This window comes from Nonomuraea phyllanthi, from assembly GCF_006334985.2.
In the GTDB taxonomy this organism is placed as follows: domain Bacteria; phylum Actinomycetota; class Actinomycetes; order Streptosporangiales; family Streptosporangiaceae; genus Nonomuraea; species Nonomuraea phyllanthi.
The window spans coordinates 285,844-343,514 of record NZ_VDLX02000006.1 but is presented as its reverse complement, the minus strand read 5'-3'; the positions used below and the strand labels follow the sequence as shown (position 1 = coordinate 343,514).

Sequence of the window (57,671 nt, the reverse complement as noted above, 5' to 3'; positions counted from 1 at the left end):
ACGAGCTCGCGCTCGACCCGATCTGCGAGGTCCTCGCCCAGAGCGGCGGCATCCTGCTCAGCCATGACGGGACACCGCCGTACTCCACGGGCGGCCAGATCGCGGCCCTGGCCCGCCGCCACCCCTCGCTCCCGGTGGTCCTGGGGCACGGCGGCCTCCACGACACCTGGCGTGAGGCGCTCGCCGCGACCATCGAGACCCCGAACCTCTACATCTGCATATGCGGCACGCCGCCCTACGCGGCCCGCGAGATCCTCTCCCGGGCGCCCTCCCACAAGGTCCTGTTCGGCACCGACGCCGGCCTGTCGGACCGCAAGAGCCAGGATTACGCGGTGGCCCGGGTGGCCGAGATCGACGGATGGGGAATCAGCGACGAGCAGCGCCGGGCGATGCTGGTCGACAACCCCCGCGCCCTGCTGGCGGCGGGGCGGTGAGGCCGACCATCGCCGCGATCCACACCGCGGCGATCAGCCTGGAGGCGCATCCTGACCTCGTCGTCACCGGGGCCAAGGGGACCCACGCCCGTTCGCACTTCCTGCTGGTCCGCGTGGTGACCAGCACCGGGGTCGAGGGGTACGGCGAGGTCAGCGCGACGCCCCTGTGGAGCGGCGAGGACGGCGTCAGCGCCGCCCATTTCATCCGCGAGATCCTCGGCCCCGCCCTGGTCGGCCGGCCGCTCATGCCCGTCGGCGGGCTGGAGCTCCTGATGGACCACCTCCTCGCGGGCAACCCGTTCACCAAGGCGGGCGTGTCCATCGCGCTGTGGGACGCGTTCGCCAGGACCCTGGACGTCCCGCTCGCCGCGGCGCTCGGCGGCCCGTACCGCGACGAGATCCCGATCAAGCTCTCCCTGTCCGGCGACGGGGCGGCGCTGGACACCGTCTTCCGGGCCGCGACGGCGGCCGGGTTCCGCGCGTACAAGGTCAAGGTCGGGCTCGGCGTCGAGGGCGACCTCGCCCGCGTCACCCGGGCCCGCGAGCTCGCGGGCCCGGCGGCCTTCCTCGGGGCCGACGCCAACGGAGGGTGGACGCGCAGCCAGGCCGCCCGGGCGATCCCCGCTCTCGCCGAGCGGGGCGTCGCGTTCGTCGAGCAACCGGTCGCGCCGGCCGATCTGGCGGGCATGCGGCAACTGCGCGCCCTCGGCCTGCCGGTGGTCGCCGACGAGTCCGTCTTCGGCCAGGCCGACCTGACCGCGCTCGTACGGGCGGAGGCCGCCGACTGCGTCAGCCTCTACGTCGGCAAGAGCGGCGGCCCGGGACGTGCCGTGGCGATGGGGCAGCTCGCCGCGGCCTTCGGCATCGACACGCTCCTCGGCTCCAACGGCGAGCTGGGGATCGGCGCCGCCGCGCAGCTCCACGTCGCCTGCGCGCTGCCGGCGCTGTCGGTGGAGTTCCCCTCCGACATCATCGGCGCGCACTACTACGCCGAAGACATCCTCGACGAGCCGCTGGACAGTGACGGCCGTCGCGTCAAACTCGGTGACTCGCCCGGACTGGGCGTCCGGCCGCGAGCAGACCTGATGAGGGAATTCCGATGATCGTCGATGTGCACGCCCACACGCCCACCCACCGTGACGCGGTGCCGGACGGGGAGGCGCGCGCCTTCACCTCCTGGCGCACCGACCGTGCCGTGGTCACCACGAACACCTGGGCCGACTTCGACAGCGCCATGTCCGACGCGGACGTGGCGATCGTCTTCAACATCGCGGTGGCCGACCCGGCCGGCACGACCGGCATCCCTCACGACCCGGAACGGACCAACGACGCGACCGCGGAGTTCGTGGCGAACGATCCGGCCCGCCGCATCGGGTTCATGTCGGTGGATCCCACCGCGCCGGACTGCTTCGAGGAGGCCGAGCGATGTCGTGAGTTGGGGCTCGTCGGCGTCAAGCTCGGCCCCAACTACCAGAACTTCGACCCGCTCGGGGCGCCCGCGCGGGCCTTCTACGCCTACTGCGAGCGGAACGCGCTGCCCATCCTCTTCCATCAGGGGGCATCGCCGATCCGCGCGGCGCCGCTGCGCTACACCTACCCGCTGGTGACCGACGAGGTGGCGCTGAGCTTCCCCGAGCTGCGCATCGTCATGGCCCACATGGGCCACCCCTGGGGCAAGGAGACCGTGGCGACGATCCGCAAGCACCCCCACGTCTACGCCGACGTCTCCTCCATCTACCTGCGGCCGTGGGTCTGCTACGAGTCGCTGCTCGCCGCCGTCGAGTGGGGGTGCACGCACAAGCTGCTGCTCGGCTCGGACTTCCCGATCGCCAACACCGGCGAGGCGATGGCGGGCCTGCGGGGCGTCAACACGATCCTTGAGGGTACGGCGCTGCCGCGCGTGCCGTCGGAACTCATCGAGCAGATCATTCACGCCGACGCGCTCTCCGCACTCGGCCTGACCGTGGGAGAACCCGTTGATCGTTGACGCGCACGTGCGGCTGGGGCGGGGACGCGAGGTCGCGCTCGAAGCCGATCAGCTGCTCGCGACCATGGATGCGCTGGGCATCGACGTGGCGCTGGTGGCGCCGGACGAACGCTGCATCGCCTACGACAACCGGGCCGGCAACGAGCATGTCGCCGCGGCGGCGGCCGCGTCAGAGGGGCGGCTCATCCCGTACGCGGTCGCCAATCCGTGGCGCGGACGGGCGGCCCTGGACGAGCTCGAACGTGCCAGGGACGCCGGCGCGCGCGCCCTCAACGTCGACAGCGTGCTGCAGGGCTTCGACCTGCTCGACGGGCTCCTCGACCCGCTGCTGGACTTCGCGGCCGATGCGGGCTGGCCCGTCTACGTCCGGACCGGCACTCCCCCGAGTGCGCTGCCGCTGCCCCTGGCCGCCCTGGCGAGGCGCTGGCCGGGGACGCCGTTCGTGATGGGCCGCAGCGGCGCCACCGACTTCTGGATCGACGCGGCGCCGGCCCTTCGCCACGCGCCGAACCTCTACGGCGACACCAGCTACGCACCGTGGGACACCGTCCTGGTCGAGCTGGGCCGGGATCCGCAGATCGGCCCCTCGCGGCTGGTCTTCTCCACGGACGCGCCCTACACCGTCCCCTCCTCCGAGCTGCGCCGCGTGCTGGACTGGCCGGTCGACGACGACGCCCGGCGCGATGTGCTCGGCGGCACGATCCTGCGCCTGCTGGATCCCGCTCTCCACTGACGATCCCCGGCAAGCCTCTTGCCGCGAACAGACCTCGGCACCTGACGCCCATGTTGCAGAAAATATCTTCAGCATTTCGAAAATAAGGAGCGCGAATGCACATTCGCACCGGTACCTCTCCCGCGGCGGGTCCCCTGGCCGGCGCCTACGGGGACGCCTCGGACCTGGTACGGGGGATCTCGCCCGTTCTGGAGGTCCCGTTCACCGACGCCGGAGACGTCGACCAGGAGGGATTCGGCCGTGTCGTCGACCACGTCCTAGGCACGGGCGTGACGAGCGTGATGTTCCCCGGCTTCGCCTCGGAGTTCTACAAGCTCACCGAGGAGGAACGCCGCGAGCTGACCGGGATCCTCCTGCGGCGCACCGCCCACCGCGACGATGTCGCGGCGATCGTCGCGGTGCAGGACCACACCACCCGCATGGCCGTGGCCAGGGCACTGGAGGTCGTGGCCGCCGGGGCTGACCTGATCAACCTCTTGGCGCCGCACTTTCTCAACCCCCCGCGCCGCGCCCAGGTCGAGCATGTGACGGCGGTGCTGAGCGCGGTCGCGCCGACCCCGGTGGTCCTGCAGTACGCCCCCACCGAGACGGGAACCAGCCTCGACGCCGCCACCATCGCCGACCTGGTGCGCGCCCACCCGAACCTCCGGCTGATCAAGGTGGAGTCCAGCCCGCCCGGGCGGCTCATCGGCGAGCTGGCCGCCCTCGACCCGCCGGTGACCGCCCTCGAAGGCTACGCCGGCGTGCAACTGCCCGACGCCTGGCGGCGCGGCGCGGTCGGCAGCCAGCCCGGATGCTCCTTCACCGAGATCTACGTCGAGATCTGGCGCCGGCTCACCTCGGGCGACGAGGCCGGCGGTGAGGACCTGCACCGGCGGCTGCTGCCCTACATCTCGTACTGGATGCTCGACACCGAGCTCATCATCGCCGCCGAGAAGCAGATCTCGTTCCGCCGGGGCCTCATCGACAGCCCCTACTGCCGCAAGCCCGCCCACGTGCTCGACGCCGAGGAGCTCCGCCGCATCGAGGTCTTCCTCGAGGAGTTCGCCGACCTCCTGCCCGACCTGTCAGGGCGGGACCGAGCCATGGGACGGACATCTGCCCAGGCGGCCCCCGAACCCGACAGCACTGAGGATGGAGGTCCGCGGTGAAGGTTGCACTCAAGTTAGTGGCCGGATTGGTCCTGGTTCCCGGCCTGGCGCTGACCGCGTGCGGCGGAGGCGGCGCCGGACGGCCCGCCGCGAAGGCGCCCGACGCCAAGACCTGGCAGCAGGACATCAAGGGCGGGCCGATCGAGGTCGGCGTGCTTCCCGCCGTCGGGACCCCGTCGCTGACGTTCCTGGAGGACGTCGCCGCCGGCATCGAGAAGGACTACGCGGGCGCCGACCTGAAGATGACCTTCGCCAACACCAAGGCCCGTCCGGCCCTGGAGCAGAGGTGGCGCGCGGGCGACGCGCTCGACGTCGACTACACGATGTTCGACGGCACCAACCCGGCACTGCTCGACTGGGCCGACGAGGGCGCCCTGCTCGACCTCAAGCCCTACCTGGACCAGGTCGACACGGACACCGGCAAGCCGTGGCTGGACCAGTTCAGCCCCGCGGTCAGGCAGTTCATGGAGCATCCGGCGACCAAGAAGATCTACGGCGTTCCCTCCGAGCTGTCCCTGCAGGTGCTGTTCTACAACGCGGCGCTGTTCAAGAAGAACGGCATCACCCCGCCCGCCACCTGGGACGACCTCACCACGGCCGCCGACCGGCTCAAGGCCGCCGGGGTGGACCCGATCGCGGTCACCGGGCTGTTCGAGCCCTACATGGGCATGTGGAGCGACAATCTCTGGTTGCGCACCGTCGGGTACGACAAGGCGCACGGCGTCCTCACCGAGGGCAAGGGGCACATCACCGACGACCCGGGGTTCCTCAAGGGCCTGCAGCTGCTCCAGGACCTCCGTGACAGGAAGTCCTTCCTCCAAGGGTTCGAGGGCACCGACTTCACCGCGGCCCAGGCCCAGTTCTTCCAGGGCAAGGCCGGCATGATCCTCATGGGCAGCTGGCTCGTCAGCGAGATGGCCGACGTGATACCCGAGGACTTCGAGCTGGGCGTCCTGCCGTTCCCGACCGTGCCCGGCGGGACCGGCGACGAGGCGAGCATGCTCGCCACCGCCCAGTTGATGTCGGTGTCCGCTGCGAGCGAGAACATCCCGCTCTCGCTGGAGTGGATCCACCGCGTCACCAGCGCGGAGACCCAGACCCGCAGGGCCAAGGAGATCGGCGAGGTCTCCGCGGTCAACGGAGTGCCGAGCCCTCCCGGCCTGCCCGGCATCTCCGACATCGTGACCAAGGCCGACCGGCTCCAGGCGAGCTACTACGGCCTGCTGGAATCCAAGGCCAAGGACATCGTCTACCCCGAGATCGCCAAACTCCTGTTCGGCAAGCAGGACGCCCAGCAGACCCTCGACAACCTCGACGCGGGACTCCGCCGGGTCCACGGCAACTGAACCCCCTCCGCCCACGCCACGGGGCTCCTCACCCGCGCCGGAGTCCCGTGGCGGCGCAAGAACCCGGGAGGCCACATGCACAAGGCAGCACAGCGACGCATCATCATCCCCTTCCTCATGCCCGCGCTCGCGCTGCTGGGGATCTTCTTCATCTATCCGCTGGTCAAGACGGTGGACCTGTCGTTGAACGAGTTCTCGCGCACGGGAATGATGCGGTTCGTCGGGATCGAGCAGTATCGCCTGCTGGCAGGAGATCCCGCCTTCTTCAACTCGCTCAAGAACACCTTCCTCATGACCCTCATCGGCAGCTGCATGCTGTTCCCGCCCGCCATGGCGATCGCCTGGGCCCTGTCACAGCGGATCCACGGCGAACGCTTCTTCAGGTTCGTGGTGTTCGCCCCCGTCGTCCTGTCGGTCGCCGTGGTCTCGCTGATGTGGAAGTTCCTGTACCACCCCACTCTCGGGCTGATCAATCCCGCGCTGAAGTCCATGGGGCTAGGCGCCCTGGCCAAGACCTGGCTCGGCGACCCCGCGACCGCGCTGGCCGCCGTGACCTTCGTGTCCGTGTGGCACGGCATCGGCATCTGGATCGTGCTCCTCTGCGCGGGCTTCGAACGCCTTCCCGCCGATGTCCTGCAGGCCGCCCGCATAGACGGCGCGGGCGAGTGGCGGGTGTTCCGGAGCATCATGCTGCCGATGATGCGCGACCTCCTGCGCATGCTCGCCATCCTGTGGGTGGTCCAGAGCCTGCAGACCTTCGCCTTCGTCTACATCATGACCGCAGGCGGCCCCTTCGGCTCGACCGACACCGTCGGCACCCTGATGTACCGCGTCGCCTTCGATCGGGCCGACTTCGGCTATGCCGCGGCCATCGGAGTCGTCCTCGTGCTCGTCATGCTGACGGTGGCCAAGCTCCTCAACAAGGTGATGAAGCGCGATGACCTTCAGTACTGACCTGGCCGAACATCCCGGGCCCCCAGGCCACGCGGCCCCTCCCCCGGCGCCCGCCCGCACCCGGCGGCGCGCGGCCGCCCCGCCTCGTCCCCGCGCGCCCTTCCGCCCGCACCACCTCTTCTTCTACCTGCTGCTCGGCGTGGTCGCGTTCTCCTCGGTCAGCGCCTACGCCTGGGTCTTCAACGTGTCCATGAAGACCAACAGCGAGTTCATCTCCTCGCCTCCATGGCAGATCGCCGAGTCCTGGCACTGGGACAACTACGCCAACGCCTGGGACCGCGCCGACATCGGCCTGTTCTTCGGCAACAGTGTGATCATCAGCGTCGTCTCGACCCTGATCGGCGTGGTGCTGGCCGTGTTCGCCGCCTATCCCCTGGCCCGGATCGCCTTCAGGTTCAGCGGTGTGGTGCTCAGCGTGTTTCTGCTCGGACTGATGATCCCGTGGATGGTCACCTTCGCGCCGCTCTACCTCATCATGCAGGATCTCGGCCTCGTCGACAGCCAGGCCGGGCTCATCCTCGTCTACGCGACCTACAACCTGCCGTTCAACGTCTTCGTCCTGGTCGGCTTCATGAAGACCCTGCCGTACGAGCTGGAGGAGGCGGCGGCGATCGACGGGGCCGGTCCGACCCGCACGTTCGTCTCGGTGATCCTCCCCCTCATGGGCCCCGGGCTGGCGTCGGTCGCCATCATCAGCTTCCTGCAGAACTGGAACGAATTCTTCTACGCCTTGCTGCTCATCCACTCGCCGGAGAAGATGCCCCTGCCGCTCGGGCTGTTCCAGCTGGGCCAGGCCGCCGACTACGGCACCAACTGGGCCACGCTCTTCGCCGGGATGGTGATCACGGTCACCCCCGTCCTGCTGGGCTTCGCCGTCCTTCAGAAGCAGATCACCAAGGGCCTGACGGCCGGCGCGCTCAAAGGCTGAGCCGCCGCCGGGAGAGGGGAATCCATGTCACGTCAACCCCGGGACGCGGCCTCGCCGCGCCGCGCGCTGATCACCGGCGCGGGCGGAGGGATCGGCGCGGCGATCGCGCGGGTCCTCCACGCCGGCGGCGCCATGGTGATCGTCACCGACACCGACCTCGACGCGGCGCGCGTGGTCGCGGACGGGATCGAGGGCGCCGAAGCCGTTCACCTCGACGTGCGCTCCGAGCAGTCCGTCCGGACGGCGATCGGCTCCGTCACCTCGCGCCACGGCCCCCTCGACATCCTCGTCAACAACGCCGCCGTGTGCAGCAACCTGGACTTCGAATCCGTGCCCGAGCCGGTCTGGTCCGCCGACGTGGACGTCGTCCTCGGCGGGGCGATCCGCCTGTGCCAGGCGGTTCTGCCGGGCATGCGTGAGGCCGGGCGCGGAGCCGTGGTCAACGTGGCCTCCGTCAACGGGCACCGGTACTTCGGCAACGACACCTACAGCGCGGCGAAAGCCGGGCTGCTCAACCTCACCCGGGGCCTGGCCGTGCAGTACGGCCCGTACGGCGTGCGCGTCAACTCGGTGTCACCCGGCACGATCGCCACCCCGATCTGGGAGGAGCGGCTCGCGACCGATCCGGACGCTCTGGACAGGGCGGTCCCGTGGTACCCGATGGGACGGGTCGGCACCGTGGACGACGTCGCCGAAGCGGTCGCCTTCCTGGCGGGCGACCGCGCGTCGTGGATCAACGGGATCGACCTGCCCGTGGACGGCGGCCTCCTGGCCGGAAGCCGGGCCATGGCGGTGGACATCGGCGCGGCCGTCGTCGACACCGGGTGGCCTCCGCCCGCCGTGCGGCGGACCGGTGACGGGATCCGGGACGGCGGGTAGGGGGACCGCCGAGGGCTCTGGGGTGTCCGTGGCTCCACCGGAGCGTTGGCAGGAACGGTCATCGATTACACACTGGAGGTGACCACCGGCGCCGCCGGACGGATGACGAAGGCTCTGGATTGTGGTGAAGGCGTGTGGCTGGAGATCGGATGCTTCTCGATCACGGCGAACCCACACTCGACTTCCGCGTCCTCGGACCGCTGCAGATCCTGAAGGCGGATCGGGAGGTCCCGCTCCCCGGCCAGTACGTGCGCCGCCTGCTGGCCGTGTTACTGCTGGCCGCGGGCACGCCGGTCGTCGAGGAACGGCTTGTGCACCATGTCTGGGAGGCCGCCCCCCACGATGTGCGTACCCTGCGGACCACGGTCTCGCGGCTCAGATGGTGGCTGCGCGAGGAGGCGGGGCTGGCGCAGGCCGTCAAGCACACCGGGACCGGATACGTCCTCCAGGTGGCGCCCGGCCAGGTGGACGCGGAGCGGTTCCTGCGACGGTGTCGGCTCGCCGCGCGCGGTCCCGACAGCGACGGCGGGCTGGAGTCGATCGTGGGGGCGCTGGGCGAGTGGCGAGGAGCCGTGCTGGAGGGAGCGCCCGGCCGGCTGCGCGAGCATCCCGCCGTCCAGCGGCTGGAGCGCGCGCGGGTGGCCTGCGCGTCGAAGGCCGCCGATCTGGCGCTGGAGCTGGGGAGGCCGGAGGCGGTCCTGCCGTACGTGCGGGACGTGGCGGCCGCCGCGCCGTACGACGAGCCGCTCCAGGCGCGCTTCATCAGGCTTCTCGGCGGGAGCGGACGCCGGGCGGAGGGCCTGCGCCACTTCGAGAAGGTGCGGCGGACCATCGCGGACGAGCTGGGAGTGGACCCGTCCAGCGAGCTGAGGGCCGCCCACGCGCTGCTGCTCGGCGACCCTCCTCCGGCCCACGAGCGCGAGCCGGCGGGCCACGAGCGTGCCGGCCACGACGCGGCGAGCCACGAGCGGGCGAGCCACGAGGCGTCGGGTCACGAGGCGGCGGGTCACGAGGCGGCGGGTCACGAGCCGCGGACGCCGGATCGCGCGGCGACGGCGGCCCGGCGCGTCGCCGCCGAGCTGCCGATGGACGTGGCGACGTTCACCGGCCGCACGCGCGAGGTCGGACGCCTGTGCGAGGCGCTGACCGCGCCCGGCCGCGGCGGCACGGTCATCGCGTCGATCTCCGGGGCGAGCGGCGTCGGCAAGTCGGCCCTGGCCATCCACGTCGCCCATCGCATCGCGGAGCGGTATCCCGACGGCCAGCTCTACATCAACCTGCTCGGTTCCACCCCCAACGCCAGACCGCTCGCGCCGGCCGCCGCGCTGGGCCGGTTGCTGCGCTCGCTCGGCATGGACGACCAGTCGGTCTCCGTCGAGGCCGAGGAGGGCGCGGGGCAGCTGCGGTCGCTGACGGCCGGCAAACGGCTGCTGATCGTGCTGGACAACGCGCTCGACGCCGCCCAGGTGCGCGGCCTGTTCCCCGGCGGCGGCTCCAGCGCCGTGCTGCTGACCAGCCGCAAGGTGCTCATGGAGCTCGACGGCGCCACCCATCTGCGGCTGGACCTGCCGTCCGAGCCCGACTGCGTGTCCCTGTTCACCCGCCTCATCGGCCACGAGCGGGCACGGGCCGACATGGCTGCGGTGGAGGCCGTCGTCCGGCTCTGCGGCCACCTGCCCCTGGCGGTGTGCATCGCCGCGGCCCGGCTCAACGCCCGCCCCACCTGGATCGTCCGCACGCTGGCGGACCGGCTCGCGACGGACCGGGACCGGCTGGCGGAGCTGCGCGCGGGCGACCGTACGATCCAGGCGAGCTTCGCGGTCGGCTTCAAGGAGCTCGACACCGAGCAGGCCAGGCTGTTCCGGCTGCTGAGCCTGCTCGCCAATCCCGACGTCGGCGTCGGCGTCGCCGCGGCCCTGGGCGGGATGACGGAACGGCGGACCGAGGACCTCCTTGACGACCTCGTCGACCTGCACATGGTCGAGAACCACGCCCCCGGCCGCTACCGCCTGCACGACCTGCTCCGGCAGTTCGCCTTCGACCGCGCCCAGGAGGAGGAGACCCCTCGCGACCGGGCCGACGCCTTGCGCCGGGTCCTGCACTGGTATCTGGCGACGGCGCGCACCGCGTGCGTGCGCGCCAACCCCGACGCCGCCTGGCGCACGGAGATCGGCCCGCGGGACGTCCGCCGGCAGGGCATGCCGCTGGACGACTGGCAGCAGACCCAGGCGTGGGTCGCGGAGGAGGCGACGACCTTGCCGCTGGTCCTGCGCAACGCCGTCGAGGAGCTGGACGGCGACGGCGCGTCGCTGGCGGTGGGGCTGGCCGCGGCCGCGTACCTGCCGCTGGGCTACCAGCGACGCTGGAAGGAGCAGCTGGCGCTGACCGAACTCGCGCTGGAGGCCGCTGCGCGGACCGGTGATCCGCTCCACCACGCGCTGGCCCACGGCGACCTGGGCGACGTGCAGTCGCAGCTGGGGCAGCCGGACGAGGCGATCGCGCACCTGACGGAGTCCTTGGAGGCCTACCGCGGGCTCGGGCACCTGCGGGGAGAGTCCTCCCAGCTGGACCGGCTGGCCGGCGCGTACGGCGTGCTCGGCCGGTTCGACGAGTCCATCCGTTATTACCAGCAGGCCCTGGCGCTCGACCGCCGGCAGGGCGACCGGTTCAACCAGGGGATCACGCTGAGCAACCTGGGGCTCACCTATCAGAAGGCCGGCCACTTCGACGAGGCGATCCGGGCGCACGGCGAGGCCATCGCCATTCTCCGCGAGACGGACAGTTCCTTCGGGCTGGGCAGCCTGCTGGGCAATCTGGCCGAGGCGCAGCGGCTGCGGGGCCAGCCGGAGCAGGCGCTCGTGCTGTACGAGGAGGCGCTGCGGGCCGACGGCGACGCCGAGCGGTCCGGCACCTACGACGAGGCGGAGCACTGGTGGGGTCTGAGCCGCTGTTACGACGACCTCGGCCGGCCCGAGCGGGCGCGGGAGTGCCGGCGCACCTCCGGAGCGATCCTCCACGACCTGGGGCTGATCGGCGCCGAGGAGAGGCGGCGGATCGACACGCAGGAGGCGCCGCCCACACCTGAGATCATCCGCAGGAACACCTGAACGGCGGTCACGAGGCCTGGTGCCCTCGGGCGGCGAGCTCCCGCAGGAACGACGAGATGATGCGGGCGCCGGCGCGGTCCTGCGTGAGGTTCTTGGCGCGGGCCCACGCGCGCAGCGCCTCCAGGTCGGCGATGCTCAGCGTGACGATGATCTGCTTCACCGACCCCGGGCGGTGCCTCCTGCCCTGGGCCGCGGCCAGTTGCTGGCCGCTGACCTCCGGGGCGCGGAAGTAGTCGACCTGCTGGGCGTTGGACATGCCGGCCACGTCGGCGGCGATCTGCCGGAGCCGCTCCTCGCCGACGCTCTCGCCGCCGAGATGGTCCTCGATCCTGAGCGCCGTCTTGAGGTCGATCTCGCCGTTCCTCACCAGGGCCTTCAGGGGCGGCCTGAGCCGGTCGAACTTGATGTACCGGCGGACCCTGCCGTAGGGCAGCCCGAACTTCTCCGCGACCGCCTTCACGGAGCCGTACTTGTGGTAGAGGTTCGTGCACGCGTCGATCAGGTCCAGCGTGCTGAGGTCGCGGCGCACGAGGTTCTCGCTGATCGACAGAGCGCTCGCGACGTCGTCGTCCGGCTTCTCCGCGATGATCGCCGCTGTGATGTCCTGGGCGCCGAGCTCGCGCATGGCGAGCCAGCGCCGCTGGCCGGCCAGGACCTCGTAGTGCCCCTCCCGGCCGGGGAGCGGCGCGACGATGATGGGTTCCAGCTGGCCGTGGACGCGGATGTTGTCGGTCAGCTCGGTGAGGTCCTCCTCGACGTCGCGGGTGCGCACCTGCTGCGCGCCCACCACGAGCCGGTCCAGCTTGATCTTCTCGACCCTGGCGATGGACACCACGGCGGGTTCCTCCTTCGGCGTCGGGGTCCTTCGCCAACGTCGCACGAGGCGTTGCGATTTCGGTGACAACCGGGTCACACCCGAGACACCGGGGTGTCGATCCGGTGACAACGCCGCGGTGGTCTTAGGAACACTCCGGCTATCGGGGGTTCTGCGGCAGCGCCAGGGACAGGTACTTCTCCTCCTCCGAGACCATCACGCCGGACCGGCAGCAGTCGTCCAGGAACCGCGTCACGGTCTCCAGCGACAGGTCGTGTCCCCGGTCCAGCAGCTGCTGGTGGACGCCCTTGCCGCTGCGGATGGTGTCGCCGCAGGCTTCGTACGCGTCGCCGCGCCACCCTTCGAGCACGGCCTTGCGCGGCCGTCCCGACCGCGTGTCGATGATGCTCAGCCGGCCGGGCAGGCGCCGGTAGAACAGGGTGGGCCGGTCCCGGCGTGACCAGGCGCGCTGCCATTCGGCCACCGCCGCGCTCACCAGGCCGTGCGCCTCGGGCGAGGCGGTGCCCTCGACCTCGCCGTCGAAGTAGTAGGCGATCCTGGCGTGGTCCAGGTCGGCCGGGTAGACGTGACCGTAGCTCGGCTGCGGACGCACGCCGGAGATGGAGAAGGACGCCGGGTCCGTGAAGTACGGGCTGAAGCGTTCGAGCCAGATGCCGTGCAGGGTCCGCGGCGGCTGCAGGTGGTGCAGGAGGGGCGAGATCTCGGCCTGCTCGGCGTAGTCGGCGTCCGACTCCCCGGGGAAGCCCGCCAGCAGGTGCCACTGCACGGCGATGCCGTAGTGGAGTGCCCACTTCAGCAGCCGGATGTTGATGAGCTTGGTCGAGCCCTTGCGCATGAGTTCCAGCAGGTGGGTGCTGAGGCTCTCGATGCCGGGCTGGATCCGCCGGATCCCCGCCCGGGCCATGAGGGCCAGCTGCTCCCTGCTGAGGTTGGCCTTGACCTCGAAGAACAGGTCGAGGTCCCAGCGCCGCTCGGCGAGCTCGGAGCAGAACGTGTGCAGGTACTTCATGTCGAGGATGTTGTCGGTGGCGTCCACGCTGGCCGTGGGGTACGTGCACAGCAGGTGCTCCAGCTCGGCCACGGCTCGCGGGCCGCTCTTGGACCGGTAGGCCATCCCCATCTTGTTCAGGCCGCAGAACGTGCAGTGGTGCTTGGCGCCCCACCAGCAGCCGCGCGAGAACTCGACGTGCAGCCGGACGTCGTCCCCGCCGAGGACCTGGGCCCTGTCGTAGCGGGCGAGGCCGGCGAAGTAGTCGCCGTAGTCCGGCACGGGGAGGCTGTCGAGGTCGCGGGTGCGCGCGGCCTCGCCCGGGTCGGGGCGGCCGGACCCGCGCCGGTGCACGCCGGGGATCGGATCGTCGGTCCCGGCGGCCAGCTGGTCGAGCAGCGCGGGCAGGGCGATGTCGCCCTCGCCGGAGACCACGTAGTCCAGCCACCAGAGCTTCTCCGCGTACGCGACGCCCATCCCGCCGTCGAAGTTGGCGCCGCCGAAGATCAGCGGCAGGTCGGGGAAGCGCGTCTTCAGCAGCCGTCCGAGCGCCAGCGACGCGTTGTTCTGCAGGAACGTGGAGGAGAACCCGACGGCGTCGTACGAGGCCCAGTCCACGCCCCGCACGACGCTCTCCAGCCAGGCGGGCAGGTCGTCCCGGCGGTAGGCGATCAGGCGGTCGGGGCCCTCGCTCCGCATCGCGGACCATCCCTCGGGGACCTCGGGGTACTCGGCGAAGTAGTCGTGGTCCGGACGGATGTCGCCGAAGGCCGCGTACGAGAACAGCCACTCGCCCAGCTGGCAGAAGTGGCCGGCCTGGTCGTCGATCTGCACGATCTGCTGATAGGTCTCGTCCCCGAGCCAGGCGGCCAGATCGAGGTTGAGATAGAGCACGTCGCAGTCGTGCCCGGACTTGCGCACCACCGACTGCAGCAGCCCGCACTGGATGGAGGGCATGTACGTCCAGGACCACGGCATGTTGACCAGGGCCACGCGCAGTCGCCGGCGCGCCGGCAGGCTGTGCTCCACTACGCTTCACCTCGCGCTCGGGTAGTCAGGGTGAGCAGTTCTCCCAGCCGGTCGGCGGGCGGCAGGCCGCCCTCGACGCCGAGAGAGAAGATCAGGCCCGACGGTGTGATCACCGCGTGCGCCGCGCCGGGCCGCGCCCTGCCCGGCTCGCCGAGCCAGGCGTCCATCGCCGCGCTGGTCACTCCGTCCTGGCGCAGCCGCAGGAAGTACGCCTCCCGCAGCTCGGCGACGTTCGTGAACTGCTCGACGTTCCCGAAGGGGATCTCGCGCAGCGCGACGCGGGTGAGCCGGCTCCGCGGTTCGCCTCCCGGGTCGCCGGGGACCAAAGCGGCCCCGAACTTCGCGAAGTAGAGCAAGGTGTGCGCGGTGTCGAGCCCGCCGACGAACGGCCGGCCGTCGGCCGTGCGCCTGAGCGCGGCCCGCCGGTCCTCACCGATCCGCCGGTCGTCGCCGCCGACCCAGTTGCCGGACCCGTCGGGGCGTTGCCGCCACGGCAGGTGGCGCCTGATGTCCTGCGTGGGCGGGAGGGGCAGCACCTCGACGCCGAAGGCGTCGGGGCGCCTGGCCACGATGGATCCGGGGGTGAGGGAGAAGGTGCCGATCGCGGCGAGCGACCACAGGTCCTGGTGGTCGAGGAGGAAGTCGTACGTGCGTTCCGCCTCGTCCGGTCGTTCCGTGGGGAACCCGGTGAACCCCATCATCTGAACGCCGATGTGGTGCTCCTTGAGATGGGCCAGGATGGCCGGCACCTGGGCCAGCTGGACTCCTTTGTCGATCAGGTCCAGCACGCGCTGGGACCCCGACTCGTAGCCGAAGGAGATGGCGACGCAGCCGGCGTTCCGGAGGTGCCGGGCCATGTCGCGCTTGGGGAAGGTGCGCTCCAGGCGGAGCTCCGCGCTCCACCGTATGGGGGTGGCGGACTCGCCCAGCGCCTCGCAGAGCGCGCGCAGATATCGCGGCGACATCGCGTCCACCGAGAAGTACACGGTCCTGCCGATGCCGGTTATGGCGCGGAGGTCGTCGAGGACCTTCTCCACCGGGCGCTCGCGGGACGGAGAGGTCGGCCGGTCCTGGTTCAGCCCGTAGTCGCAGAAGGTGCACTTGTTCCAGTAGCAGCCGCGGGTCGGGCTGTAGAGAACGACGGGCTCGGGTGCCCAGTACGCGTCCCACTTCCACACGTCATAGGCGGGGGTGGGCAGCTCGCCGACGTTCTCGTAGGTGATCGGGAGCACCGCGGGGGTCTCCCCGTGGGTCAGGATCCCGCGGATCCCGTCGAAACCCCGCCCATCGTGTACGGCCCGCAGGATGTCGCAGAACGGCGACTCGCCCTCGCCGGGAACGATGATGTCGGCATCGTGGAACAGCCGCCAGTAGTCCTTCGGTTCGCGGGCGAGCCGCACGTCGTCGCAGACCTCGGTCCCGCCGAAGACGATGACCGCGTCAGGAAGGGCCCGCCGCACCTGCCTCGCCATCCGGAGGGCGAGGGGAAGCTGGTTGGTGAAGTTGACCGAGAACCCGACGACCCGCCACCGGCGTTCCCGCAGGACGTCGGCGAAGGGCCCGTCGAGATAGGGGTCGAACGGCGCGGTGAGCCTGTCGATCACCGCGGGGTCGCAGAGGTCCTGATGGGAGGAGAGGTTGACGGCGCCGCTGGGCCGGATGCCGAAGTCGCTGATGCTGCCGGGGACGCCGTCGAGGGTGAGCGCTTCCTGCCATGCCTTCATCACCATGACCGCCTGCCGGTAGGTCGGATAGTGGTAGAAGGACTCCTCGGCCTTGAAGGTCTCCACCGCGGCGCGTACGGAGTCCGCGGTGAGGCTCCCGGCGGTGAGCGCCGCCCGGTAGGCGAGCTCGTCCCGCCGGGTGAGGCCGGGCAGCGACTCGATGCGCGCGAGCGCCCGCTCCGCGCGGTCCAGGAGAGCGCCGACCTGCTCCGGCCGCGCGAGATGGTTCAGCGCTTCTATGTTCGCGTCGAGGCACCGCTCCCCGGTGAATCCGGCCGCGCGCGCCGCGCCCACCAGATAGGGAATGGAATGGTACGGCTCGGTGGGGTCGGTCAACGGTGGATTGATGAGCAGATAAGGCAGGCTGCTTTCCCTGCGGCGGGTCCGGTGAACGACCGGCAGCTCGGTAATGAAGACGGGCATCCCGGCCTCCGGGGATCGTCGCGCAGAAGTCTCCGTCACGTCGGAGCATACGACATCGCCTGAAATGTCAAAGATGTCGGAGCCCGTTTGTTTTTAAGAACGGCCAAGTGGCCCCAACGCGCCGCGGGAGTTCTTAAGAACCATTCACCGTTGGTCTTAAGAACCATTCCAGAACCCTCCCTGGACTGCCGTCCGGGCCCCGCATATGGTCGGGCTCGGCACACAGCCTTTACCGACGGAAAGGAGCCGAAAATGCCCGGCGATCCCCGCGATGCGCTCCGTGCGGCCGGCCTGGACAGGCTTCCCGAGGCCCAGAGAATGGTCTTCGAGGAGCTGAGTCCCGAGGAATTGAGGGTCGTTGGCGTCATTCAGGAACGCCTCAATGCCGCGATGCCCGAGGTAGCGGGCCAGAACAACACCTACAACACCATCTGCTAGCAGGCGGTGCGGTCCGGCCCGTCGGGCTCGCCGGGTCGGACTGATATCGACGTGACGTGCGGGGAGAGCAGTGACGGAGAAAACGGGTCGCTATTTCGTCGTCAGCGATCGAACGTACACCGACGACAGCGGCATACAGGTCCGGCTCGTTTACGCGACGCGAACGGCCAGGCTGCTGTTCGTCATTCCACAGGTCGCCGACGCTCTTCGCGCGGGACGGCTCGACGTCATGTCACCGGGCATGCTGGCCACACTGCGGGAGGCGCAGGTCGTGGTGCCCGCGGAGCAGGACGAACTGGCGGAGGTCCTGGAGCGCGACCGGTCGGCGGCGCGTGACAGGTCGCAGGTCGACTTCATCCTGCTGCCCACCTCGTACTGCAACATGGGCTGCACCTACTGCGGCCAGGAGCACGTGCGGGGTGGGCTGACCGCCGATCACCGCGATCGCGTACGCGCCAGGGTGCTGCGCGCCGCCCGGCTGGCCACGACCCGGCGTCTGCGCGTCGACTGGTTCGGCTCGGAGCCGATGATGGGCTACGCGATCATCCGCGACCTGTCGAAGGATTTCGTCCGGGTCGCCGGCGAGGCAGGCGTCGAGTACAGCTCGCAGATCGTGACCAACGGCTACCTGCTCAACGAGCGGAACCTCGAGGTGCTGATCAAGGAGTGCCGGGTCGGCAGGTTCTACATCACCCTGGACGGGCCGCCCGAGATCCATGACGTCCACCGCCCGCTGAAGAGCGGCAAGGGATCCTTCTGGAAGATCGTCCGGACCGTCCGCGCGGCGCTCGACCACCCCGACTACCAGGACGTGGTCTTCCAGTTCAGGACCAACGTCGACGTGCACAACCAGGACGGCGTCGCCCGCTTCATCGAGCTGATGGCCGAGCTCGGCTTCACCCGGCCCAACGTGCACTTCTCGCTCGACCGGGTGCGCCCGTGGAGCAACGACGTCTCGGCGATCGAGCTGGCCGCCAAGGACTTCGCCCGGCGCGAGCTTGACTGGCTGCGGCTCATGCAGGAGCTCGGCCTGCCGTTCACGCGCCTGCCGCACACGGTGCAGCGCGTCACCTGCCCGGCGGTCAAGGCCGCGTCCGAGCTGATCAGCGGCACCGGGAAGATCTTCTCGTGCACCGACCACCCGCTGGTGCCGCGGACGGAGGAGACGGCGGCGCTCGGCCACATCGGCCAGGACGACCTCCCCGTCTTCCGCCCCGCCGGGGAGTTCGACGGCTGGTACGACGAGATCGCGCAGGGCAGGTCATGGTGCCGCGACTGCGTCTTCCTGCCCACGTGCGGAGGCTCCTGCCCCAAGGCCTGGCACGAGGGCAACCCGCCGTGTCCCAGCTACAAGCACAACGTCCAAGGGCGTCTGGACCTGGCCGCCGAGCGCATCGGCCTGCGCCCCGTACAGGCGGGGTGAGGCTGTGGAGTCGGCCCCCGGAGGGCGGCGGCTTCTCGTCGGCGCCTGCGGCGCGGCGAACGTGGTGAACCTGCCCGGCTACCTCCAGGCGCTGCGCTGGGTGCCCGGCCTGCGGGTCCACGTCGTCATGACGGCCACCGCGACGCGGTTCCTGCCCGTCCGCACGGTGCGCCTGGTGAGCGAGGCCGTGTTCTGCGACGGCGATGACAACTTCGACCCCGGCCACGTGGGGCTGGCCGACTGGGCGGACCACGTCATCGTGCTGCCGGCGACCGCGCACGTGCTCGCCCAGGTGGCCCAGGGGTACGCGGGGAGCCTGTTGACGGCGACGCTCCTGGCGTACGAGGGCAAAGTGATCTTCTTTCCCAGCATGAACCCGGCGATGTGGCGCAAGCCGGCCGTCCAGCGCAACGTCGCCCAGCTGGAGGCGGACGGCCACCACATCGCCGGCCCGGTCACGACGGAGTGCTGGGAGCTGGACGGAGGCCGGATGCGCCCAGGGCTGGGCCTTCCCACGCCGCCGCAGGTCGCCGCGATCATCCGGGACATCGTCACGTCCCACGAGCAGGGCGAGGAGATACCGTGACCCACACGCCGGTCGCCGCGGCCAAGGCGTTTCTCGTGTCAGGGCCGATGGCGGTGCGCGGATTCCGCTGGCTGCTCGTCGGCCAGTTCACCTCCAGCATCGGTGATCTGTGCTTCGCCATCGCCCTGCCGTGGCTGATCCTGTCCTCCGACGCCGGCCCCATGACGCTCGGGGCCGTCCTGGCCTGTTACGGCGTCAGCCGGGCGATCGCGATCCCGGCCGGCGGAGTCCTCGCCGACCGCCTGGGCCCGCGCACCGTCATGCTCGCGACCGACGTCGTGCGGTTCGTCCTCACCCTGTCGCTCGCGGTGGTCGCCGCCACCGTCACGCCCACGTTCGCGGTGCTCGCGCTGATCGCCACCGGGCTCGGGCTCTGCGGAGGGCTGTTCGTCCCCGCGTCGTTCGCGCTGCTCCCCGCCGTCCTGCCGGAGAAGGAGCTGGCCGCCGGGAACTCGATGTCCTCGGTCGCGACCCAGCTCGGCACGCTGCTCGGACCGGCCCTGGGCGGGATCCTGGTCTCCGGCATCGGCCCGGGCCCGGCCCTGGCCGTGGACGCGGTGTCCTACCTCGTCTCCGCCGCCGCCCTGCTCACGCTCCGGGTGCCGAGGGCCGCGGCGGCGCGGGACGAGGCCGCCGAGGAGGGCGCCGTCACGTTCCGCAGCGTCCTGCTGCGCGGGCGCTTCCTCCAGGTGGTCCTCGTGGCGTCGCTGATAGGCAACTTCGTGTACGCGGGCGCGGCGGAGGTGGCGCTGCCCACGCTGGCCCACGACAGCTTCGGCGCCGGCGGCTACGGCGTCATCCTCGCCGGGCTCGGCGCGGGCATGATCGTCGGTGCCCTGATGGCCCGGTGGGAGCCACCGCGGCTGGGCCCGGGAGCCGTGGTGGCCGTCCTCGCCCTGGTCATGGGCGCCTCGGTCGCGGCCGTACCGTTCGCCGGCGGGCTGGCCGGCGCGGTCGTGTGCATCACCGTGTTCGCCGTCGCCAACGGCTGGTCGGGGACCCTCATCGTGACGATGCTGCAGCGATGGGCGCCGCGCCACGTGCTCGCCCGGGTGATGAGCGTCATCCTGCTGGCGATGTCGGGCACCTTCCCGCTCTCCGTCGCCGCGACGGGCTGGGGGGTGGAGCGCTTCGGCGTCACCATGTTCTTCCCCGTGGCCGGCTGCGCGATCGCCCTGGCCATCCTGTGGGCGTTCAGCCGGCCCGCGTTCCGGAACTACCGCCCCGGTGACCAGTTCACCGGGAGCGCCGTGCAAGAGCCGCTGCAGACCTACGAAGAGAGGACGTGAACGGAGCATGGCTTTCGACGCCCTGTCCGCGCTGCGGGCCGGCGGTCACTGGGTGGATCTGCTGACCGCGGAGCAGAAAGAGGTCATGAAGGAGCTGACCGAGGAAGAGGTGACCGTGCTCAACCGGATCAAGAGCCGGCTCGACGCGGTGGCGCCGGACGTGCAGGGCCAGGACGTCAAGGTGCTGTGACAGAGAACGCAGGCGCCCGGCGGTGCCGCACGTGCAGCGCCCGGCTGTCGGGCGGTGACCGGTTCTGCTCCTCCTGCGGCGCCGCCGTCACGAGCCCCGAGCCGGGCCAGGAGGCACGCAAGAACGTCGTCGTCCTCTTCGTCGACCTGGTGGACTCGACGGCGCTGGGCGAACGGCTCGACCCGGAGCTGCTCCGCGGCGTCCTCGATCGCTACTACCGGGTCTGCAGCGACCGCATCGCCGAGCACGGTGGCTTGATCGAGAAGTACATCGGCGACGCGATCATGGCGGTGTTCGGCGTCCCGGCGGCACATGAGGACGACGCGTTGCGCGCGGTGCGGGCCGCCCGATCCGTGGTCGAGTCCGTGCGCGGCCTGAGCGCCCGGCTCGGGCCGGTCGGGGTCGAGCTGGACGTGCACTGCGGTGTCGGCTCCGGGGAGGTGGTGGTGTTCACGGGGCCGGGGGCGCAGCCGCGCATCGTCGGCGACACGGTCAACACGACCGCGCGCCTGCAGGGAGCCGCACGGCCCGGCGAGATCCTCGTCAACGCCGAGGCCGCGCAGCTGGTGCGCGGCCGGGTCGGCCTGGAGGAGCTCGACCCGCTCTTCCTCAAGGGCAAGTCCGAGCCGGAGCGGGCGTGGCGGGTCACGTCGGCCGCGGTGACACCGCCTGTCGTGCCGGCCCCGTTGATCGGCAGGGCCGACGAGCTGCGGCACCTGCTCGACTGCTACGGCCGGGCGGTCTCCGAGCGGAGGTGCCGCCGCGTCCTGGTCCACGGCGAGCCGGGCATGGGCAAGACCCGGCTGGTGCTGGAGTTCGCCGCGCGGCCCGAGCTGGAGGAGGCGCTCGTGCTGACCGGATCGTGCCAGACGTACGGCAGGAACATCACCTTCCATCCGCTGGCCGCGATCGTCCGCGAGGCCCTGCCGGCGGCGCGCCTCGGCCAGGAGCATCGCGCGTACCGCACCCTCCAGGCGATCTCCGGCGAGCAGCCGCCGGCGGACCGCCCGCCGGTGAGCGTGGAGGAGATCCGCTGGGCGGCCCTGCGCCTGTTCACGGCGCTGGCCGAGCGGCGGCCGCTGGTCGTGATCTGGGAGGACCTGCACTGGGCGGAACGCACGTTCCTGGACCTGATCGAGGACCTGACCAGCGACCTCGCGGAGCTGCCCGTCCTCGTCGTGTGCGTCGCCCGCGACGACCTGCTCGAGAACCGGCCGGAACCGGCCGTCGGGCAGGGCGGGCGGATCCGGGTCCGGCCGCTCGGCCCCGTGGAGACGCTGCGGCTGATCGGCACGCTGGCGCCCGGCACCGCCGAGGTGGGCGGGCAGCACCAGGACGCGGTGACGACCAGGATCGCGGAGCTGAGCGGCGGGAACCCGCTGTTCGTCACCGTGATGATCGACGCCCTGGCCGACGGGAACCCGACGCTCCCGCCGACGATCTCCGCCCTGCTGCGCGCCCGGATCGACGCCCTCCCGCCGGCGGAGCGGCACGCGCTGCAATGGTCGGCCGTCTGCGGCCGCGAGTTCGACGTCGACCAACTCCTGGCGCTCGCCGCGCGGGACGGGACCGGGCGCGACGACCTCACGGAGGCGCTGGCCGGCCTGGCGCGGCGTGGCCTGGTCCAGCCGCTCGCGGCCGGCCGCCTGCACACGCAGACCCTGATCCGTGACACCTGCTACGCCATGACCGCCAAGTCGCTGCGGGGGCGGTGGCACGCGCTGCTGTCGGACCGGGCCAGGTCCTCGGCCGAGGCCATGTACCACGCGGAACGGGCCGGGCTGCTGTTCCAGGAGGTCAGCCCCGACGAGCCGGACCTGCCGCGGCTCTCGGCCCAGGCCGTGCGCCTGCTCGTCGAGGAGGGGACGACGGCACTGCACCGCCGCGACGCCAAGGCCGCCGAGGCGCTGTTCACCCGCGCGCTCGGCCTGCACGCCCAGCGTGGCCGGCAGTACGCGGACATCACCGTACGGTTGAGCGAGGCCGTCCTCGCGCAGGGCGAGGGGGACAGGGCGCTGCGCACCCTTGAGGACGGGTTGGGAGCGATGGGCGCCGCCGAGCGCATCACCCTGCGCCTGCAGCGCGACATCGTCAAATACCGCCTGGGGCATCTCGGCTTCGAGGCCGCGCTCGACGACATCGCCCGCCACGAGGCCGACCTCGGGCGCGCGGCGGACGACGACCTGAACCATTGCCTGCTCCACCAGTTCACGGGCTTCGTACGGCTCGGCGCCGACCAGGTGGGCCAGGCTGAGTCGGAGTTCAGGAAGGCGCTGGCCAGGGCGCGCCGCCTCGATGAGCGCTGGATCGAGCACCGGCTGGCGGGCGCCCTGTGCGAGCTGGTCCAGTGGTCCCCCGCGACCGTCGCCGACGGACTGGATCTGTGCGACCAGCTGCTGCGGAGCTTCGGCGACGACCGGCTGCTGCTGATCCCGGTCCTGGCGGCCCGCGCCCGCCTCCTGGCGCTGGCCGGCAGGGTGCCCGAGGCGCACGCGACCCTGTCGGCCGCGCGCGCGGACGCCACGGCGCTGCACGCGGCCTTCCCCGAGATCGCGATCAACCAGTCGGAGGCGATCCTGCTCTCGCTCGTCGGCAGCAACGACCTCGCGAGCAGGCGGTTCACCGAGGCGGCGGCCATGCTGCGGCACCAGGGGCACCTCCAGCCCGCATTGACACTGGAGATCTACGCGATCCGCGAGTCGCTTCGCGCGGGCCGGCCCGAGGCGGCCCGCGCGGCCTTCGCCGGGCTGGGCGTGGCGGCCGACGACACCGCGCTGACCGCCCGCGCCCGCACCTGGCTGCACCTCATGCGGGCCCATCTCACCTGCCTGGACGGGCGGCACGCCGAGGGCCACGCCATGGCCAGGCACGCGCTCGACGCGATCGCCAGCGACGATCCGTGCCTGCTCGGGGACGCCACGTTCGAATTCGCGATCATCGCCCGGCTGGCCGGCCGCCCGGCGGAGGCCGGCGTGGCGGCGGCCCGTGCCGAGGCCCACTACCTCGCCAAGGGCGCCACCCTGCCGGCGGAGACCGTGCGCCGCTGGGCCGCGACCGGCGACGGAGGCGTCCGGTGACCGCGCCGTGGCTCAGCCCGCAGCGCGAGCAGTTCCCCGGCGTGCCGGCCTGGGGCGTGCCGACCTCGCAGCAGCCGCTGCCCTCGCTGCCCTCGACCCGGCTGCCGGACGTCACCGCCGAGTGGGCCTGGGGCGGCTCCGACGGGAGCGGGATCCGGGTCTGCGTCGTCGACAGCGGCGTCGACGGCTCCCATCCGCTCGTCGCCCCCGTCGACGAGGCGATGACCGTCGTCTTCGAGAGATCTGACCATCCGGGCATCGCGCCGGCCGAGGCGATCGACCCCGCGGGCCACGGCACCGCCTGCGCCGGCATCGTCCGGTCGATGGCGCCAGGGGTCTCGCTGTCGTCGATGCGGGTCCTGACCGACGCCGTCGCCGGAACCGGCCGGGCGCTGCTCGCCGGCCTGCGCTGGGCCATCGACTCCGACTTCGACGTGATCAACCTGAGCCTCTCGACGACCAAGCCCGAGTTCCTCCCCGCGCTCCACGAGCTCGCCGACCGGGCGTACTTCCGGCGCTCGATCCTCGTCGTCTCCGCCCACAACATGCCGGTGCGGAGCTTCCCCTGGGGATTCGCCTCCGTCATCTCGGTCGCCAGCCACGACCAGCCCGACCCCTTCCTCCACTACTACAACCCGTCCCCGCCGGTCGAGTTCTACGCCAGAGGGCTGGGGGTCCCCGTCGCCTCGCCGGGCGGCGGGCGCACGCGCAACTCCGGCAACAGCTTCGCCGCTCCGCACATCGCCGGTCTATGCGCCCTGATCCTCGGCAAGCACCGGTGGCTCACGCCGTTCCAGCTCAGATCGGTGCTCTACCAGACCGCGCGCAACGTCACACCCAAGGGAGCCCGCCATGCCCCTGCAGGACTACTCGCTGCCGAACTCACAGCCGAGCCGGCGGACGCCGCTGACTGAGCGGCAGCTTCTGCACTCGGTGGTCGAGACCGCCCGCCAGATCTTCGGCGCGGCCGCGTCGTCGATCTTCCTGATCGACGGCGCCTCGGGCGACCTGGTCTTCGAGGCCGTCGCGGGCAAGGGCGACGCGCACCTGCCGGGGACCCGCTTCCCGGCCGGGACCGGCATCGCCGGCTGGGTGGCGGTGAGCGGCCAGCCGGTCTACATCGACGACCTGGACGGCAGCCGGCAGTTCGCCCGCGGGGTCGCGCAGTCGACGGGATACGTGCCGAGCAGCCTGATGGCCGCGCCCCTGACCCGCGGCGTGGACTGCATCGGGGTGCTGGAGGTGCTCGACCCGTCCACCGCGTCCCGCAACGAGCTGGCCGACCTCGACGTGCTCGGGCTGCTGGCCGTACAGGCGGCCATCGGGCTGGAGATCCTCATTCGCGCCCGTACGAGGACGAACGGGACGCCGCTCAGTGACGAGAACGCGATGCTCCTCGACCGCATCGGGCGGCGCATGTGCACGGCGGACCCGGCGACCGCCGCCCTGGCGCTCAGCCTGCTGACCACGGCGGAAGAGGTCCTGGCCGGCGGGCGGTCCCCGCGGTGACGTCGCTGCTCGACCGGTGCACCTTCACGCTCACCGCGGACGACGACCGGTCCCGGCGTCCGCTCCTGGCCGGCTCGGCCGCCGGCGGGTGCGTGGTCTTCTGCTCCAGGCGCGCCGACCACGAGGTGTCCGAGGTGGCGAGACTTCTCGGCCTGCTCGGAGTGCCGTCCTGCCGCATCGACGCCGACGCCCTCGGCTCGATCGAGCTCGACCTGAGTGATCCGGGAGCCCTGCGCATCGACGGGCGCGACGTGCGTGCCACGGTCTGCTGGACGCGCAGGTTCTGGCGCTCCGCCATGACGGTGCCGCCGACCGCGACCGGTGTCCTGCGGGCGGACTCGTGGCTCGCCCTCGTACGCCAGGCGGCGGTGCTGGCCGCCACCGCCTGGCCCGGCCCCCGGCTCGGGCTGATGGAGCAGCTCAGGGACGCCGCCAGGGCCGGGGTACGCGTCCCCGCGACCCTCGTCACCACCGACCCCGCGGCGGCGGCCGCCCGGATCCCCGGCGACGAACTGGTCGTCAAGGCGCTCGACCGGCACGTCGTCGAGCGGGTACCGGGCACGCTCGACGGCGTCTTCCCGCGCGTCTGGACGCGGGCCGGCCTGGCGGCGCACCGGGCGCCGCCGGAGACCCCGCCCCTGGTCGTCCAGGAGTACGTGCGGCACGAGGCCGAGTACCGCGTCTACTTCGTCCGCGGCCGGCAGATCGCCCTCCAGGTCGGCAAGCCCGCCCCCGACGCGATCTGGCGCGACCGGGAGTCGGTCACGGTCCGCGAGGCGGACCACCCCCTCGAGGTGGCCGCGCTCGTCTCCTGCCTGGCCGCGCGCTGGCGGCTCGACTACGGCGCGTTCGACGTGCTCCTCACCGCCGGCGGCCCGGTGTTCCTGGAGGTCAACGCCGACGGCGACTGGCGCTGGTACGAGACGAGAGCCGGCGTGCGAGCCATCAGCAGGACGATCGCTCTCACGCTGCGCGACCTGCACCTTTCCGCCGGCGGCCGGATCGACCGGGCGGCCGGCGGCACCCTGCCGCTGATGACCGGCTGAGCGAAGGAGGACCACGCCCATGGCCGATGCGTCCGCGCTGCTGGAGCTGGCAGGCCCCTTCGGGGCGGTGGGGCCGCCGCGCAGGGCCGACACCGGAGGATGGCTGCCGGAGGAGTGCTCCGTCTTCACGTCGTTCACCGGCAACCCGACGGCGGTGGCCGGGCCGTTCCGGCCGCGCGCGCGTACGGCCTACGGCGCGGGACGGGCGTACGGCGATCCGGACCGCGCCCGCCTGCTGGCCGTCGCCGAGGCGCTGGAGCGCTACGCCGCGCTCCTCGTGGACGGCAAGAGGCTGATCGTGGCCGCCGCCGCCGAGCTGGGCCGCGACGCGCTGGATCTCGATCGCGTCCCCCGGTGCTCGCGCCGGGAGCTGAGCCGCCCCGGCTGCCCGGTCGTGAACGCCGACAAGACGCGGCCGATCCGCTGGACCCCGGCCGAGGACCTGCACACCGGCACGCGGGTGCTGGTCCCGGCGGTCATGGCGTTCCTGGAGTTCCCCGAGTTGGAGGCCGAGAACTTCTGGGTGCCGATCTCCACCGGGTGCGCGGTGCACGGGTCGTTCGAGGCGGCGGCGGTCGCCGCGATATGCGAGGTGATCGAGCGTGACGCGATAGCGCTGACCTGGCTCCAGCGGCTGCCCCTGCCGCGGCTCGACGACCGCTGCCTCTCCGCGGCGGCGCGATCGCTCATCGCCTGGTGCTCCGATCGCGGCATCGCCTCGCACCTGTACGACGCCACCACCGACCTCGGCGTCCCCATGGTGTACTGCCTGCAGACCACCGACCGGACCCCGCGCGGGGCTCAGCTGGTGGGCGCCGCGTGCGGCTTCGACGTCCCCTCCCTGGCCGAGCACGCCCTGCTCGAGACCATGGCACTCCGGCTGGGCGTGCAGGCCAGGCGCGGGCTCCCGCGCAGGTACGCCGACTTCCGCTCGATCCACGACGACGCCGCCGTCATGGCGGCCAGGAGCAAACGGGCGGCGTTCGGGTTCCTCCTCGACGATCTCGCGAACCGCCCCGTGTCCCGGCCGCGCGACCCCGGGCAGGGATCGGACCGCGAGCGGCTGCGGTTCCTGCTCCAGCGCTTGTCCCGGGCGGGCATGACGGCATGGGTCGTCGATCTCACGCCCCGGGAGCTGCGCGAGGTCGGGCACGTCGCCCTCCGGGTGATCATTCCCGAGCTGCAGCCCATGTCGGCCCGCCCTCTGGTGCAGTACCGGGGCCACCCCCGGCTCTACTCCGCGCCGGGCCGCATGGGCTTCCGCGCCCTGCCGGAGCGCCGGCTCAACCCCTATCCGCAACCGATGGCGTGATGACGATGGCTCAGGGAACCCAGGTGCGGATCGTGGCCGGCGGCGCGTTCGGCCGGGCCGTCGCCCATCACCTGCGCGCGCTCCTGGCGTACGCGCGAAGGCCCGTGGAGGTGGCGCGCGAGCCGATGCGCGTGCCTCCCGGACGGTTCGTGGCGGGCGGCGCGTTCGCCGTCCGCGCCGCCTGGCGCGACGTCGGAGCCGAGTTCGAGGCGTTCGCGACCGCCGCGGGGCAGGCGCGGGTGCCGTGGCTGCCCGTCGCGATGGGCCACCCCTACCTCAGGGTCGGGCCCGCCGTCGTCCCCGGCGTCTCCCCGTGCCACGCCTGCTACCTCACCAGAGCGCGCCAGCACGGCACCTCCGCTGACCCCGCGCTGGAGGAGGCCATGACGGCGGACGACAAGCTCGGGGTTCGCGGGTTTCCGCCCCATCTGTCCATGCTCGCCGCCGGCCTGGCGCTGTCCTTGATCCGCGACGCGGAGGCGGGCCGTGCCGGGCGGATCATGACGATCGACACCCGCACCGACGAGGTGAACTCGTGGCGCGTCGTGCCCTGCCACGGCTGTCCAGGATGTGACGAGCGATGAGCCGGTACGCGTCCCGCACCGACGGGCTGGCCTTCGTACCCGTCCGTGACGGTTACGTCGTGGACGGCGGGGCCCGGCAGGAGCACGTCACCGGCAGGCTCGCCCGCAAGCTGTTCCCCGCGCTGCTCCCGCTGCTGGACGGCACCCGGACCGTGGAGGAGATCGCCGGCGTCCTCGGCCTGCCCCTCCCCTACGTGCGCGAGGTGGTGGCCCGTCTCGCCGAACGCGATCTGGTACGGCTCCACGCCGCTTCCACGCCCCAGCACCGGAGCCCGCCGATGCGCGTTTTCCTGCGCCGCTCGTACCCGGAGGCGGACGGCATCTGGCAGCGGCTTCGGACGTCGAGCGTGGCCGTCTCCTGCGGCCGGCCCCTGACCGGCCTGGTCTCCGGCCTCCTCAGGCAGTCGGGGGTCGGCCCGCTCGGCCACGGTGCGGGAACGTCCGACCTGGCCGTCGGCGTGCCCGCGGACCATGCGGCGCCGGTCCTGCCCGTACGGGTCACGGCCACCGCCGTCTCCATCGGACCGCTGGTCCGTCCGGGTGATGCCGCCGGGCATGGGGCGGAAAGCGGCGAGTGCGACCCCGTTCTGGCCGGCGTCGCCGCGGGCGTGATCGCCGGCATCGTCGTGCGCGTTCTCGGCGGCCACGGGGAACGCCACGCGGAGGAGCGGATCGTGGACGTGCTGCACGCCGAGGGGCGGATCCGCGTGGTGGAGCGAACGGCCTCCGCGCCGGCCGGCCCCGCACCGGACAGTCCCACGCCGGCCGGCCCCGCACCGGGCGGTCCCGTGCTGGGCGCGGCCTGCCGGCATGCGGCCAGGCACCATCTGACGGAGCGCCGGGTCCCGCTCCGGCGCGGCGCCCGGCCGCTGGTGCGCGCGATGTCCAGGATCGCGGGCGGCCTGCCCCTGGTGCCGGCCGCGGGGCACGCGGGCGCCGTCCGCGCCTACCTGCTGGCCGACCTGGACGGCGGCCCCCGGAGGTACGCCGTGGATCCGGTCGCCGGTGAGCTGGTCGAACTCCCCGGTGCGGCCGGTCAGGCCGGTGACCTGCCGGCCCTGGTGCTGGCGCATGACCCGTGCGTGCGGGAACGGCTGCTCCCGGGCGACACCGGCCTGATGCTGGCCCAGCTCGCCGACGACGCCCACACCGCCGGCTGGCGCGTACGGGCCGCCGTCCCCCGCGTACCCCCTGACCTCGGCGCGGGCGGCGGGCGGGCGGCGGTCGTCGCCGAGCTCGCACCCGTACGGCCGAGAGCCCGCCCAGCGGGGCGCGCCCGCCCGGCGGCAGGATGCCACCCCGGCGACGAGCCCCTCGACGGTGCCCGCCTGGCGCGGGTGATCTCCCGTGCCCTGGCGCGGGTCGAGGAGACCTGGGGGCACGGCCACCTGCGATGCGTCGCGTACGCCAGAAATATCAGGAACACGGCGCCCGGTACGGCATGGTGGACGGGCGAGCCCGATCGGCGCCGCGACGCGGCCCTGCCGGCCCTCGAAGGCCAGCTGGCCGACCGGGGCCTGTCACCGGCGGCGCTCCTGCTGTTCACCGCGCACGCCACCGACGCCCGGACGCGCATGGAAGCGGCCATGGCGGCGGCGACGGTCCGCCTGCTGGCCGCCCGCGCCGGAATGGGCGCCACGCTCGTCGCCGGCCTCCCCGAGGACCTGTCCCTCGGGCGCAGCGTCCTGTACGGCTGCGCTCTCGGATCCCCGTCCACCGGCCCGCCCGACCGGTTCCCGGACCTCGTGGTGTGGTGACCGGCCGCACCCGCTGCCGGAACAGGCTCGTCGCCGGGACACTGACATGGGCGGCCCGCGCAGAGGCGGTCGCGGCCGGCGGCATTCGCACGGCGAGCGCGATCACGCTGTAGCCGGGAGATCGCGTGGCTCAGGGTGACGGGGCGGGGCCCGTCGAGTCGCGGACGCTGAGGGTCGTCGCCAGCTGGAGGTGCCGGGAGGCGGGCTGGACACCGTCCGCCATGCTGAGGACGGTCTCGACGGCCATCCGACCCATGCCGACGAGAGGCTGCCGGACGGAGGTGAGCCGGGGCGTGGTCCACTCGGTCTGCGGCGTGTCGTCGAACCCGGTGACCGACAGCTCGCCCGGGACGGAGATGCCGAGCTCCTTCGCCGCGGCGAGGACCCCGACGGCTATCTCGTCGTTGCCCGAGACGATGGCGGTCGGCCGCTCGTCGAGGGAGAGGAGGTCGTGGCCGTGCCGCTGCCCGGCCTCGACGGAGAACGCCTCGTGGCGGATCAGCGCGCGGTCCTGCTCGATGCCGGCCGAGTCGAGCGCGGCCTGGTAGCCGTGGAAGCGCTCCAGCGAGGGGGCGGAGCCCAGTGGCCCGCCGATCCAGGCGATCCTGCGGTGGCCGAGCTTGATGACGTGCTCGGTCGCGGAGCGGCCGCCCGCCCAGTTCGTGGAGCCGATGCTGACGAGACGTGATTCGGTCGTGTCGATCGGATCGATCGTCACGACGGGCAGTTCGAGACCCTCCGCGGCGAGAAGCACCGCGTCGGGCACGGCGACGGCCAGCGCGATGAGGCCGACGACGCCGGAGGCCTGCTGCTCCTCGACCCAGGCGCGGGCCGCCGTGCGGTTCGTGCTGACCGGTTCGCCGGGCGGCAGGCGAAGCAGGAGCTCGGCCCGCGCCGACGTCGCGGCCACGAGGATCCCTTGGAGCACCGTTCCGGCGTAGCGGGACTCCACGATGTCGAGCACGGTGACGAGCGTGCGGTCACGTGTCTGCTCGTGCCGCACGGCCGTCGGCTTGTAGCCGATCTCGGCCATGACCCCGAGCACCAGCTCGCGCGTCTTGGCCCCGACGTCGCTGCGCCCGTTGAGGACCTTCGAGGCGGTCGTCGGCGAGACGCCGGCCAGCCGGGCGACGTCCGCCAGGGTGGCTCGCTCCGAACGACCTCGCCGTGGCATCAGGGCTCCCCTCGCTGTCGAAACTATTTCGGAACCTACCACGAACCCTTCACGCCAGGCCCACTCCCGAGAACTCACCGTTGACACAGGACAGACGGGGCACCTACTGTCCTCGCATCAACGAACAAGTTGCGAAATAGTTTCGTAACCAGCTCAGGACGAGAGGAGAGGCCCATGCGGCTCTCCCAGAAGGTCAAACTCCTTTCCGCGGCGCTCGTGCCGATGCTCGCGCTGACCGCATGCTCAGGTGGCGGCAGCGGCGGTGGCGCGGACGGGGGCGGCGGTGACGAGAAGGCGAAGATCACGGTCTGGAGCTGGGACGGCACCGTCGAGAAGGCCGTCCCCGGGTTCCAGGCCGCCAACCCGAACATCACGGTCGAGGTCGTCAACGCGGGCTCGTCCCAGGACGAGTACAAGGCGCTCGACAACGCCATCCAGGCCGGCTCGGGCGTCCCCGACCTCGTGATGTTCGAGTACTTCGCGGTGCCGTACTTCGCCGTCCCCGGCAAGCTCGCCGATCTCGGGGAGTTCGGCGTCGACAAGCTCAAGCAGGACTACGTCCCGGCCGCGTGGAGCGACGTGACGATCAACGGCAAGGTGTACGCGCTGCCCTCCGACTACGGCCCGTCCGCGATGTTCTACAACGCGGCCACGCTCAAGAAGGCCGGCATCAAGGAGCCGCCCGCCACCTGGGACGAGTACTACGAGGCCGCCAAGAAGATCCACGCCCTCGGCGACGACTACTACATCGCCCAGGACACGGGCGACATCTTCTTCCTGCTCTCGCTCATCTGGCAGGCCGGCGGCCGCCCGTTCAAGGTGGACGGCACCAAGGTGCACATCGACTTCACCGACCCGGGCACGACCAAGGCCGTCGCCTTCTGGCAGAAGATGCTCGACGAGGGCCTGATCAACACCAAGATCACGGGCTGGTCCGACGACTGGAACCGCGCGCTCAACGACGGGACCCTCGCCACCCAGACCATGGGCGGCTGGCTGACCTCGACGCTGCCCGAGCGCGCGCCGAAGGCCTCCGGTGACTTCAGGGTCGCCCTGATGCCGCAGTGGCAGCAGGGCGAGAAGGTCGGAGCGGCGAACGGCGGCAGTTCCTTCGGCATCCCGGCCGCGGCCGAGCACAAGGAGGCGGCCTTCAAGTTCCTCGAGTACTTCGCGCACGGCGGCGGTCTCTCGTCCCGCGTCGACGCGGGCGCCTTCGTGCCGAACATGTCGGTGCTGGAGAACGACGCGTTCCAGAGCAAGCCCAACACGTACTTCGGCGACCAGAAGGTCGGCGCCGTGCTCGCCGAGGCCTCGGAGATCGTCGGGAGCGGCTGGCAGTACCCGCCGTTCTTCGAGTGGGCCCGCTCCATCTACGGCGACCTGGCCTCGCCGTTCTACACCACGGGCAAGGGCTCGCTCGCCGAGATCCTGGAGCAGTGGCGTCAGCGCTGCATCCAGTACGGCAACGAGCAGGGCTTCGAGGTGAGCTGACGGAACGGAAGGAACGGAGGGAACGGAAGGAGAACGGACATGGAGCTCACCGCCACGGCGCCGCCGCGCTCGGGACGGCAGGCGGCGCCGACCGCCAAGCGCCGGAAGTCACAGATCGGGCTGGCGTTCATCGCCCCCTTCGGGGCGCTGTTCGCGCTCGTCTTCATCGTGCCCATCCTGTACGCCGCCTACCTCAGCTTCTTCCAGGACAAGCTGGTGGGAGGCAACACGTTCGTCGGACTCGCCAACTACGGCAAGCTGTTCCAGGATCCGCAGTTCTGGGACGGCGTGGGGCGCGTCTTCCGGTTCACGCTCGTCCAGGTGCCGATCATGCTGATCTTCGCCATGGCGCTGGCGCTGGCACTGGACTCCATGCGCCTGCACGGCACCAAGTTCCTGCGAGTGACGATCTTTCTCCCCTACGCGGTGCCGGCGATCGTGGCGACGCTCATGTGGGGATTCCTCCTGGGCATCAAGTACGGCCTGTTCGGCAGCCTCAACGAGGCGCTGGGCACGGACATCGACCCCTTCTCCCCCGGCACCACGCTCATCTCCATCGGGGTGATGGTGACGTGGGCGTTCACCGGGTTCAACATGCTCATCTTCTACGCCGCGCTCAAGGCCGTCCCGCGCGAGCTGTACGAGGCGGCGGCGATCGACGGGGCGAACGAGTTTCAGATCGTCCGGGCGATCAAGCTGCCGGCACTTCGCGGATCCCTGGTCGTCACGATCATCTTCTCGATCATCGGGACGTTCCAGATGTTCAACGAGCCGCAGATCCTGCCGTCGATGGTGGCCAACAGCGGTGTCACCACCTTCTACACGCCCAACCTGTACGCCTACAACCTGGCGTTCACCGGGTCCCAGCAGGGTTATGCGGCGGCGCTCGCGCTCGTCATGGCGGCGATCACGATCGTCGTCGCCTACGCCGTCCAGATCAGAGGGTTGAGGAATGCGTCCGATCAGTAGCCGGCGGCTCTACACGGTCGAGAATCCCAGGAAGAGCACGACCCTCACCGTGATGACGGGGCTGTTCACCCTGTACTGCCTGCTGCCGCTCGGGTGGCTGGTCGTCAACGCCACCAAGTCGCAGGCCGACTTCGTGTCCTCGTTCGGGCTCGCACCCGGCCGGGAGTTCGCCCTGTGGGACAACATCGTGCAGGTGTTCACGTACCAGGACGGGATCTTCTCGCGCTGGCTGCTCAACACCGTGCTCTACGTCGTCGTGGGCGCGACCGTCTCCACCTTCCTGGCCGCCCTCGGCGGGTACGCCCTGGCGAAACTCGACTTCAGGGGCAAGCGGACCTTCCTCCTGGTCGTGCTGGGCTCGATCTCGGTCCCCGGCATCGCCCTGGCGATCCCGCAGTTCCTGCTGTTCGCGCACATCGGCATGACCAACACCCCGTGGGCGGTGCTCATCCCGTCCTTCATCAACCCGTTCGGGTTGTACCTGATGTGGGTGTTCACGGCCGAAGCCGTGCCGACCGGCCTCCTGGAGGCCGCGAAGATCGACGGCGCCGGGGAGTTCAGGACCTTCCTGCAGATCGCGCTCCCGCTGCTCGCGCCGGCCGGCGTGACGGTCCTGCTCTTCTCGTTCGTGTCGATCTGGAACAACTACTTCCTGCCGCTGATCATGCTCAAGGATCCCGACTGGTATCCCCTGACCGTCGGCATCAACCAGTGGAACAAGCTGGGCTCGACGGCCGGGAACGGCGCCCTCATCCAGAATCTCGTCATCACGTCCGCGCTGCTGACCATCGTCCCGTTGATCATCGCGTTTCTCAGCCTGCAACGGTACTGGCAGTCGGGCCTGTCGCTGGGCGCCGTCAAGGGCTAGCGCCGCCCGTCTCCCACCCTTTGAGCGTTCTCCGAAGAAGAAATGAGGTCATGGTGCTGATCGACGGAAGGTCGTGCGACGAGAGCGTGCTCCCGCACGTCTGGAGCAGGTGCATCGGCGCCGGACGGGCGAACGAGGCGCTGCGCGCGGACTGGCGGCAGCAGTTCGCCGAGGTCGTCGCCGCGGCCGGAATCCAGTACATCCGCTTCCACGGCGTCTTCCACGACGACATGTTCGTGTACCGGGAGAGCTACGGCGGCGGCTTCGGCCCCGACTCCCCTCTTCCCGCGCCGGTGCACACCTTCAGCTACGTGGACAAGGTGTTCGACTTCATCGTCGACCACGGCGTCCGCCCCTTTGTGGAGTTCGGCTTCATGCCGCGCGGGCTGGCGACCGCGACCGAGACGGTGTTCTGGTGGGGCGCCCACTGCAGCCCGCCCAAGGACATGGCGCGCTGGGTCGAGCTCGTCACGACGTCGGTCGAGCACTGGATCGACCGGTACGGCCTGGCCGAGGTGCGGGAGTGGCGCTTCGAGGTGTGGAACGAGCCCAACCTGGTCCCCTACTTCTGGACCGGCACGAAGACCGAGTACTTCGAGCTCTACGAGCAGACCGTGCGGGCGATCAAGCGGATCGACCCCGAGCTGCGGGTGGGCGGGCCCGCGACGAGCGTCTTCGTGCCCGATGACCGCTACCGGGGTGAGGTCGAGGACCGCTCCGCGATGCACGACACGGCTGCCGCCGCGGACGTGGACGCGCTCGAATGGCGCCCGGTGTGGATCGAGGACTTCATCGCCTGGTGCGCCGAGCGCGATGTCCCGATCGACTTCGTCTCGACCCACCTCTACCCCACCGACTTCGCGTTCGGCGCCGACGGCGAGGGGGTGCACATCACCCGCTATGCCGATGCGACGTTCGACGACCTGACCCTGCTCCGCAAGCTGGTGAGGAACAGCCCGTATCCCGACGCGGAGATCCACATCTCCGAGTGGTCGACGTCGCCCTCGGCCCGCGACTTCATCCATGACACGCTGTTCGCGGCGACCTACATCACGCGGGCGTACCTGAGGTGCGCCACGCTCGCCGACTCGATCTCCTACTGGACCTTCACGGACGTGTTCGAGGAGGGCGGCGCCGGGATCGGGCCCTTCCACGGCGGCTTCGGGCTCGTGAACGAGGCGGGCGTGCACAAGCCCACGTTCCACGCGTTCACGATGCTGGAACGGCTCGGCGACCGGCTGCTCCTCTCGACGTCCGACGGGGTCGTGACCCGCGACAGCCGGACGTCGGCCGTGGCGGCGGTGTTCTTCAACTACCCCGAGGACATGGCCATGAAGGGGGTCGGCTCGCAGAACTCGTACGCGGCGACACGAGCGCTGGCCGGGATGGGGCCGAGCCGGAGGATCCGCCACTCGATCGGCGGGCTGGAGCCAGGCACCACGTTCCTCGTCGAGATCCTGGACTGGGAGCACGGGAACGCCGCCGAGGCCTGGTACCGGATGGGCTCGCCCCTCAACCTGTCGAAAGCACAGGGCGAGCACCTGAGCGGGGTCGCCGACTCGCTCCTCGGGTTCACGCTGACCGTCCCCGACGACGGCGTGCTCGACCTCGACGTCGAGCTCGCGCCGTGGGCCGTGATGTCGTTGAGGCAGGCGGCCTGACCGGATCGCGGCGCATCGGCCGGGCGGGGGCCGGCCACCGAGCTGATCGTCCGAGCGCCGCCGCTCCTGCCCGGCCGTCCGGGCAGGAGCGGCGGCTCGCCGTCAGCGCGGCGTGCGGTACGGCCCGGTCGGGCCCGCTCTGTCGATCACCCGTTCGGCTTCGCTCGGGAGATCGCCGGCCGTGACGGTGGTGTTGTCCCGCGCGGTGTTGCCGCGCTGGCCGTCGACGATGCCGGTGATGGCGGGGTTGGTCGTGTAGTTCCCGATCAGCGTCAGGTCACCGGTGCGGTTGCTGTTCTGGTTGTTGGCGTGCGCCCACTGCGCCGCGGTGTCGACGAACACGTTGCGGTGCGCGGACAGGTAGCGGGAGCCCTCGTCGAAGTACAGGCCGAGCTGCCCGCTGTTCTCGCAGTAGTTCTCGTCGATCGTGCTGCGGGGCATCGCCGAGAGGGTGTAGATGCAGCCGGCGTCGAACATCGTCTGGACGACGTTGCGCACGTGGTTGCCCACCAGGCGGACGTCGGTCGAGGTCGTCGGGGTGTCGTAGACGGGCTGGAAGTCGTAGAGCCCGCGCTTGAGGTACTCGGGGCTGCCTCCCGGGTCGTTGGCGCCCCACCCGAAGCCGACCCCGATCCCGGTGTACGGCATGTCCGAGACGTAGTTGTGCTCGATCGTCAGCCGCGTGACGTAGCTGGCGAAGATGGCGTCCTGGTCCAGGTATTCGCGCGCGGTCGAGTAGACGCGGTTGTCGCTGAGCCTGATGTCCGTGTTGGCCATCCGAGGGTCGGAGGGATGGTGCGCGTCGGGTCGTACGCCGCCGACCACGATGCCGCCGCCGGCGCTCGCGGTGAAGGTGCTGCCCGTGACCGTCACGTGGTGCGCGCCCAGTCCCACGCCGCTGGCGTGGGCGTTGGCGTCGTTGCCGATGCCCAGCCCGACGGAACCGAGGTTCACGAACGTGTCGCCGACGAAACCGACACCCTCGGCGGCCGACACCTGCACCGCCGCCGGCGTCTGCGCCCAGCCGTTGCGCGATCCCTCGAACCCCTTGCAGCCGAACGCGCACGACGTGAACGCGTCCTCCGGCCGGTGCGGCTGCACGCCGCTGATGAAGACGCCGGTCTGCTGGTTGGCGTAGCCGTCGGGTGTGCCGGGGTGCAGCCACGTGGTGCCGGTGAAGGTCAGGCCCTCGAACCGCAGGTTGCGAACGGGCTCGTCGTACGTGCCGCCGACCTGCACCAGCGACTCCAGCCGCGGCAGCTCGACGCGAGCGCGTGAGAGGTCCTGCCCGGCGAGGGGCTTGTAGTAGAGCGTTCCGGCGCTCGTGTCCAGGTACCACTCGCCGGGCTCGTCGAGGAACTTCCTGGAGTTCAGCAGGGAGAAGGTCGGCGTGCGGAACGGCGACTGGATGGTGTCGTAGCCGTAGGTGTTGTTGTCCCAGGCCGGCTGCTGCATGACGACCGTGGAGCCGGAGATGCTCTGGACGGGCGCGAAGCGGTTGGTGAACGACAGCTTCGCCTGGAAGTCGATCCGCTTCTGGTCGGGCAGCTCGGCCAGGTAGGCGAGGTCGGGATTGTCGATGGTGAAGCCGTCCGCGTTGAGCTTGATGTCGTCGCGTGCGAGCTTGAGGCGTGCCCGCTGCGCGAGGGCCCCGTCCACGTAGAGTTGCCGGCTGTCGGATCCCGTGCCGACCTGGGCCTTGTACACGCCTGTCGCGGCGTCGTCGAGCTCCCAGCCGGTGACGGGCTCGGCACCGCTCAGCACGGGATGGGCCCCGCGCCTGGCCTTCCAGATCACCGTGTGCCCGTTCCGACCGGAGTCGGCGGCGTCGAACCGCAGCGGCGCGGTCAGCCGGTAGGTGCCGTCGAGGAGTTCGACGGTGACGTCGCGCCTGCCCTCGGCCGCCGCGTCGCGCGCCCGCCGTTGTGCCTCCTCCAGCGTCGCCAGCGGCCGTCCGACGCTGCCGGGACCCTTGTCGTCGGCGTTCTTGGCGCCGGCGGGCGCGACCACGATCGTCCGGCCTCCCGGGGCCGCGGCCTGCGCCGGGGCGGCCACCGGTCCGGCGAGGAGCCCGGTGGCGATCACTAAGGCGGCCGATGCCGCGGTCGGCGTTCTTCTGTTCGGCATGAGCGACAGACGCACGTGTGTTTCCCTTCTTTCGCACCTGTGGGGCATGGCGTGGATGAGCGGCGCGAACGGACCCGCGACTAGGGGGTGAGCCGGTGCCGCGCCGTGGCACCGGGATCGGCGACCGCCAGCAGCCGCCGCCCGGCGTGCTCGGGCCGGACGTTGGGAGAGCCGGCCGCCATGGCGCCGTCCGTCCGGCGGGCGAACGACGTGATCGAGTCCTCGTCGACGGTGACGCCCAGGCCCGCGGAGTTGCCGAGGACGAACGCGCCGTCCTCGACGGTCAGGTCGAGGGACACCCCGCGGGGCGGCCGCAGGTCCTGCAGTTCGCTGATCAGGTGGTTCGGCACGGACGCCGCGGCATGGAGCAGGGCGATCGGGGTGGTGCCGATCGGGCTGACCGGCAGGTCGTGGGCGTGGGCCAGGGCGGACACGCGCAGGAAGTGGGTGATCCCCCAGACGGCGGCCATCTGGACGATGTCGACGGCGCCCGCGGCCAGCAGCGGTCTGTACTGCTCGAGCCCGGTGAGGTTCTCCCCCGTGGCGACCGAGGCGCGGATGCCGCGGCCGACGACGGCCAGCCCTTCGGCGTCCCATCGCCGGACCGGTTCCTCGACCCAGACCAGGTCCAGGTCACGCTCGATCTCGCCGACGTGCCGGACGGCCTGCTTGCGGGTCCAGGCCTCGTTCACGTCGAGCATCAGGCCCGGCCGCGCCCCGTGCGCGGCCTCGGTCAGGACCTCTCGTAGCAGCGTCAGGCGGTGCCGGTCGCGTTCGATGTCGAGGCCGCCCTTGAGCTTGGCCGCTCTCAGCCCGTGCCGCGCGTAGTCCTGGTAGACGGAGACGAGTTCCTCGTCCGTCAGGCCGAAGTCGAGGCCGGAGGCGTAGGCGGGGACCCGCCTGTCCCGTCCGCCCAGCAGCCGCCAGAGCGGTTCGCCGGCGGCCTGCGCCTTGATGTCCCACAGAGCGGTGTCGAGCGCGCCGATGGCCCCGAACACCGCGCCCGCGTGGCCGGCCTTGAAGGTCTGCCGCAGCATGCGGTCGTAGAGAGCTGTCACGCCGCGTGGATCTTCGCCCTCGATGGCGGCGAAGACGGTGTCGAGGTGCGCGTGCGGTCCGAGGCCGACGCCGGTGATCCCCTCGTCCGTGTCCACCAGGACGATCGGCACCGGAACGTTCCCGTCGGCGTAGACGCCGTTGACGTCACCGACGGGACGGCCCCATTCATGCACCGTCGTCAAAGTCCGATACCCCGATATCCGCATGTCAGCCCTTCGTGGAGCCGGCGGTGACACCGTCGGCGATTTGACGCTGAAGGAAGAGATAGATCAACAGGACGGGCAGCGCGGCGATCAGCACTCCCGACGCGAACTGGGGGATGTTGTCGGAGTACTGCCCGCGCAGCGAGGTGACCCCCACCATGAGGGTGCGATGCTCCGGCGACGGCATCAGCAGCAAGGCGATGAGAACGTCGTTCCAGCAGAACAGGGCGTCGAGGATGCCGACGGACAGCAGGGCCGGAGCACCGAGCGGGATCATGATCCGCCGGTAGACGCCGTAGGTGGAGTTCCCGTCGATCCTCGCGGCCTGGACGATCTCCACCGGGATGGTCCTGTAGTGGCTCGTCATCAGGAAGATGGTGAACGGGAGGAACTGCGCGACGTAGGCCAGGATCAGTCCCGGATAGGTGTCGATGAGGCCGGTGTCCGCCATGACCCGGGCCAGCGGCACCATGATCACCTGGAACGGGATGAACAGCGCCGCCAGACATCCCAGGAACAGCGCCGAAGAGCCGCGGAAGCGCAACTGGCTCAGCGCGAAGCCGGCCATCGACCCGAGGAGCAGCAGCAGGACCACCGAGACCGTCACCACGATGACCGAGTTGGCGAAGTAGCGAGCCATGCCGACGCTGTTCCAGGCCGCGGAGAAGTTCTCCAGGTGCGGGGAGCTCACCGGCGAGAACCGGTCGAGGATGTAGTCGCGCCGGGTCTTCACGGCGACGTTGGCGGTGAACAGGAGGGGATAGACGGTCGCCAGCGCCAGGAGCGCCATCGGGACGGCGGCCGCCCACCTGCCGAGGTGCCTGCCGCGCATCAGTCTTCACTCCCCGCCCGGCGGAGCACGCTCACCTGCAGGATCCCGACCACGAGCATGATGAGGAACAGCACCGTCGACGCGGCCGAGGCGAGCGCCGGGCGGTTCATCTGTCCCTGCTGGATCCAGACGTAGAACTCCGGCAGGTACGTCGACCCTTCCGGACCGCCGCTGGTCATGACGTACAGCAGGCCGAACATGGATGTCAGCATTCCGATCATGGTGGTGACGAAGACGAACTGGAGAGTGCGGGACAGGCTCGGGATGATGACGTGCCAGATGATCCGGGGCAGCGACGCGCCGTCCATCCGGGCGGCGTCCAGGAGCGCGGTGTCCAGGGTGGAGAACCCGGCGAGGAACACCACCAGGGCCATCCCGAAGGTCGCCCAGATGTGCACGCCGGTGACCGTGAACATGGCGATGTCCGCGTCGCCGAGCCAGTCGACCGGCCCGAGGCCGATCGCTGCGAGGGCGGTGTTCAGCGGGCCGTCGTAGCCGAGCATCAGGTTGAAGATCGCGCCGACGATCACGGGTGAGAGCACGGCCGGGAAGAAGTAGACGCCGCGGAAGACCCGATGCCCTGGGACCCGCAGGTAGATGAACGTCGCCAGCAGGCCGGGGATCGCCACCGCGACGGGAAGCAGGACCACCAGCCATCCGACATTGCCCAGCGCGGTGCGGAACAGCGGATCGCCGAGCAGTTCCGCGTAGTTGTCGAAGCCGACCGCGGTCCCGTTGCGCTCGCCGTCGCCGGTGAAGGAGAAGTTGACGCCCAGCAGCAGCGGCCACAGCCGGAGCGCCACGATGATCAGTACGGCCGGGGCCACCAGGACGAAGGGCGCGAGACGCTCGGCCCGCACCCCTCGGGAGGTCTTCCCGGGCAGGCCGCGCACCGGCCGCTCGATCTCTGTTCCGGTGGCCCGCTCCGCCTCAGCCGAGCCGACCGCCGGTGACGAACCTCCGATCGGCACGCGATCAGCTCACCTTGTCGGAGGCGGCCAGCTGCTCCACCACGTCGTCGACGCTCGCCGACCCGCTGAGGAGCTTCTGGGACAGCCTGCCCATCAGGTCAAGGGTCTTGGAGGACAGCGCGACATGCAGTGCGGGCTTGCCGCCCTTGATCCTGGAGACGATCGCGGCGACGGCCGGGGCGCCCTGCGACACCTCGATCGTGGTGTCGGAGGTGATCGCGCCGGCACCGGCGTAGAAGGCGGACAGCGCGCCGGTCGAGGTCAGCGACCGCACCAGGTCGGCGGCCAATTGCGGGTCCTTGGCCGACTTGGCGACCCCGTAGCCGATTCCGCCGTCGTACGGGAGGACGGGCGTGGCGCCGCTGGTGACCACCGGTGCGGCCATGACGCCTACGTTGTCGGCGCCCAGGAACTCGCCGAAGTCCTTCCAGTGCCCGACGTCGGACATGAGCCCGATGATGGTGGCGGCCTTGCCGGTGTTGAAGATCGCGAAGGCGTCGTTGAACAGCGCGGTGGAGTTGGCCCCGTCGTTGTTCAGGCCGTCGTCGTTGACCTTCTTCCACAGGCTGAAGATCTGCTTCACGTGGGGGGAGGTCCAGTCGCGCTTCCCGGCGATCCAGGCGTCGTACTCCTCGGGTGTCAGGATGCCCGGCCCGAGGCCCGACATGAAGAACTGGATCCCGAAGCCCTCCTTGTTGCCGAGGGCGAAGCACTTCGCGCCGGTCGCCTTCTTGATGGTGGCGCAGCCGGCGGCGAACTCGTCCCACGTCTTCGGCGGGTTCGCCGGGTCCAGCCCCGCCTTCTGGTAGATCGACTTGTTGTAGTAGATCGGATGGCCCTGCAACGTCACCGGGGCGGCATAGATCTTGCCGTCCTTGCTGAAGGCGTCCCAGCCCGCCAGCCGCTGCTTGTCCTCGGCCACGTACGGGTCCAGCGGCAGGAGGTCGTTCACCCGATCGCGGATCTGCCCGCCGCCGTTGAACAGCATGACGTCGGGGCCCTTGCCCGACTGGGTGGCCGCACCCAGCAAGGTGTAGTACTGGTCGAACGGCTGGGCCACGAACTCGACCGTGACGTCGGGATGCTTCGTGGCGAAGTCGGCCTTCGCCTTCTCGATGTAGGAGGCCACGCCGGGTTCACCGGACTTCCAGTCCCAGACCACGATCTTGCTGCTCGAGTCCCCGGAGGAGGACTGCGTCGGTGCGGCGCTTCCGCAGGCGGTCACGGCCAGTCCCGTGATCAGGATGACCGGCCACAGTGTGCGCTGCTTCATTGTTGATCACCTCCCAGAGCGCGGCCGGCGATCTCCGGCCGCGTTCCGGAAACGTAACTCGTATGACGTATGACGTCAATGGGATGCCGTATGCTGAGCCGGTAGCGCTGCCCACCGGAGGGGGATATGACGGCATCGCAAGAAGCGCCCGGCAGCGCCTCCGTCCCGCCCGCATGGGCTAGGCGACCGGCCAGTCTGGCCAAGGCGGTGACGGCCGAGCTCGTGGAGCGCATCGTCCGCGGCGTGCACCCGTCCGGCACGCCCCTTCCTCCCGAGCCCGTGCTGTGCGAGACCTTCTCGGTGAGCCGGACGGTCGTCCGCGAGTCCGTGAAGATCCTCCAGGAGAAGGGGCTCGTCCAGGTCCGCCAGGGCGCCGGCACCATGGTGACCCCGCCCACGATGTGGGACATGCTCGACGAGCTCGTGCTCGCGGCGACCATCGACATGGACGAGAGCCTGGGGATCCTCGACGACCTCGTCGTCACCCGCCGCCTGCTCGAATCCGACATGGCCAACTTCGCCGCCCGGGTGGCGGACGATGACACCGTCGAGCGGCTGCGCACGCTGGTGGACCGCATGGACGAGCTCGTCGACGACCACGTCACGTACGCCGACCACGACCGGGCCTTCCACGACACGATCATGCAGGCGTCCGGGAACCGCATCGCGCGGGGCGTGGTCCGCGCGCTGGAGAGCCAGGTGATCAACACGGCCCGCTACATGGGCAAGACCGAACGCGCCCTGTGCGTGGCGTCCAACCAGGGCCATCGCCGCATCTACGAACGCATCGCCGCCCACGACCCCGACGGCGCCACCGAGGCGATGTTCACGCACATCACCGAGGCGTGGCTCGTCCGGCGCAACGCGCCCAGCGCCCCCGTGCGCCTGCAGCGCTAGCGCCATCGCGCTCCCGCCCGCCGATCGGTCACCGGCGGAACGGGAGCGGGAGCGGGAGCGGTCTGGCGTCAGCGGCGCCGCCGCGCGTGGATGGTCAGGTGCGCGTCCTTCGCCGGTTGATCGTCAGGTGCGGGTCCACCGCTGGTCGCCTCCGCCGTTTCAGGTCCACAGGATGATCGGCGTGCCGATGCCGGCCTGCCCCGCGCCCCAGGCCGTGTCGACGGCAGCACCGCGCGTGGAGATGCGGACACGGGATCTCCTTCGAGACGAGGCGGGTCAGGAGGCCTCGCAGGAAAGGGTGGGGGTGGCCGCGGCGCCGTTGGCGGTGAAGCCGAACGTGGTGGTGCCGCCGGCCGCGATCGAGCCGTTGTAGGACTCGTTGCGGACGCTCACCTCGGCTCCCGAGCCGGAGCGGACGCCGTTCCACAGGCTGCTGATCGCCTGCCCGTCCGGCCAGGTCCAGCCGACCGTCCAGCCGCCGACGGCGCTGTCGCCCGCACGGACGGTGACCGCGGACTGGAAGCCTCCCGGCCAGGAGTTGACGGTCTGCATCGTGGCCGTGCACGCACCGGTCCCCGGCGTGGGGGTGGGCGTCGGGCTGGGGGTGGGGCTGGTCGAGGGCGAGCTCCCGAACTGGGAGAAGAACGCCCACACCTCCGTCTTGGTCCAGGTCGTGGCGCCGTTGTCGGCGTAGGTCCCGTCCACGGGTCCAGGCGTGTGGCCGTTGTCGAACGCGGCCCAGACGACCGGATAGCCGGCCCGGCACCCCGAATAGGCGGTGACGATGTGGCTGCGGCTGCCCGAACTCGGCTCGGGCGGGTTCTGTGCTGTGCAGCCGTTGTTGCGGACGAACCTGTCACGCAGCGCCCGTCCCTGCGCGATGTTGAGCACCGTGTCCCCGATGCCGTGCAGCCCCATGTACGCGATGGGCTGCGTGCCGCCGCTGCACCCGCTGAGCTGCGCGCCGGAGAAGACCGCGACCGCGCGGAAGACCGTCGCCCGCGAGCACGCGAGCGAGAAGCTCATGGCGCCGCCGTAGCTGAAACCGGTGGCGAACAGCTGCGAGGTGTCGACGCAGAGATCCGCCTCGATGAGCCGGATCAGGTCGTCGACGAAGGTGATGTCCTCGCCGTTGTTGTTCGCCCAGCCGTTGTTGAAGCCCTGGGGTGCGACGAAGATGGCGCCGTTGTTCGACATCTGCCGCAGCCCGTAGAAGGACCACGGGTAGCCGCTGGTTCCGCCGGAGTCGACCTCGGCGGCCGTGCCGCCGAGCCAGTGGAAGCCGAAGATCAGCCGGTAGGGGGTGTCGTTCCGGTAGCCGTCGGGGAGCCGGAGGATGTAGGAGCGGTTCTTGCCGCTGGTCTGGATCGACTGCGTCCCGCTCCTCAGCGTCGGGGTCTTGCCGCATCCGGCGGTCGCCGCCAGAGCGCCCGCGGAGGTCGCGGCTCCGCCCGCGTCGCTGCTCAGCGCCGCACGGCCCATGGCCAGGACGAGAATTACGGCGGCCGCGACCGCTCCGATTAACCTGCTCTGCTTGGACATCAGCTGACTCCGATCCGGATCACTGGAACGAGGCGTCGTCGATGGTGAAGCCGTCGGTCCCCGACGCCGTCTCGACGTAGAAGGTGGCGCCGGTCAGCGTTCCGCTCCATGACACGGTCGCCGTGCCCGTGAGCTTGGTCCAGCCGCCGGTGTTCACCACCGTCGCCGGCGTGAGCTGGATGTAGTTCGTCGTGCCGTCGGCGGTGACCGCCAGGGTCGCCTTCGCGCTGGGCGTGCCGCTCTGCGACCGCACCCAGACGCTCGTCGTGTAGCTCTTGCCGTTGGTGAGCTTGGCGGTGACGTCCTGGGTGATGCCGTTCCATGACGCCGTGCGCCCGGTGATGGACAGCGCCCGCGAGCCGCCGTGAGCTGAGCCGGTGACGGACGACAGGGTTCCGCCGAACGTGCCCCAGCCCGTCGTGCCGCTCTCCATGTCGCCGTTCGCCAGCAGGTTCCCGCCGGTGTCCCCGCCGTCCCCGGTGCCGCCGGTGAACTGCCACCAGTTCACGTTGAACAGGTAGCCGCTGCCGCCGGTGTACTTGAGGTACAGGTCATGGGTGCCGGTAGCGCCGTTCACGGAGCAGGTGACGGTCGTCCACGTCTGCCAGCCACCGGTGCCCGGCACGGTGCAGGTCCCCACCAGCGATCCGTTCACGGAGTCGAGGTGGAGCTCGATCCGGCCGCCACTGGCCGCCGAGGCCACCCGCGCGGCGAAGGACGTCGCGCCGGAGCCGAAGGCGACGCCCTTGACCTTGACGTAGTCGCCGTTCTCGATCCAGCCGACGTTCATGCCGCCCTCGCTGGAGGGCTCGGTCTCCACGCCGGACTCCCAGGCGATCGTCTCGGCCTCCTGCCGGACGTAGGGGTTCAACGTGCCCACCTGCGGCGCCCCGGTCGTGGTCATGGTCATCGTGGGGATGGTGCCGTCGGCGTTGTAGGAGAACTTCTCCACGGCGACCGAGCGGGTGAAGCCGCCACCGCCCGGCAGGGCGCCGTTGTGGTAGAAGAAGTAGGACCCGCCGTTGAAGTCGATGACGCCGGGGTGGTTCGTGAAGCTGCTGCCCTGCGTGGGCATGACCGTCCCGCGGTAGGTCCAGGGCCCGGTGGGGCCGGGCGCTGTCGAATACCCGATGAACTCCGAGCAGCATTTCGCCGCGAAGACGTTGTAGTAGAGGCCGTTGCGCTTGAAGACCCAGGGCCCCTCTTCGTACAGGGTCGGGCGGTTCGCGTCGCCGGTGCGGGTGCCGAAGCCCGCGGTGGTGAGCGGGATCCGGGTGGGACTGCCCGAGTACGAGATCATGTCGGCGTTGAGCCTGACGTACCACAGGTTGGGGTTGCCCCAGTAGAGGTAGGCCTGCCCGTCGTCGTCGATGAAGACGGTGGGGTCGATCTCGCCGTTCCTGACCAGCGGGTGGCCGATCGCGTCGGTGAAAGGCCCGGTGGGGCTGTCGGAGACGCCGACGCCGATGGCCATCTGGCCGCTCGCCCGGTCCTTCACCGGGACGTACCAGTAGAACCTGCCGTTCCGGTAGACGGTCTGACCGGCCCACGCGTCCGCGCTCGCCCAGCTGAAGGTGGCGACGCTCATCGGCGAGCCGTGGTCGGTCCAGTTCACCATGTCCGCGGACGACCAGACCCGCCACTCCTTCATGGTGAAGTACGTGGAGCCGTCCTCGTCGTGTCCGGTGTAGAGGTACACCCGGCCGTTGTGCACCAGCGGGGCGGGGTCGGCGGTGTAGATGGTCTGGACGATCGGATTGTCCGCTCTGGCCGTGCCGGGGATCATCATGACCGCGCAGATCAGCGCCATGATCACGAGCGCGCCGCGTCTCGCCGGGGAGCCGGGCCGAAGGGGGGATGCGACTTTCATGGTCACCTTCTGGGGTCGAGGGCGCGAGGCCGCGGTGAAGGTCAGGTACGGGTCCAGCGCTGGTTGGCGCCGCCGTTACAGGACCAGATCTGGAGCGCGGTGCCGTTGGCGCTGGTGTATCCGGGTACGTCCAGGCACTTGTTCGCCTCGACGGCGGTGATGGTGCCGTCGCCGTTGAAGCGCCATTTCTGGTTGCCCTGGCCGCTGCAGTCCCAGATGATCACCCTGCTTCCGTCGGCGGTGGCGTGGTCGCCGACGTCCAGGCACTTGCCGCCGTACACGCGCAACTCGCCGGAAGCGGTGAGCGTCCACTGCTGGTTGGGCTGCCCGTGGCAGTCCCAGATCTGCGCCCGCGCGCCGTTGGCCTGGGACGCGCCGGAGACGTCAAGGCATCTGCCCGACCCCACGTTCCTGATGGCGCCCGACTCCCCCGGCGTGGTCGCGTCGAGCCCGAGGAAGGACAGGGCGTAGGGGAACATGCCCGTCAACGGCAGGGAGTGGCCGTATCCCGCGAAGCTGAGCCCCTCGACGGGGGCCTGGACGCCGGTGCCGCCGTACCGGGTGCGGGTGAGACCCTGCTTGGGGCTGTCCGTGTACGCGGGGGCCTGGCTCACCCCGTTGAGGTCGGTCCACTGTTTGATCTCTTCACCGAAGTTGGGGTAGGCCAGGGTGGTGTCGGTGGTGCCGTGCCACAGTTGCATCCGCGGGTAGCGGCCGGTGTAGCCGGGGAACATCGCGCGTGCCTGGTCACCGCACTGCCGGGCCGTCTTGACGATCCGGCCCCCGGAGCACTCGCTGTTCCACAGCGATCCGCCGGTGGTGGCGAAGCACCCGGCCGGGACACCGGAGAACGCCGCGGCGGCCGAGAACACGTCGGGGTACTGCGCGGCCAGCACGTTGGTCATCATCGCGCCGGAGGAGAAGCCGCTGACCACGATCCGGGCGGGGTCGACGTCGTAGCGCTGCCGGGCGTAGGAGACCATCGACATGATCCCGGTGGAGTCCCCGCCGCCGTCACGCGTGAGCGCGGCCGGGGTGGACACGTCGAAGCACTGGCCGCTGCGGGTGGCTTCCGGGATCACGATGACGTACCCGTACCGGTCGGCCGCGGTGACGTAGTCGTGGCCGACACCGTTGAACACCCCGGCGGCCGAGCCGGTGCAGTAGTGCACCATGACCAGCAGCGCCGGCTGGGCCGCCACCCGGTCCGGGACATACATATACATGTTCAGATTTGTCGGGTTGTTGCCGAAGCCGGTGACCCGGGTGAGCGACGCCGCCTCGGCGGGCCTGACGCCCAGCAGCACGGCGGCGGCCATCAGGGCCACGGCGGCGGCCGCGAGTACGGCGCGCAGGCTTCCGGCCAGCGTCGGGCCGCTGCGGATCGGCGTCGTCATCTCCAGGTCCACTTCTGGTTGGCGCCGCCGTGGCAGGAGTAGAGCTGGATCCGGGTGCCGTTGGCGGTGCCCTGCCCCACGGCGTCCAGGCACAGCCCGGACTGGACCCCGGTGATGGTGCCGTCGGCGTTCAGGCGCCACTTCTGGTTGTCGCCGCCCCAGCAGGAGTAGATCTGGATCACGGCGCCGTTGCCGCTCCCGCCCGCGTCGAGGCACTTGTCGCCGTAGACCCTGAGCTCGCCGGCCGATGTGGCGGCCCACTGCTGGTTGCTCCGCCCGTTGCAGTCCCACAGCTGTACGGCGGTGCCGTCGGCGGTGGCGGCGCCCGGCACGTCCAGGCAGCGCCCGGAGCCCACTCCCCTGATCGGCCCGGCATCGCCGGGCGCCGTGGGAGTCGACGTCGGGGTGGACGAGCCGTCGTCCAGGCCGAAGAAGCGGATGGCGTGAGCGGCCATCCCGGCGTGCGGCAGGTCGTGGCCGGCACCGCTGATGGTGTACGCCTCCACCTGCCCGGAGCCGAAGACCCGCCGGGTCCACCCGGACTGCGGGCTGTCAGTGGAGGTGGGGGTCTGCCCCAGCCCGTGCACGTCGGTCCACTGGTCCACCTCTTCCTGCAGCATCGTGTACGGCAGCACGGAGTCGGCGGTGCCGTGCCAGGCCATCACGCGCGGCCGGGGCCCGCTGTAGCCGGGGTAGGCGTTCCTGACCAGATCACCCCACTGCCGCGGCGTCTTGTCCCCGCAGCCGGCGGGCCCGAGGCAGCCGTAGGGCACGCCCGAGAACGGCGCGCCGGCCTTGAACACGTCCGGGTACGTGGCGAGCAGGTTGTTGGTCTCCATCGCGCCGGAGGAGAAGCCGGTGGCGAACACCCGCTCCGGGTCACCGTTGTAGCGCTGCAGCACGTAGCTCGTCATGGAGACGATCGACACGGGGTCGCTGCCGCCGCCGTGGCGCAGGGCCTCGTCCGACCAGACGTCGAAGCAGTTCGACATGCCGTTGGCGCTCTTGTTCGCCTGCGGGTAGATGACGATGAAGCCGTACCGGTCGGCCAGCGAGGCGAACTCGGTCCCCTGGTGGAAGCCCGGAGCCCAGCCGTTGCAGCCGTGCATCGCCACCAGGACGCCCGGCCGGGACGCCACCCTGTCGGGGACGTAGAGGTACATCCGCAGGCCGCCGGGGTTGGCGCCGAAGTTCGTCACTTCGGTCAGGGCCGCCGCCGACGCCCGTGGGGCGGCGGTGACGAACATGGACAGTGCGGTGGCCACGACCGTGACCAGAGCCGCGAGGCCGGCTCCGATGGTGGCATATCCCCTGGGACGCGTTTTCATCTGCTGCTCTTCTCTTCACATGGTCGGCCAGATGTTAGCGTTAACATGAACGCTTTTTGATCGCACCTCTCCTCGGAGCCGGTGGCATGTGGTGGCAGAGCGGAGCAAATACGAGGCCGAAAGGTACTGTCAAGAAGCGTGAGCTTGCGACGAGCCGAGGGGGCCGGCGGCCGAGCGCGCTCACCTCGCCTCATCAGGCCCGAAACCACGCGCCGACAGGAGAGCGCCGCCGTGAAACTTTCACACAAGGCCGCCTGTCAGGTACGTCTGACCGAAAGTTTCAAGAGCAACGAATCGCGGTAAGAACGGGGCATCATCGGCGGTCAGCCGAGCCTGATCCCGAAATTTTCGCGGATTCCTTGACAATTTTCGGCACGGTTCTCACACTGAGTCCCCAAGGCGATCTCCCTGTCAGTCGGTGGTGCGCGGCAGGGGCCGCCGTCACGACGCCTAGTGGTGTGCGCTCCCCGTGGGCGCGGCGTCGGGTCCCGCGAGTGTGTCCCCGCACACTCTTCCCATGATTCGCAATGGAGGCTCAGGCATGCGCGTCAACGCCATGTCCCCATCCACCGACCGCCGCCCGTTCGGCGGGCGACGGCGGACGTTGATCGCCGGCACGCTCGGCGCACTCGGTCTGATCGCGGCGATGGCGTCGCCGTTACCGGCGAACGCCGCCGAGAGCACGCTCGGCGCGGCGGCCGCGCAGAGCGGCCGCTACTTCGGCACCGCCATCGCGTCGGGCAGGCTCGGCGACTCCGCCTACACGACCATCGCCGCCCGCGAGTTCAACATGGTGACGGCCGAGAACGAAATGAAGATCGACGCCACCGAACCGAACCGGGGCCAGTTCAACTTCAGCCAGGGCGACCGCGTCTACAACTGGGCCGTGCAGAACGGCAAGCGGGTCCGCGGGCACACCCTGGCCTGGCACGCCCAGCAGCCCGGCTGGATGCAGTCGCTGTCCGGCAGCTCCCTGCGCCAGGCGATGATCGACCACATCAACGGCGTCATGAGCCACTACAGGGGCAAGATCTACTCCTGGGACGTGGTCAACGAGGCCTTCGCCGACGGCAACTCCGGCGGCCGGCGCGACTCCAACCTCCAGCGCACCGGCAACGACTGGATCGAGGTCGCCTTCCGCACCGCGCGCAACGCCGACTCCTCGGCCAAGCTCTGCTACAACGACTACAACATCGAGAACTGGTCGTGGGCCAAGACGCAGGGCGTCTACAACATGGTCCGCGACTTCAAGCAGCGCGGCGTGCCGATCGACTGCGTCGGCTTCCAGTCCCACTTCAACAGCGGCAGCCCGTACAACAGCAACTTCCGCACCACGCTGCAGAGCTTCGCCGCCCTGGGCGTGGACGTCCAGATCACCGAGCTGGACATCCAGGGGGCCTCGCCCACGACGTACGCCGCCGTGGTCAACGACTGCCTGGCCGTCCCGCGCTGCAACGGCATCACCGTGTGGGGCGTGCGCGACCAGGACTCCTGGCGCTCGGGCGACACCCCGCTGCTGTTCAGCGGCAGCAACAAGAAGCCGGCCTACACCGCGGTGCTCAACGCGCTCAACGGCGGTACCTCGACGACGCCGCCTCCGGGGGACGGCGGTGACGAGGGCACGATCAAGGGCGTGGCCTCCGGCCGCTGCGTCGACGTACCCAACGCCAGCACGTCCGACGGCACCGCGGTGAATCTGTGGGACTGCAACGGCAACAGCAACCAGCAGTGGACCCTCACCTCCGCGGGCGAGCTGCGGGTGTACGGCAACAAGTGCCTGGACGCCGGCGGCAGCAGCAACGGCGCCGTGATCCAGATCTACTCCTGCTGGGGTGGCGACAACCAGAAGTGGAACGTCAACTCCAACGGCACCATCACCGGCGTGCAGTCAGGGCTGTGCCTTGACGCCGTCGGGCAGGGCACCGGCAACGGCACGAGGCTCCAGCTCTACAGCTGCTGGGGCGGCGACAACCAGAAGTGGACCTACACCTCGTAGCGCCACCGGCACCAGCGGTCGCCGTGCGGACCGGAGCAGGGACGGCTCACCCCTGCTCTCGGTCGGCACGGCGATCTCGCCTTTCCCGGAACAGTGACCGGGGGGACGGTCACACGCCCGTGATCGTCCACTGGTTGTTGGTGCTGCTGTTGGGTGTCCACATCCCCACGGTGGAGCCGACGGTGCTGTTGCCCATGCCGTCCAGGGCGGTGCCGGTGCCCCGGTTGACGATCCGGTAGTGGCCGTTGCCCACGGGATCGAGGCGCCACTGCTGGTTGTCGCCGCCGTTCCAGGCCGCCTGCCGGGCGTTGGCGCCGTTGGCGGCGTTGCCCCAGCTGTCGGCGACCATGCCGTTGGTGCGGTTGACGATGCGGTACCAGCCGCCGCCCACATCCACCAGCTGCCACTGCAGGTTGGTGCTGCCGTCGTAGCTCCACTGCTTGAGCACCGAGCCGGAGGCGACGTTGCCGCCGCTGTCCAGCACCAGGCCGGTGGTGACGTTGGCGATCCGTACGTACGCCGGCGGCGGCGGTGCGGATCCGGTCATCCGGTACGTGCGGCCGGCCCGGCCGGTCAGCCCGATGACGTCGGACTCCGGATGGGTGACGGTGACCGTGTCGCCGGTCACGTTGTCCACCACCTGGTAATTTCCGGTGAACATGCGGCTGCGCACGTTGACCGTTCCGTCGCGGTCGAACGCGATGAGGATCTCGGTGGCGCCATCGGAGCTCCACGTCGTGTCCACGGTGTAGCCGCCACGTCCCCGAAGACCTCGCACCTCGCCGTCCGGCCAGGCCGCCGGCAGCGCCGGCAGCACGTGCAGCTCGCCATGGTGGCTCTGGAGCAGCATCTCGGCGATGCCCGACGTCGCGCCGAAGTTGCCGTCGATCTGGAACGGGGGATGCAGGTCGAACATGTTCGGCGCCAGCCGTGCCGTCGTCACGAGGAGGCGGAGCAGGTCATGCGCACGGGTGCCTTCCTCCATCCGCGCCCAGTAGTTGATCTTCCAGGCGAGTGACCAGCCGGTGCCGTCGTCACCGCGCAGTTCGAGGGTCCGCCGCGCCGCGGTGTACAGCGCCGGGGTGCCGCGCTTGGTGATCTGGTTGCTGGGGTGCAGGCCGTAGAGATGGGAGATGTGCCGGTGGGTGGGCTCGGTCTCGACCCAGTCGTACAGCCACTCCTGGATGTTGCCGCGCGAGCCGGTCTTCATCGGCGGGAGCCGGTCGCGGGCGGCGAGGACCCGCGCCCGGAAGTCGGCGTCGACGCCGAGCGCCTGGCCGGCCTTGGCGCAGCCGTCGAACAGGTCGCGCAGGATCTGGTTGTCCATCGTGGGCCCGGCGCAGACGCTGACGCCCGAGTGGTGGGCCAGCTCGGGAGAGTTCGACGGGTTCGTGACCAGATACCCCAGGTTCGGTTCCTGGACGAGGGTGTCGAGGAAGAACTGCGCGGCGCCCTTCATGGCGGGGTAGTACTGCCGCAGGAACTCCAGGTCGCCGGTGAAGGTGTAGTGGTCCCAGATGAGGGTGGACAGCCACGCGCCGCCGGTCTGCCACATGCCCCACAGCGCGCCGTCCACGACCGACGTCCCCCGCCACGCGTCGGTGTTGTGGTGGGTCACCCACCCGCCGGCGTTGTACTGCACGCGGGCCGTCCGGGCGCCGCTGACCGCGAGCTCGTCGATCATCGTGAAGACCGGCTCGTAGCATTCCGGCAGGTTCGTCGTGTCGGCCGGCCAGTAGTTCATCGGCAGGTTGGCGTTGATGGTGTATTTGGAGTCCCACGCCGGCGTCAGCGAGTCGTTCCAGATGCCCTGCAGGTTGGCCGGCTGGGTGCCCGGCCGCGAGGAGGAGATCAGCAGGTACCGGCCGAACTGGAACAGCAGCACGGAGAACTGCGGGTCGTCGGTGCTCGCGTGGCGGGCGATCCGCACGTCGGTCGGCTGGTCGGCCGCCGCGGTGCGGCCGAGGTCGAGCGTCGTGCGCCCGAACAGCCGCTGGTAGTCGGCGACGTGCCGGCCGCGGAGGTCGTCGTAGGTCCTGCTGACGGCGGCGTCGAGATGGCTCCGGGCGATGCCCTGGTAGTCGCCGCCGGCATCGCGCCAGTTGCGGTAGCTGGAGCCGATGGAGATCAGCACGGTCGCGCTGTCGGCGGACCTCACCTGCAGCGTGCCACCGGAACTGCTGACGCTGCCGCCCTCGACGACGGCCCGGGCCAGTGCCAGGAACCTGACGGAACCGGCCACTCCTTCCATGTCGCCCGAGATGCCGTCGAGCGCCACCGTGGCGCCGTCCGGGCTGGAGCGCGTCGTCCGTTGAGGGCTGTCGAACGTCGCGGAGAACGTGATCGAGCCGGGCCTGTCGGCCGTCAGCCGGATGGCGATCACCTGGTCCGGTGCGCTCGCCAGCACCTCGCGCCGGTACCGCACGCCGTTCTGCAGGTAGGACACCGCCGTGGTGGCCGTGGTCAGGTCCAGGTACCGGTTGTACTCCGAGACCCCGCCGCCGCTGCCGAAGGTGAGCCGCAGATCGCCGACGGTCTGGTAGGCCAGCTGGCCCACGGGGGTGCCCCGCATGTTCTGGTCGATCATCGTCTGGGCCTGGCTCCACTGGTTCTGGAAGACCAGCTGCCGGATCTGCCCCAGCGCCCCCGCCCCTCGGGGATTGCTCTGGTCGTACGGTCCACCCGCCCAGACGGTGTCCTCGTTGAGCTGCAGCCGCTCGGTGTCGACGTTGCCGAACACCATGGCGCCCAGGCGGCCGTTGCCGATCGGGAGCGCTCGCAGCCAGTCCGTGCCGGCGCTCTCGTCGTACCACAGTGCCAGGTCGTTCGCGGCGCTCACCTCCGGAGGCGGCGCCGACGCGGCTCGGGCGGCGGCCGTCCAGGGCAGCGGCAGCATCGCGGCCCCGGCCGCGCCCAGTCTCAGCACTTGTCTTCGCGATAAACCAGACATCTCGCTTCTCTTTCCCTAGAGGGTCGCGACCGGCTCAGCCGTTCCGCGCGGCGGGCGTCAGTTGTCAGCCGATCCGTACGAGTTGCCATTGCTGGTTGGCGCCGCCCCAGTCGTCGTACTGGACGATGTTGGCGCCGTCGGCGGTGGAGGCGCCCTGGACTTCGAGGGCCTTGTTGCTGTTGCGGTTGATCAGGCGTACGTAGCCGTCGGAGCTGTCGGAGAGTCTCCATTGCTGGTTGGTGCCGTTGTGGTCGCTCCATTGGACGACGGCGGCGCTGTTGGCGGTGGAGTAGTTGTAGACGTCGAGGACTTTGCCGGAGTGGCGGGATTTGAGGCGGTAGTAGCCGCCGCCGGAGTCGACGAACTGCCATTGCTGCTGGTTCTGGTTGTTCCTGGCCCACTGGGTGATGCGGGCGCCGTCATTGGTCGCCAGGTTGTAGACGTCCAGGGCCTTGCCGCTGTTGCGGTTGACCAGCACGTACCACGCACTGGTGTCGATCCCGCCGGGAGCCTGGGTCACGCCGGTGACGAAGGTCATCACGCTCCGGGCGGGGAGCGTGACGGTGAAGGAGCCGTTCGACACGCCGGTCGCGCCCTGGGGCGCGACGTTCCTGCTCGCGTCCGTCAGCCAGGACGAGACGCTGGACGCGGTGCTGTTCGCCAGCGTGAACTGCTGGCTCACCGCGGAGGTCCCCTTGTTGATCGCGACGACGACGACGGAGTCATCGCCCGAGTACGCCGAGACGTACACGTTCGACGCCGGGTTCGCCGTCGCGTCGATCCGCACGTATCCGGGGCGGACGAACCTGGCGAAGTGCGCCATGTTCGCTCCGCGCTTGCTGATCTGGCCGTCCTCCCGCATGGGGCCGTAGCTGCGCCGGATGTACCACCAGATGTACGCCTGGAACTCGGCGTCCACCATGGCGTGGTGGATGTGCTCCCCCACGTCGAGCGCCTGCGGCCAGAGGTCCGCCGAGTCGCTGCTGTTGGGGTGGTAGACCTCGGTCATCCAGAGCTCTTTGCCCGCGCCCTTCTGCTTGAAGAGGGGGTACGGGAAGTTCGCGTACGGGGTGCCGTAGAGGTGGGCCCCGATGATGTCCACGTTGGCGAGCGCCGTGGAGTCGTTGAGGATCGGGTCCGACATGTTCTTCAGGTACTGGAAGGACTCGGGCGCGATGACCCTGGTGCTGATCGAGCCGGCGTTCTCCCGCAGGAACCGCACCATCTCGGTGGGGGTCCACCAGGTCCACTCGTGCGCGTAGTCAGGCTCGTTCTGCACGGATATGCCGTACAGGTTCACCCCGTTGTTCCGCATGTGGGCGGTGAAGTCGTTCAGGTGCTGGGCGTAGGCGCCGTACATGTCGTACCGGAGCCTTCTCGCGTCGGTCTGGCTGCCGCGGACGAAGGTCTCGACCATGGTGGCGGGCGGGTTCCACGGCGACGCGATGACGGTCGCCCCGAGTTCGACCGCGCGCTGCGCCGTCGCCAGATCGCGGCTCCAGTCCGCCTGGTTCTCGGGCACGGGGATCCTCAGCACCGAGAACCCCAGACGGCCGTCCCCCGTGCCGAACGCCGTGTCGCGCTGGGCCGCTGTCAGGTCGCCGATCCAGGCCGTGTGGTTCATGCCGCCGAAGCCGCGGATCGTCTGCCGCCGTGCCGACGGGTCGATGACCGCCGTGGCGGCGGCCGTCGCGGCCGCGGCCGCCGAGGCGCCGGCGGTCGAGGTCATGGCCGTGATGACGGGCAGGGCGCCCATCGTCGCCAGCACCCTTCTCCGGCTCAGCGATCTCCGGTCGATCGGATCGTCCGTCATGTCTCCTCCTTGGCTGTGGGTCGCCGATACGCGCCGCTCTCGGCCTCCTGGGCCGGACGATCCCGGCACGTGGGAGCGCTCCCAGCATGGCTTTCACGGGGGCGGCGGGAAGCCGGTCAGAAATGCGGCCAGTTCAGAAGGGGCCGAAAAGGTCGGAGGCGTTTACATCCTCTGCAGGAAGGTAAGGCCCTCGCTGCGGCCCGTCAACCATGCCCGAGGAAGAACCTTAATAAAGATCAAGTGGGGCCTACCGCTGCTCAGAGCGGGGAACGGCGGGGATCGGCGCATGTCCGGAGCACAGCAAGTTAACCAATAACCTTCGCAAGTTACTGGAATGCCACCTGGCAACTTCTGTGAAACTTTCACACCGACGAGCCGTGCGGCGCGCTCCCATCGGAGGCGAAACCCCAGGCAGGAGCGCGTTTCGAGGACAACGCCCGAGCCGGCGCGGAGCGCCCCCGTTGACGCGGAGCCGGACGTCAGATGTACTCCCCGACAACGCGCTCGACGCGGCAAGCAAGCAACCTCAGCACGATAAATGTTAACGCTAACAAGTTGGAGTCTTCCGCTATCTAGTCGAGGAGCCCTGGATGTCCCCCCACATCCCCCCGCCCGCTCGCACGGCCCGTCCCGACCTTCCGGATGATCGCGGGAGCGGGCTGTTAGCGCTAACACCTCGGATGCATCGGAGGTTCTGGTGAGACGCGTCCTCACGGTTCTCTCGGCCCTGCTTCTCGTGGGCACGTTGCTCACGCCGCAGGCGTCCGCCGCGACGGTCGACACCAGCGCGTGGTACGTACTGGTCAACCGCAACAGCGGCAAGGCCCTGGACGTCTACAACCTGGCCACCGACGACGGCGCCCGCATCACCCAGTGGGCCAGGAACAACCAGAACCAGCAGCAATGGCAGTTCGTCGACTCCGGCGGCGGCTACTACCGCCTCAAATCCCGCCACTCCGGCAAGGTTCTGGACGTCTCGGGATACTCCACCGCCAACGGCGCCGCCGTCGTCCAATGGAGCGACCACAACGGCACCAACCAGCAATGGAGACTCTCCGACAGCTCCGACGGCTACGTACGCCTGATCAACCGCAACAGCAACAAGGCCCTCGAAGTGCAGAACGCCTCCACCGCCGACGGCGCCAACATCGTCCAGTACGACGACTGGGGCGGCGCCAACCAGCAATGGCAACTCGTGCCGATCGACGGCGGCGGCGACCCCGACCCGGGCGGCACGTACACCAACCCGGTCGTCTGGCAGGACTTCGCCGACGGCGACATCATCCGGGTCGGCGACGCCTACTACTACTCGGCCTCCACGATGCACTACTCGCCGGGCGCGCCGATCCTGCGCTCCTACAACCTCGTGGACTGGGAGTACGCCGGGCATTCTGTCCCGAGGCTCGACTTCGACTCGGGCGCCTACGACCTGAACGGCGGCCGGGCGTACGTGAAGGGCATCTGGGCCTCGACCCTGAACTACCGGCCCAGCAACAGCACCTACTACTGGCTCGGCTGCGT

Annotated in this window: 44 protein-coding genes (2 of these 44 only partly in view); 29 read left to right on the top strand and 15 right to left on the bottom strand. The window is 70.4% G+C overall.

The window, feature by feature from the left end:
* The 10 genes from FH608_RS18670 to FH608_RS18625 form a co-directional block, all read left to right on the top strand.
* Positions 1-434, top strand: partial view of an amidohydrolase family protein gene (locus FH608_RS18670; RefSeq protein WP_139631809.1) — the 3' portion only. The gene continues 328 nt to the left of window position 1, outside the view; the window shows 434 of its 762 coding nt (coding positions 329-762); its start codon lies off the left edge, out of view; it ends in the stop codon at positions 432-434.
* A complete protein-coding gene (locus FH608_RS18665; protein WP_226899666.1) occupies positions 431-1,537 on the top strand; it encodes a mandelate racemase/muconate lactonizing enzyme family protein in 1,107 nt (368 codons plus the stop codon). Before FH608_RS18670 ends, FH608_RS18665 begins: the two co-directional genes overlap by 4 nt.
* Positions 1,534-2,421 (top strand): amidohydrolase family protein, encoded by an 888-nt coding sequence (locus FH608_RS18660; protein WP_139631807.1) that lies wholly within the window; start codon positions 1,534-1,536, stop codon positions 2,419-2,421. The genes FH608_RS18665 and FH608_RS18660 overlap by 4 nt, the downstream gene beginning before the upstream one ends.
* Entirely contained in the window at positions 2,411-3,154 is a 744-nt protein-coding gene (locus tag FH608_RS18655) for an amidohydrolase family protein (RefSeq protein ID WP_226899665.1), read from the top strand. The genes FH608_RS18660 and FH608_RS18655 overlap by 11 nt, the downstream gene beginning before the upstream one ends.
* Before the next feature lie 95 nt (positions 3,155-3,249).
* Complete coding sequence (locus tag FH608_RS18650; RefSeq protein ID WP_139631806.1) at positions 3,250-4,305, top strand: dihydrodipicolinate synthase family protein; 1,056 nt, start codon at positions 3,250-3,252, stop codon at positions 4,303-4,305.
* The gene (locus tag FH608_RS18645; protein WP_139631804.1) at positions 4,302-5,651 is read left to right on the top strand and encodes an ABC transporter substrate-binding protein; all 1,350 of its coding nucleotides are present in this window, start codon (positions 4,302-4,304) and stop codon (positions 5,649-5,651) included. Before FH608_RS18650 ends, FH608_RS18645 begins: the two co-directional genes overlap by 4 nt.
* Before the next feature lie 75 nt (positions 5,652-5,726).
* Positions 5,727-6,605, top strand: a complete 879-nt coding sequence (locus tag FH608_RS18640) for a carbohydrate ABC transporter permease (RefSeq protein ID WP_139631802.1) — start codon at positions 5,727-5,729, stop codon at positions 6,603-6,605.
* Positions 6,589-7,533, top strand: a complete 945-nt coding sequence (locus FH608_RS18635; protein ID WP_139631800.1) for a carbohydrate ABC transporter permease — start codon at positions 6,589-6,591, stop codon at positions 7,531-7,533. Before FH608_RS18640 ends, FH608_RS18635 begins: the two co-directional genes overlap by 17 nt.
* A 24-nt stretch (positions 7,534-7,557) precedes the next feature.
* Positions 7,558-8,412, top strand: coding sequence for an SDR family NAD(P)-dependent oxidoreductase (locus FH608_RS18630; protein ID WP_139631798.1), 855 nt, complete (start codon positions 7,558-7,560; stop codon positions 8,410-8,412).
* Between the two features lie 149 nt (positions 8,413-8,561).
* Positions 8,562-11,519, top strand: a complete 2,958-nt coding sequence (locus tag FH608_RS18625) for an AfsR/SARP family transcriptional regulator (protein WP_139631796.1) — start codon at positions 8,562-8,564, stop codon at positions 11,517-11,519.
* Between the two features lie 7 nt (positions 11,520-11,526).
* Here the strand turns inward: FH608_RS18625 and FH608_RS18620 are convergent, their stop codons facing one another.
* From FH608_RS18620 to FH608_RS18610, 3 genes are all read right to left on the bottom strand, one after another.
* Positions 11,527-12,351, bottom strand: a complete 825-nt coding sequence (locus tag FH608_RS18620) for a ParB/RepB/Spo0J family partition protein (protein WP_193318494.1) — start codon at positions 12,349-12,351, stop codon at positions 11,527-11,529.
* Between the two features lie 142 nt (positions 12,352-12,493).
* The gene (locus tag FH608_RS18615; RefSeq protein WP_139631793.1) at positions 12,494-14,371 is read right to left on the bottom strand and encodes a RiPP maturation radical SAM C-methyltransferase; all 1,878 of its coding nucleotides are present in this window, start codon (positions 14,369-14,371) and stop codon (positions 12,494-12,496) included.
* On the bottom strand, positions 14,371-16,431 hold the full coding sequence (locus FH608_RS18610; protein WP_193318493.1) for a B12-binding domain-containing radical SAM protein: 2,061 nt from the start codon (positions 16,429-16,431) through the stop codon (positions 14,371-14,373). Before FH608_RS18610 ends, FH608_RS18615 begins: the two co-directional genes overlap by 1 nt.
* A 339-nt stretch (positions 16,432-16,770) precedes the next feature.
* On the opposite strand from FH608_RS18610, the gene FH608_RS18605 reads away from it, so the two are divergent.
* The 12 genes from FH608_RS18605 (at position 16,771) to FH608_RS18545 (ending at position 29,729) form a co-directional block, all read left to right on the top strand.
* Complete coding sequence (locus tag FH608_RS18605; RefSeq protein ID WP_139631790.1) at positions 16,771-16,956, top strand: aroma-sacti cluster domain-containing protein; 186 nt, start codon at positions 16,771-16,773, stop codon at positions 16,954-16,956.
* A 70-nt stretch (positions 16,957-17,026) separates the two neighbouring features.
* Positions 17,027-18,379, top strand: coding sequence for a radical SAM/SPASM domain-containing protein (locus FH608_RS18600; RefSeq protein ID WP_139631789.1), 1,353 nt, complete (start codon positions 17,027-17,029; stop codon positions 18,377-18,379).
* Between the two features lie 4 nt (positions 18,380-18,383).
* Positions 18,384-18,965, top strand: coding sequence for a flavoprotein (locus FH608_RS18595; protein ID WP_139631788.1), 582 nt, complete (start codon positions 18,384-18,386; stop codon positions 18,963-18,965).
* Positions 18,962-20,254 (top strand): MFS transporter, encoded by a 1,293-nt coding sequence (locus tag FH608_RS18590; RefSeq protein WP_139631787.1) that lies wholly within the window; start codon positions 18,962-18,964, stop codon positions 20,252-20,254. The genes FH608_RS18595 and FH608_RS18590 overlap by 4 nt, the downstream gene beginning before the upstream one ends.
* A gap of 7 nt (positions 20,255-20,261) precedes the next feature.
* Positions 20,262-20,444 (top strand): aroma-sacti cluster domain-containing protein, encoded by a 183-nt coding sequence (locus FH608_RS18585; RefSeq protein ID WP_139631786.1) that lies wholly within the window; start codon positions 20,262-20,264, stop codon positions 20,442-20,444.
* Entirely contained in the window at positions 20,441-23,521 is a 3,081-nt protein-coding gene (locus FH608_RS18580; protein ID WP_139631785.1) for an adenylate/guanylate cyclase domain-containing protein, read from the top strand. Before FH608_RS18585 ends, FH608_RS18580 begins: the two co-directional genes overlap by 4 nt.
* The gene (locus FH608_RS18575; RefSeq protein WP_139631784.1) at positions 23,518-24,435 is read left to right on the top strand and encodes a S8 family serine peptidase; all 918 of its coding nucleotides are present in this window, start codon (positions 23,518-23,520) and stop codon (positions 24,433-24,435) included. Before FH608_RS18580 ends, FH608_RS18575 begins: the two co-directional genes overlap by 4 nt.
* Complete coding sequence (locus FH608_RS18570; RefSeq protein ID WP_139631783.1) at positions 24,374-25,030, top strand: GAF domain-containing protein; 657 nt, start codon at positions 24,374-24,376, stop codon at positions 25,028-25,030. Before FH608_RS18575 ends, FH608_RS18570 begins: the two co-directional genes overlap by 62 nt.
* Entirely contained in the window at positions 25,027-26,076 is a 1,050-nt protein-coding gene (locus FH608_RS18565; RefSeq protein ID WP_139631781.1) for an ATP-grasp domain-containing protein, read from the top strand. The genes FH608_RS18570 and FH608_RS18565 overlap by 4 nt, the downstream gene beginning before the upstream one ends.
* Before the next feature lie 19 nt (positions 26,077-26,095).
* Complete coding sequence (locus tag FH608_RS18560; RefSeq protein WP_139631780.1) at positions 26,096-27,388, top strand: YcaO-like family protein; 1,293 nt, start codon at positions 26,096-26,098, stop codon at positions 27,386-27,388.
* Between the two features lie 5 nt (positions 27,389-27,393).
* Complete coding sequence (locus FH608_RS18555) at positions 27,394-27,972, top strand: TOMM precursor leader peptide-binding protein (protein ID WP_193318492.1); 579 nt, start codon at positions 27,394-27,396, stop codon at positions 27,970-27,972.
* A complete protein-coding gene (locus tag FH608_RS18545; protein WP_193318491.1) occupies positions 27,969-29,729 on the top strand; it encodes a hypothetical protein in 1,761 nt (586 codons plus the stop codon). The genes FH608_RS18555 and FH608_RS18545 overlap by 4 nt, the downstream gene beginning before the upstream one ends.
* 130 nt (positions 29,730-29,859) lie before the next feature.
* Here the strand turns inward: FH608_RS18545 and FH608_RS18540 are convergent, their stop codons facing one another.
* On the bottom strand, positions 29,860-30,903 hold the full coding sequence (locus tag FH608_RS18540) for a LacI family DNA-binding transcriptional regulator (protein ID WP_139631776.1): 1,044 nt from the start codon (positions 30,901-30,903) through the stop codon (positions 29,860-29,862).
* Positions 30,904-31,077: 174 nt separating this feature from the next.
* Between FH608_RS18540 and FH608_RS18535 the strand changes: the two genes are divergently transcribed.
* The 4 genes from FH608_RS18535 to FH608_RS18520 are packed head-to-tail and all read left to right on the top strand — an operon-like array spanning position 31,078 to position 35,892.
* Positions 31,078-32,394, top strand: coding sequence for an ABC transporter substrate-binding protein (locus FH608_RS18535; protein WP_139631775.1), 1,317 nt, complete (start codon positions 31,078-31,080; stop codon positions 32,392-32,394).
* A 39-nt stretch (positions 32,395-32,433) separates the two neighbouring features.
* Positions 32,434-33,363 carry a carbohydrate ABC transporter permease gene (locus FH608_RS18530; RefSeq protein ID WP_139631774.1) on the top strand — a complete coding sequence of 310 codons (930 nt, stop codon included), beginning with the start codon at positions 32,434-32,436 and terminating at the stop codon, positions 33,361-33,363.
* The gene (locus FH608_RS18525; RefSeq protein WP_139631773.1) at positions 33,347-34,231 is read left to right on the top strand and encodes a carbohydrate ABC transporter permease; all 885 of its coding nucleotides are present in this window, start codon (positions 33,347-33,349) and stop codon (positions 34,229-34,231) included. Before FH608_RS18530 ends, FH608_RS18525 begins: the two co-directional genes overlap by 17 nt.
* A 50-nt stretch (positions 34,232-34,281) precedes the next feature.
* A complete protein-coding gene (locus tag FH608_RS18520) occupies positions 34,282-35,892 on the top strand; it encodes a GH39 family glycosyl hydrolase (protein WP_139631772.1) in 1,611 nt (536 codons plus the stop codon).
* Positions 35,893-35,994: 102 nt separating this feature from the next.
* Here FH608_RS18520 and FH608_RS18515 read toward each other — a convergent pair whose 3' ends face one another.
* From FH608_RS18515 to FH608_RS18495, 5 genes are all read right to left on the bottom strand, one after another.
* A complete protein-coding gene (locus FH608_RS18515; protein ID WP_139631771.1) occupies positions 35,995-38,034 on the bottom strand; it encodes a right-handed parallel beta-helix repeat-containing protein in 2,040 nt (679 codons plus the stop codon).
* Positions 38,035-38,099: 65 nt separating this feature from the next.
* On the bottom strand, positions 38,100-39,251 hold the full coding sequence (locus FH608_RS18510; RefSeq protein ID WP_226899694.1) for a mandelate racemase/muconate lactonizing enzyme family protein: 1,152 nt from the start codon (positions 39,249-39,251) through the stop codon (positions 38,100-38,102).
* A 34-nt stretch (positions 39,252-39,285) separates the two neighbouring features.
* Entirely contained in the window at positions 39,286-40,113 is an 828-nt protein-coding gene (locus FH608_RS18505; protein WP_139631769.1) for a carbohydrate ABC transporter permease, read from the bottom strand.
* Positions 40,113-41,084 carry a carbohydrate ABC transporter permease gene (locus FH608_RS18500; RefSeq protein WP_193318490.1) on the bottom strand — a complete coding sequence of 324 codons (972 nt, stop codon included), beginning with the start codon at positions 41,082-41,084 and terminating at the stop codon, positions 40,113-40,115. The genes FH608_RS18505 and FH608_RS18500 overlap by 1 nt, the downstream gene beginning before the upstream one ends.
* Positions 41,085-41,088: 4 nt before the next feature.
* Positions 41,089-42,357, bottom strand: coding sequence for an ABC transporter substrate-binding protein (locus FH608_RS18495; protein ID WP_139631768.1), 1,269 nt, complete (start codon positions 42,355-42,357; stop codon positions 41,089-41,091).
* A gap of 126 nt (positions 42,358-42,483) precedes the next feature.
* On the opposite strand from FH608_RS18495, the gene FH608_RS18490 reads away from it, so the two are divergent.
* Entirely contained in the window at positions 42,484-43,254 is a 771-nt protein-coding gene (locus FH608_RS18490; protein WP_139631767.1) for a FadR/GntR family transcriptional regulator, read from the top strand.
* Positions 43,255-43,530: 276 nt separating this feature from the next.
* Here the strand turns inward: FH608_RS18490 and FH608_RS18485 are convergent, their stop codons facing one another.
* The 4 genes from FH608_RS18485 to FH608_RS18470 are packed head-to-tail and all read right to left on the bottom strand — an operon-like array spanning position 43,531 to position 49,391.
* A complete protein-coding gene (locus tag FH608_RS18485) occupies positions 43,531-44,796 on the bottom strand; it encodes a cellulose binding domain-containing protein (protein WP_139631766.1) in 1,266 nt (421 codons plus the stop codon).
* A 19-nt stretch (positions 44,797-44,815) separates the two neighbouring features.
* A complete protein-coding gene (locus FH608_RS18480) occupies positions 44,816-46,666 on the bottom strand; it encodes a family 43 glycosylhydrolase (protein WP_139631765.1) in 1,851 nt (616 codons plus the stop codon).
* Between the two features lie 41 nt (positions 46,667-46,707).
* On the bottom strand, positions 46,708-48,063 hold the full coding sequence (locus tag FH608_RS18475) for an extracellular catalytic domain type 1 short-chain-length polyhydroxyalkanoate depolymerase (protein WP_193318489.1): 1,356 nt from the start codon (positions 48,061-48,063) through the stop codon (positions 46,708-46,710).
* On the bottom strand, positions 48,060-49,391 hold the full coding sequence (locus FH608_RS18470) for an extracellular catalytic domain type 1 short-chain-length polyhydroxyalkanoate depolymerase (RefSeq protein ID WP_139631764.1): 1,332 nt from the start codon (positions 49,389-49,391) through the stop codon (positions 48,060-48,062). The genes FH608_RS18475 and FH608_RS18470 overlap by 4 nt, the downstream gene beginning before the upstream one ends.
* A 541-nt stretch (positions 49,392-49,932) precedes the next feature.
* Between FH608_RS18470 and FH608_RS18465 the strand changes: the two genes are divergently transcribed.
* Positions 49,933-51,387, top strand: coding sequence for an endo-1,4-beta-xylanase (locus FH608_RS18465; RefSeq protein WP_193318488.1), 1,455 nt, complete (start codon positions 49,933-49,935; stop codon positions 51,385-51,387).
* A 109-nt stretch (positions 51,388-51,496) separates the two neighbouring features.
* Here the strand turns inward: FH608_RS18465 and FH608_RS18460 are convergent, their stop codons facing one another.
* Both FH608_RS18460 and FH608_RS18455 read right to left on the bottom strand, forming a co-directional pair.
* Positions 51,497-54,313 (bottom strand): glycosyl hydrolase family 95 catalytic domain-containing protein, encoded by a 2,817-nt coding sequence (locus FH608_RS18460; protein ID WP_226899664.1) that lies wholly within the window; start codon positions 54,311-54,313, stop codon positions 51,497-51,499.
* An 88-nt stretch (positions 54,314-54,401) separates the two neighbouring features.
* Positions 54,402-56,150 (bottom strand): RICIN domain-containing protein, encoded by a 1,749-nt coding sequence (locus FH608_RS18455; protein ID WP_139631762.1) that lies wholly within the window; start codon positions 56,148-56,150, stop codon positions 54,402-54,404.
* Positions 56,151-56,847: 697 nt separating this feature from the next.
* On the opposite strand from FH608_RS18455, the gene FH608_RS18450 reads away from it, so the two are divergent.
* Positions 56,848-57,671, top strand: partial view of an RICIN domain-containing protein gene (locus FH608_RS18450; RefSeq protein ID WP_226899663.1) — the 5' portion only. Its footprint extends 1,204 nt past the window's final position; the window shows 824 of its 2,028 coding nt (coding positions 1-824); its start codon is at positions 56,848-56,850; its stop codon lies off the right edge, out of view.

Bases quoted from the DNA above. Each gene is read 5' to 3' on its own strand.
- FH608_RS18585 (WP_139631786.1), top strand. From the start codon at position 20,262: ATGGCTTTCGACGCCCTGTCCGCGCTGCGGGCCGGCGGTCACTGGGTG.
- FH608_RS18625 (WP_139631796.1), top strand. From the start codon at position 8,562: ATGCTTCTCGATCACGGCGAACCCACACTCGACTTCCGCGTCCTCGGA.
- FH608_RS18505 (WP_139631769.1), bottom strand. From the start codon at position 40,113: ATGCGCGGCAGGCACCTCGGCAGGTGGGCGGCCGCCGTCCCGATGGCG.
- FH608_RS18605 (WP_139631790.1), top strand. From the start codon at position 16,771: ATGCCCGGCGATCCCCGCGATGCGCTCCGTGCGGCCGGCCTGGACAGG.
- FH608_RS18540 (WP_139631776.1), bottom strand. From the start codon at position 30,903: ATGCCACGGCGAGGTCGTTCGGAGCGAGCCACCCTGGCGGACGTCGCC.
- FH608_RS18520 (WP_139631772.1), top strand. From the start codon at position 34,282: ATGGTGCTGATCGACGGAAGGTCGTGCGACGAGAGCGTGCTCCCGCAC.
- FH608_RS18490 (WP_139631767.1), top strand. From the start codon at position 42,484: ATGACGGCATCGCAAGAAGCGCCCGGCAGCGCCTCCGTCCCGCCCGCA.
- FH608_RS18475 (WP_193318489.1), bottom strand. From the start codon at position 48,063: ATGACGACGCCGATCCGCAGCGGCCCGACGCTGGCCGGAAGCCTGCGC.
- FH608_RS18485 (WP_139631766.1), bottom strand. From the start codon at position 44,796: ATGTCCAAGCAGAGCAGGTTAATCGGAGCGGTCGCGGCCGCCGTAATT.
- FH608_RS18570 (WP_139631783.1), top strand. From the start codon at position 24,374: ATGCCCCTGCAGGACTACTCGCTGCCGAACTCACAGCCGAGCCGGCGG.
- FH608_RS18535 (WP_139631775.1), top strand. From the start codon at position 31,078: ATGCGGCTCTCCCAGAAGGTCAAACTCCTTTCCGCGGCGCTCGTGCCG.
- FH608_RS18630 (WP_139631798.1), top strand. From the start codon at position 7,558: ATGTCACGTCAACCCCGGGACGCGGCCTCGCCGCGCCGCGCGCTGATC.
- FH608_RS18545 (WP_193318491.1), top strand. From the start codon at position 27,969: ATGAGCCGGTACGCGTCCCGCACCGACGGGCTGGCCTTCGTACCCGTC.
- FH608_RS18465 (WP_193318488.1), top strand. From the start codon at position 49,933: ATGCGCGTCAACGCCATGTCCCCATCCACCGACCGCCGCCCGTTCGGC.
- FH608_RS18495 (WP_139631768.1), bottom strand. From the start codon at position 42,357: ATGAAGCAGCGCACACTGTGGCCGGTCATCCTGATCACGGGACTGGCC.
- FH608_RS18525 (WP_139631773.1), top strand. From the start codon at position 33,347: ATGCGTCCGATCAGTAGCCGGCGGCTCTACACGGTCGAGAATCCCAGG.
- FH608_RS18560 (WP_139631780.1), top strand. From the start codon at position 26,096: ATGGCCGATGCGTCCGCGCTGCTGGAGCTGGCAGGCCCCTTCGGGGCG.
- FH608_RS18650 (WP_139631806.1), top strand. From the start codon at position 3,250: ATGCACATTCGCACCGGTACCTCTCCCGCGGCGGGTCCCCTGGCCGGC.
- FH608_RS18640 (WP_139631802.1), top strand. From the start codon at position 5,727: ATGCACAAGGCAGCACAGCGACGCATCATCATCCCCTTCCTCATGCCC.
- FH608_RS18455 (WP_139631762.1), bottom strand. From the start codon at position 56,150: ATGACGGACGATCCGATCGACCGGAGATCGCTGAGCCGGAGAAGGGTG.
- FH608_RS18660 (WP_139631807.1), top strand. From the start codon at position 1,534: ATGATCGTCGATGTGCACGCCCACACGCCCACCCACCGTGACGCGGTG.
- FH608_RS18555 (WP_193318492.1), top strand. From the start codon at position 27,394: ATGGCTCAGGGAACCCAGGTGCGGATCGTGGCCGGCGGCGCGTTCGGC.
- FH608_RS18470 (WP_139631764.1), bottom strand. From the start codon at position 49,391: ATGAAAACGCGTCCCAGGGGATATGCCACCATCGGAGCCGGCCTCGCG.
- FH608_RS18635 (WP_139631800.1), top strand. From the start codon at position 6,589: ATGACCTTCAGTACTGACCTGGCCGAACATCCCGGGCCCCCAGGCCAC.
- FH608_RS18530 (WP_139631774.1), top strand. From the start codon at position 32,434: ATGGAGCTCACCGCCACGGCGCCGCCGCGCTCGGGACGGCAGGCGGCG.
- FH608_RS18480 (WP_139631765.1), bottom strand. From the start codon at position 46,666: ATGAAAGTCGCATCCCCCCTTCGGCCCGGCTCCCCGGCGAGACGCGGC.